Below are 54,808 nucleotides of genomic sequence, written 5' to 3' on the forward strand. Positions count from 1 at the left end.
GTCTGCCTCCTTGATCGTCGCCTTGCCCCTGCTGATCGCATCGGCCCACGCGCAAGACCGCATCTACCGCTGCGGCAATGAGTACACCAACAACCCCCAGGTGGCCAAGCAAAAGGGTTGCACGCTCATGGACGGCGGCAACATCACCATCATCGAAGGCACCAAGCCCGCGGCCAAGCCCGCCGCCGCTCCCACCGCCGGTGCCCCGGCCGCCGCGCCCCGCAACGGTGGCGAGCGGGTGGACAACGCCGCCCAACGCGCGCGCGACAGCGACGCCCGCGCCATCCTGGAAGCCGAGCTTCGCAAGGCCGAGGAACGCCTGGCCGAGGCCAAGAAGGCCTACGCCAACGGCGAGCCTGAGAAGCAGGGCATCGAATCGCGCAACTACCAGCGCTACCTGGACCGCGTGGCCGAACTCAAGGCCGCCGTGATCCGCGCAGAAAACGACGTGGCCGGCATCAAGCGCGAGCTCGATCGCCTGGGCCCACGCTGAACCCCATCCGCTCACACCGTGACGCCACCCACCTCACCCGACCCCAGCGCGCCGGCCAGTCCGGCGCGATTTCATTCGCTGGACCTCTTGGCCACCCTGGTGGCCGTGGTCGACACCCAGGGCCACGTGCTGTTCGCCAACGCCGCGCTGGAAGATGCCCTGGGCATGTCACGCCGCAGCATCACCGGCGTGCGCATGCAAGACTGCTTTACCGACCCGGCCTTGCTGGACACGGCCTTGATGGGCGCACGCGGCAACGAGTTCGCGGCCCTGCGCTACGACGCCCATCTGCGCCGCGTTGGCCACGAGCCTTTGCCGGTGCACGTGGTGGTGGCCCAGACGGACCAGCCCGACGAGGTGATCGTCGAACTTCTGCCGCTGGAGCAGCAGACCCGGCAAGAGCGGGAGGAGCGCCTGATCGACCAGGCCCAGGCCAACAAGGAACTCATCCGCAACCTGGCCCACGAAATCAAGAACCCGCTGGGCGGCATTCGCGGCGCGGCGCAACTGCTGCAAATGGAGCTCGACTCGAAAGAGCTCATTGAATACACGCAAGTCATCATCCACGAGGCCGACCGCCTGCAGGCGCTGGTGGACCGCCTGCTGGCGCCGCACCGCCGCCCGCACGTGGTGGGCGACGTGAACATTCACGAGGTGTGCGAGCGGGTGCGCTCGCTCATCCTGGCCGAGTTTCCCAGGGGCTTGCGCGTCATCCGCGACTACGACACCTCCATCCCCGAGTTTCGTGGCGACCGCGAGCAGCTCATCCAGGCCGTGCTCAACATCGCGCACAACGCGGCCCAGGCCCTGGCCGAGCGCATCGCGGCAGGCGACGCCTGCATCACCTTCCGCACCCGGGTGGGGCGGCAGGTGACTTTCGGCAAGCAGCGCTACCGGCTGGCATTGGAATTGCATGTGATCGACAACGGGCCCGGTGTTCCGGACTCGATCAAGGATCGCATCTTCTTCCCGCTGGTGTCGGGGCGTGACGGTGGATCCGGCCTGGGGCTGACCCTGGCCCAGACCTTTGTGCAGCAGCACCATGGCCTGATCGAGTGCGAGAGCGAACCGGGACGAACGGATTTCAAAATCTTGATTCCGTTGCCCTAGACCTCATCGACAACGACCAAGCGCCACAAGAAGGGACCCCCCACACATGAAGCCGATCTGGATAGTGGATGACGACCAATCGATCCGCTTCGTGCTGGAAAAAGCGCTGTTGCGCGAGAACCTGCCCACCCGCAGCTTCACCAACGCCCAGGACGTGCTGAAGGCCCTGACCGACGCCACGGAGGCCGAAGGGCCGCAGATCCTGGTGAGCGATATCCGCATGCCGGGTGCTTCCGGCCTTGACCTGCTGGAGAAGGTCAAGGAACGCTACCCTGGCCTGCCGGTCATCATCATGACCGCTTTCTCCGACCTGGACAGCGCCGTCTCGGCCTTCCAGGGCGGTGCCTTCGAGTACCTGCCCAAGCCTTTTGACCTGCCCAAGGCGGTGGAGCTCATCCGCCGCGCGGTGGAGGAAAGCCAGCGCGAAGAGGTGGCCGAAGAGCGCATGAGTGCCGCGCCCGAAATGCTGGGCCAGGCGCCGGCCATGCAAGACGTGTTTCGCGCCATCGGCCGCCTGAGCCAGAGCAACGTCACCGTGCTCATCACGGGCGAGTCGGGCTCGGGCAAAGAACTGGTGGCCCGCGCGCTGCACAAGCACTCGCCGCGCGCGGGTGGCCCTTTCGTGGCCATCAACACCGCGGCCATTCCCAAAGACCTGCTGGAGAGCGAGCTGTTCGGCCACGAGCGCGGCGCCTTCACCGGCGCGCAGACCATGCGCCGCGGCCGCTTCGAGCAGGCAGAAGGCGGCACGCTGTTCCTCGACGAAATCGGCGACATGCCCTTTGACCTGCAGACCCGTCTGCTGCGGGTGCTGTCTGACGGGCACTTCTACCGAGTGGGCGGACACAGCGCGGTGAAGGCCAATGTGCGCGTGATCGCGGCCACCCACCAGAACCTGGAGCAGCGCGTCAAGGAAGGCGTGTTCCGCGAAGACTTGTTCCACCGCCTCAACGTCATTCGCCTGCGCCTGCCTGCGCTGCGCGAGCGCCGCGAAGACGTGCCCATGCTCACGCGCTTTTTCTTGCAGCAAAGCGCCAAGCAGCTCGGCGTGGAGCCCAAGCGCATTTCCGAACCGGCCCTCAAGCTGCTGAGCAACTTCGATTTCCCGGGCAACGTGCGCCAGCTGGAAAACCTGTGCCACTGGCTCACCGTGATGGCGCCGGCCCAGGTGATTGAGGTGAAAGACCTGCCGCCCGAGGTGTTGGGCGGGCCGGCGGCCACGGCCGACGCCTTGGTGGGCATGGAAGCCGCCCCGGTTTCCCTGCTCTCGCCCATGGCCGCGGTGCCCACGGCGGGCGCAGACGACCACCCACCCTTGGTCAACGGTGGCATGCACGCGCCGCCGCCAACGCCAATGGTGGCGCCAGCCGATGCCGCGCACGACTGGGAGCACGCCTTGCAAGCCGAGGCCATGGCCTTGCTGGAAGCGGGCCGCACCGATGTGTGGGACGTGCTCACCCGCCGCTTCGAGACCCGGCTGATTCAGACGGCGCTGGCCTCCACGCGCGGCCGCCGCATCGAGGCCGCGCACAAGCTGGGCATCGGGCGCAACACGATTACCCGCAAGATTCAGGAACTGGGCATGGAGTGACCCCCAGGCGGGGGCGCCGCTTCAACCCAGGGTGAGCACCACCGGTGCGTGATCGCTGGGCTGTTGGTTTTTGCGCGGCGCGCGGTCAATGGTGCAAGCCGTGGCGCGGGCCTTCAGCGCGTCGGTGATCAGGATGTGGTCAATGCGCAGGCCGCGGTTCTTCTGGAAGCCCAGCATGCGGTAGTCCCACCAGCTGTAGCTCTTGGGTGGCTGCTCGAACAGGCGGTGCGAGTCGTGCAGGCCCAGGCCAATGAGCGCCTGCAGGTGGGTGCGCTCTTCGGTGGTGCAGTGAATGGTCTCGCGCAGGCCGTCCGGGTCCCACACGTCCAGGTCGTCGAAGGTGATGTTGAAGTCGCCCATCAGCACCAGCTCGGGGTGGCGCGACATTTCGTCGCGCACCCACTCGCGCAGTGCCGTGAGCCAGGCCATCTTGTAGGCGAACTTGTCGCTGCCCGGCGCCTGCCCGTTGGGGAAGTAGGCCCCGATCACGCGCACGCCGTCGATGGTGGCGCACAGCACGCGCGACTGCTCGTCGGCAAAGCCGGGGATGTTGCGAATCACGTCCTGCGCGGGCGCTTTGCTGATGAGCGCCACGCCGTTGTAGGTCTTCTGCCCGAACCACTGGGCCTGGTAGCCCGCGTCAGCGAAGGCCTGGGCAGGGAACTTGTCGTCGGTGAGCTTGAGCTCTTGCAGGGCCAGCACGTCCACGGGGTGGGCGGCCAGCCAGTCCAGCACCTGGGGCAGGCGCACGGACAGGGAGTTGATGTTCCAGGTGGCGAGTTGTTTGGGCATGGGGCTTACCAGCGAAGCACGCAGCGGTCACCGCTGGCTTGGCGTTGGATGGAGACGGCGCACAGGCCGGGAATGGTGGGGGCGAGTTGCTCGCGGATGTAGCGGCAGAGGTTTTCCAGCGTGGGCACGCCCAGGCCGGGCACCTCGTCCAGAAAGTGGTGGTCAAGCCTTTCGCGCACACCGGCGATGGCCGCGCGCAGGTGGCCCAGGTCCATCACCATGCCCATGGCGTTGGGCGTGCCGCGCACGGTGACCTCGGCCTCGTAGGTGTGGCCGTGCACGCGCCGGCTGCCCTCGGCCTCGATGTCGCGGCGCAGGGTGTGGGCGGATTCAAAGAAAAAGCGCTGGGACAGCTCGTACACGTCGCTCATGGGATGTTCAGGATTTTGTGGGTCTGCAGCGACAGGCGCCAGCGCGGGTGGGCCATGCACCAGTCGATCGCGGCGCGCGTGTGCTGCGCGCGCAGGGGGCTGTCCATAGGTTGCAGCAGGAGGTGCTCGAAATCGACCTCGCCGATGTCGCCGGGCATCAGGCCAGGCTGCGGAAACACCAGCTTGAGCTCGTGCCCCCGGCGCTGCACCCAGTCGGCGCCGGCCTTGGGGCTCACGCAGATCCAGTCCACGCCCGCTGGCACGGGCAGGCTGCCATTGGTCTCCAGCGCGATCTCGAAGCCCTGTGCGTGCAGCGCCTGCAGAAGGGGCTCGTCCACCTGCAGCAGCGGCTCGCCGCCGGTGAGCACCACATAGCGGTGTGCCTGCCCGGCCGGCCACAGGGCTGCAATCTGCTCGGCCAGCGCCTGCGCTTCATAGCGCCCGCCCAGGGCACCGTCGGTGCCCACGAAGTCGGTGTCGCAAAACCGGCAGGTGGCGCGCTCGCGGTCTTCCTCGCGGCCGCTCCAGAGGTTGCAGCCGGCGAAGCGGCAGAACACGGCCGGGCGGCCCGCGCGCAGGCCCTCGCCTTGCAGCGTATAGAAGATTTCCTTGGCGGCGTAGCTCACGGCTGGCGCTCCAGGGTGACGAACGCGTAGGGCAGGCCGCTGGCGGCCACGTGCGCCTCGCGCCGGGTTTCGCGCCACTCGGGCCCAAAGCTCGGCGCGAAGGCGTCGCCGTCGAATGCCTGGCCAATCTCGGTGACCACGGCGGTTCGGGCACGTGACAGGGCCTGGGCGTAGACCTGCGCGCCACCAATCACCCACACATCGGCATCACTGGGGCAGAGCGCCAAGGCGTCGTCAAGGGAAGCGGCACGTGCCGCGCCCTCGGCTTGCCAGCCCGCGTCGCGCGTGAGCACGATGTTCAGGCGCCCCGGCAAGGGGCGAAAGCGCGGGGGCAGCGAATCCCAGGTCTTGCGACCCATGATCACCGGGCAGCCCAAGGTGGTGCGCTTGAAGTGGGCCAGGTCTTCCGGCAGGTGCCAGGGCAGGGTGTTGTCGCGCCCGATCACGCCATTGCTGGCGCGGGCAAAGATGAGGTGCAGGCGAGGGGGATTCATGGTGTCGGGAGATGAAGACACGTGCCACGGTCGGGTGACGCCGTGGCCGAGCCGCTGGCCGATTCAGACCGCCACGGGCGCCTTGATGGCGGGGTGGTGTTGGTAGTCAAGCACCTCGAAGTCGTCGAATTCGTAGTCGAAGATCGAGGCCGGCTTGCGCTTGATGTGCAGCGTGGGGTAGGGCAGGGGTTGGCGTGAGAGTTGCAGCGCCACCTGCTCGTGGTGGTTGCTGTAGATGTGGCAGTCGCCACCCGTCCAGATGAAGTCGCCCACCTCCAGGTCGCACTGCTGGGCCAGCATGTGGGTGAGCAGGGCGTAGCTGGCGATGTTGAAGGGCACGCCCAGGAAGATATCGGCGCTGCGCTGGTAGAGCTGGCAGCTCAGGCAGCCGTCGGCCACGTAGAACTGGAAGAAGGCGTGGCAGGGCATGAGGGCCATCTTCGAGAGATCGGCCACGTTCCAGGCGCTCACGATGATGCGGCGCGAGTCGGGGTTGGTCTTGAGTTGCTTCACCACCTCGGCGATCTGGTCGATGTGGCCGCCGTCCGGCGTGGGCCAACTGCGCCATTGCACGCCGTACACCGGGCCCAGCTCGCCATCGGCGCCGGCCCACTCGTCCCAGATGGTGCAGCCACGCTCTTGCAGCCACTTCACGTTGCTGTCGCCACGCAGGAACCACAGCAGCTCCAGGATGATGCTTTTCAGGTGCACCTTCTTCGTGGTCACCAGCGGAAAGCCCTCGCGCAGATCAAAGCGCATCTGGTGGCCGAACACGCTGGTGGTGCCGGTGCCGGTGCGGTCGGTCTTGGGCACGCCCGTGGTGAACACGTGGCGCATGAAGTCTTCGTACTGGGAGCGGATGGGGCGGCTGGGCGTGGTGGTCATGGCGTGGGCAGGCGCGGTCGCCGCGTTGAAGCAGCGCCAGGGCAAGCGGGTTATTTCAGGGCGAAGAGGGGCGAGGTCGGGGCCACGCGCTCGTCATAAGGGTGTTGCTCCAGGCCGAACACGTCCTGGATGCGGCGGATGTAGCCACGGGTCTCGGGGAAGGGCGGCACGCCGCGGTAGCGGTCCACCGTGCCTTCGCCAGCGTTGTAAGCCGCCAGGGCCAGCGGCACCTGGCCCTTGAAGTAGGCCAGCAGCCAGCGCAGGTAGGCCAGGCCGCCACGGATGTTCTGTTCGGGGTCGAAGGGCTTGCGCACCGCGAAGCGCTCGGCCGTTTCCGGAATGAGCTGCATCAGGCCCTGGGCGTTTTTCTCGGACACGGCGTGCGCATCAAAGTTGGACTCGGCGCGGATCACCGCGAAGGCCAGGCCGGGGTGGATGCCGTACTGCGGCGCGAGCTTGTCCACCAGTTTCAGGATGCGCTGCTTCTCGGGCGTGTCGGCCAGCAGGCGGTAGCGCTGGGCGCGGGCTTCGGCTTCAGCGGCTTCTTGCTGGGCCTGGGCCTTGAGCAGGCTGGCCCGCTCGGCCTGAACCACGCACTCGGGCTTGTCGGCCGGCGCACCCAGGCGGTCAAACATGCGCTGGGCCGAGTCATCGCCCAGCAGGGCCGCGCGGGCGAAAAAGTGCGCGGCGTAGCCGTCGTGGCGGGGCAGGCCACGGCCGTTGGCGTACATCCAGCCCAGGTTGTAGGCGGCCACCGCGTCACCGGCCAGGGCGGCCTGGCAGTAGAGCTGAGCGGCGCGCTGGGCATCGCGTGGCACGCCCTCGCCATGCTCGAAGGCCTGCGCCTGCTCGCGCCACGCCACGCGCTGGGCGGGGTCGGCGGCCTGTGCCGGAGCGCCCATCAGGGCGCCCAGCCAAAGCAGGGCAGACAGCAGACGCTTCATGGTTCGATGACGCGGCCAGGGTTCATGAGGTGTTGGGGATCCAGCGCCCGCTTGATCGAGCGCATCAGCGACAGGGCCACGGGGTCTTTGTGGTGGACCAGGTGCCCCACCTTGAGGCTGCCCACACCGTGCTCCGCGCTGATCGAGCCATGGTAGCGCCGCACCGCGTCGAACACCAGTTCGTTCACCCGGCCCTCCTGCTCGCGCAAAAAGGCCGCGGCGTCGCCGCCCTCGGGGGCCTGCACGTTGTAGTGCAGGTTGCCGTCGCCCAGGTGGCCGAAGTTCACCAGCCGCACGCCGGGAATCTCGCGCTGCAGCAAAGCATCGGTCTCGGCGCAGAAGGCCGGAATGCGCGACACCGGCAGGCTGATGTCGTGCTTGATGTTCAGGCCCTCTTGCGACTGCGCCAGCGAAATGCTCTCGCGGATGTGCCACAGCGCCTGCGCCTGCGCCAGGCTCTCAGCCACCACCGCGTCGGTCACCAGGCCCGACTCCAGCGCGGCCTCCAGCAGGCGCTCGAACTGGTGTCGGGCGTGGTCTTCGTCTTCGCTGTCGCTGTTTTCCAGCAATACGCAGTACGGGGTGTCCTTCCACAGTGGCACGCGCAACTGCGGAAAGTGCTTGTCCACCAGCGACAGGGCGAACTGCCCCATCACCTCAAAGCCGGTGAGGCCGGGCCCCAGTTGCTGGTGGGCCAGCCCAAGCAGGCCCACGGCGGCCTCCAGCGAGGGCACGGCGGCCCAGGCGGTGAGGCGCGCGGCCGGTTGCGGGTAGAGCTTGAGCGTGGCCGCGGTGATGATGCCCAGCGTGCCCTCGCTGCCCACGAACAGGTTGCGCAGGTCATAGCCGGTGTTGTCCTTGCGCAGGCCGGTCAGGCCGTTCCAGACCTCGCCTTGCGGCGTCACCACCTCCAGGCCCAGGCACAGGTCGCGCGCGTTGCCGTATCGCACCACCTGCGTGCCGCCGGCGTTGGTGGCCAGGTTGCCGCCGATGGTGCAGCTGCCCTCGGCGGCCAGGCTCAGGGGGAATAGCAGGCCGGCTTCCTCGGCGGCCTGCTGCACCGCCTGCAGCACGCAGCCGGCTTCCACCGTGAGGGTGAGGTTGGCGGCGTCCAGCGAGCGCACGGCTTGCATCCGCCGCAGGCTGATCACCACCTGGCGGCCCGATTCGTCGGGCACCGAGCCCACCACCAGGCCGGTGTTACCGCCCTGGGGCACCACCGACACACCGGCCTCGGCGCAGGCGCGCACCACGGCGGCCACCTCGTTGGTGCTGCCCGGGCGCACCACGGCCAGGGCGCGGCCCCGGGCGCGCTGGCGCCAGTCTTGCTCAAAGGCGATCAGGTCTTGCTGGTCGGGCGTGAGCACATTTGCCTCGCCGACCGCGGCACGCAGGGCGTCAAGCAGGGCGTTCATGGCTGGCGGGCCACCGCGTCCTGGGCGGCGGCGTTGGCGGCCGCCACATCGGCGGCCACGGCTTGCGGGCCAGCCGCGCGCAGGCGGATGCGCACGTGCAAGGCGCAGGCCACGAACAGGGCGATGCAAAGCGCCACTTCGATCAGCGCCATGGCACGGTAAACGCCGGGTTCGCCCGCGGCGCGCACCACGCCTTCGGTGAAATACAGCCACACCAGCAAGCTCACCCAGCGGTAGGTGTACATGCGGTTCTTTAACAGGCCGGCCAGCGGCAGCACCAAGGGCAGCACCTTGATGGCCCACCACGAACCACCCGGGCGCAGCGGTGCGATCCACAGCTCCCAGGCCAGGCCCAGCACGATCAGCCCCAGCAGGCTGCCCACGGCTAGCCATCGGGTGGTTTGGATGGCACGGTTCAGATCGGCGGGCATTGGGCTCATGTTCGGGCGGGAAAGTGGGGCTGGCATGATACCGGCATGAGCATCGCAGAACGCCTGAAGACCGCCGATTCCCTCTTGCGCACCTGGTGGTCCACCCTCTGGCAGGTGGCCCTGCATTTCCCCTGGCGCAACACCGCCATCACCCTGCGCGAGCGCTTCCGCGAAGACCGCCTGGGCGTGACCGCCAGCAGCCTCACCTTCACCACCACCATCTCCCTGGTGCCCCTGTTCACCGTGGGCCTGGCGGTGTTCAGCGCCTTTCCCATGTTCGACCGCCTGCAAGTGACCTTGCAGCGCTGGTTGGTGCAAAGCCTGGTGCCCGACAACATCGCGCGCCAGGTGCTGATGTACCTGAACCAGTTCGTGAACAAGGCCCAGCAAATGGGTTGGGCCGGCGCGCTGTTTCTGCTGTTCACCTCGCTGGCGCTGATTCTCACCATCGACCGCAAGCTCAATGACATCTGGCGCGTGCGCCAGGTGCGCCCGCTGACCCAGCGGGTGCTGGTGTACTGGGCGGTGCTCACGCTGGGGCCGCTGCTGTTGGCGGGCAGCGTGGCGGCCACGTCGTATGCCCTTACCTTGTCGCGCAGCGTCTCGGGCAGCTTCACCGGCACGGTGCGCCTGTTGCTGGACTCGCTTCAATTCGTGATTGGCCTGGCCGGCCTGGCCGCGCTGTACCGCTACGTGCCCAACACCCATGTGCGCTGGGCCCATGCCATCACCGGCGGTGTGTTCGCCGCCGCCGGGCTGGAGCTGGCCAAGACCCTGCTGGCCTGGTACCTGGCCGAGGTGCCCACTTACTCCACGCTCTACGGCACCTTTGCCGCCGTGCCGATTCTGCTGGTGTGGTTTTACGTGGCCTGGGTGATCGTGCTGCTGGGCGCGGTGGTCGCCGCCTACCTGCCCAGCCTGCTCACCGGCGTGGCGCGGCGCGGTGACTCGCCGGGTTGGGGCTTTCAGCTCGCGCTGGAGTTGATGGAGGCCCTGCAGACGGTGCGGCACGAGCCTGGGCACGGCCTGGCCCTGGAGGCCCTGGCCCAGCGCCTGCGGGTGGACGTGCTGCAACTGGAAGAGCCGGTGGCCGCCTTGGTGGCGCTCGACTGGGTGGCCCGCCTGGACGAAGACGGCGAGCGCTACGTGCTGCTGATCGACCCGGCGCTCATTCGCGTCACCCCGCTGGTGGAGCGGCTGCTGCTGGCCCGCTCGCCCGGCACCGAGGCGTTCTGGGCGAACAGTGCCTTGTCTGAGATGACGGTCGCCCAGGCGCTGTCGTCGCGGCCACCGGCCGACTGAGCAAGCTCAGCCGCGCAGGAAGTCGCGCAGGGCGAACAGCGTGGCGTCGGGTGTTTCGGTCATCTGGTGGTGGCCCACCGGCAGCTTTACCACGCTCACGGACTTGCCGGCGGCTTTGGCCGCGTGGATCAGGCTTTGCGCCGCCTTGGGGTGCGTCATCTGGTCTTGCTCGCCCAGCAGAAACAGCACCGGGCAGGCAATGGCCGCCACGGCCGCTTCGCCATTGGCGTAGCGGTCGCAGGCCACGAAGCCGCGGTGGAACACGTTCACCTTGGGGTTGCTGCGCAGCACGCGCCGCCCCAGCGCCATGCCCGCGCCATACACCCAGGTGCCCGGCCCCAGCGCCGAGGGCGGCGCCGCCAGCGTGCTGCGCGAGAACACGTTCACCAGCTTGAGCGCCTTCTCGGGTTCGTTGAGCGAGCTCTCGATCAGCGCGGGCGACACCTTCATGGGCGAGGCCGTGCCCACCAGCACCAGGTGCGTCACCCGGTCTTGCAAGCGCGCGGCGGCTTCCAGCGCGATAAGCGAGCCCCAGCTGTGGCCCACCAGCGCGGCGCGCTGCACGCCCGCGGCGTCCAGCAGGGCGGCAATGAAATCGGCCGCCTGCTCCACGGTTTCAGGGGCTTCGCCCTCGCTGCGGCAATGGCCGGGCAGGTCGATGGCCAGCACGTTGAAGCCGTGGTGGGCGAGGTAGCGACTTTGCAGAATCCACACGCTGTGGTCGTTGAGCACGCCGTGGATGAACACGACGGTGGGCTTGGTGGCATCGAAGGGCCGGCCACCGGTGTAGGCATAGGTCTTGGCGCCGTTGACGGTGATGTCCATGTCAGGCTCCTGCTTTCTCGGCGGCCTTGAGCGCGCGCTTGAGGTCGTCGATCAGGTCGTCGGCGTCTTCCAGGCCGATCGACAGGCGAATGGTGCCGGGGCCAATGCCCGCGCCGGCCAGTGCCTCGTCGCTCATGCGGAAGTGCGTGGTGCTGGCCGGGTGGATCACCAGCGAGCGGCAGTCGCCCACGTTGGCCAGGTGGCTGAAGATCTTGAGCGCTTCAATGAAGGCCTTGCCCTGTTCGCGGCTGCCCTTGATGTCAAAGCTGAATACCGAGCCTGCGCCGCGCGCGCCAAAGCGCAGCAGTTTTTGCGCCAGCGTGTGGCTGGGGTGGCTTTCCAGCAGGGGGTGGCCCACGCGGCTCACCAGCGGGTGGCTGGCCAGGAACTGCACCACCTTTTCGGTGTTGGCCATGTGGCGGTCCATGCGCAGCGACAGGGTCTCGATGCCCTGCAGGATCAGCCAGGCGCTGTGCGGGCTCATGCAGGCCCCGAAGTCGCGCAGGCCTTCGCGGCGCGCGCGCAGCAAGAAGGCGCCCACCGTGCTTTCCTCGCTAAAGACCATGTGGTGAAAGCCCTCGTAGGCCTCGGTGAGCTCGGGGAAGCGACCGCTGGCCTCCCAGTCAAACGAACCGCCGTCCACCAGCACCCCCCCGATCACGGTGCCGTGGCCGCTGAGGAACTTGGTGGCCGAGTGGTAGACCAGGTCGGCGCCCAGCTCCAGCGGCTTGATGAGGTATGGCGTGGTCAGGGTGCTGTCCACCAGCAGCGGGGCGCCCGCCTCGTGGGCAATTTGGGCGATGGTGGGGATGTCAAGCACGTCCAGGCCCGGGTTGCCCACCGTCTCGCCAAAGAACAGCTTGGTGTTCGGGCGCACGGCGGCCCGCCAGCCGTCGATGTCGCCAGGCTTGACGAAGGTGGTCTCAATGCCAAAGCGGCGCATGGTGTAGTGCAGCAGGTTCTGGCTGCCACCGTACAGCGCGGTGCTGGCCACGATGTGCGAACCCGCCCCCATGAGGGTGGCCACCGCCAGGTGCAGGGCGGCCTGGCCACTGGCCGTTGCAATGGCGCCGATGCCGCCTTCCAGCGCGGCCATGCGCTGCTCGAACACCGCGTTGGTGGGGTTGCTGATGCGGCTATAAACGTGGCCCGCGCGCTCCAGGTTGAACAGGGCGGCGGCGTGGTCGCTGGACTCGAAGACGAAAGAGGTGGTGAGGTGAATGGGCACCGCACGGGCCCCGGTGGCAGGGTCAGGGCTGGCGCCGGCGTGCAGCGCAAGCGTGTCGAAGCCGGGGTCTGAGTAACCGGACATGAAGAGGTCTCCTGGGGAAGCGTGGGCAGCAAGGGCCCAGGCCGTTGGTGATGCGATTTATTGTGGGCTATATTGGCCGCACCAACGGCCACCGCGCCACAGAGAATTCCCGAGGAGAAGGCCCATGAAAGTCAGCGACATCCTGCGCGTCAAAGGCGGCGCGCTCTACACCATCACCCCCGAACACAGCCTGGCCGACGCGGCCAAGCTCATGGCCGACAACGACATCGGCTCACTGGTGGTGATGTCCCACGGTCTGGTGGTGGGCATGCTGACGTTTCGCGAGGTGATCCAGGCGGTGGTCAAGAACGGCGGCAACTTCGGCACCACCACCGTTTACCGCGCCATGGACCCTGGGCCCCTGACCTGCACCATGGCCACCGAAATGGACGAGGTGCGGCGCATGATGCTCGACCGCCACGCCCGCTACATGCCGGTCATCGACAACCGCATGCTCATGGGCGTGATCAGTTTCTACGACGTGGCCAAGGCCGTGGTGGACGCGCAGAACTTCGAGAACAAGATGCTCAAGGCCTACATCCGTGACTGGCCCGAAGAAACCGAGCCAGCCGAGGGTGGCGATAAGCCGGCCACCTGACGGGCTCCTTATTTCTCCTGCAGTTCTGCTATTTCCGGGGCTGGCGTGAAGCCCAAAAGCATGGTGAGCATCTCCGCAAAGTCAAAGGCATTGGCGGCGCCCCTCTCGCCAGCCGCCGCGGCCAGAGGCATGCAGGTCGAGACCACCTCCGTGGAATCGCCTGTCTTGCTGGCGCAATCGAAGACCAGCAACTCACTCCCGATGGGAGCATTCACCGTGACACTGGCTGCGTCGAACTCAAGCCTCAGGCTGTCTTGGCCCTCTTTCTCGGCCCGGATCTGCTTTTCTTGAGCAACGGTCATCAGCCCGTCGATCAGCGTGGAGAGATCGACGCTTAGCGGTGTGGGGTTGTTCGTGTTGTCCATGGGTGACTCCTTCTGTGGTGGGTTGATCAGTCGCTGGTGACCGACTCGTTGGGGGATGGGTGAACGTGGACGATCGTGCCCAAGGCCGCGGCGATCAGGCTGGCGGTGACAAAGGCGGTGGTGCCGATTGGGCCCATGTGACGCAGGCCGGGCACGCGGGATCGGATTTGAGGCATGCCCAGGGCCGCCGGTACGGTGAAAAAGGCAGCACCTGCGGCCATTGCCTGCGCGGTTTTTTGATTGGTGGGCTGGTGATTGGGCGCGTGGTTGGTCACGCAGTAGCGCGAACCACTCGTTGCCGTGACATGGCTAAAGGCCATGGATGCGCCCAGTGCAGATGCGCCGAGCTGGGCCGTTGCGCGCACAAACACGAAGTTCACGGGGTATTGTTGAAGCCACCGGCCCAACGGACCGCGCAGGATTCCGGTGGCGCGTACCCAGACGCTGCGGATCTTTTGTCCCATTGCGTTGTCTAGGTGGGCGAACTTCGCGTGAAGCGGCAAGAGCAGAAGGAAAGGCGAGAATCCGATGCCAGCGGCCACGAGGTTCTCATCTCGCGACAACGCAGGATCAAATCGTTGCGGGCCTGGGTGCAGCCGCTGGTGCGCCAGCGCGGCGCCCGCCGGCACGAAGGCCAGCGATCGGTATGGGGCTGGCAACAGGGCGCCCACCACGGTAGGGGCCACAAACGCCTTGCTTGTGTTGATAAGGGCTTGCTTGATGAAGGCTTGCAGTCCTTGCAGGTCTCCGTTCGATGGACTTGGGACTGCCCGTTCAGCGGGGGCGTCGTTCATGCCTTTTGTCTCCTTTTGTATGCCTCGTGCCCAACTGCGCAAGGCAATGCTGTGTGACCGTGACCACCGACGCGCTGCATGGGCGTGACCCCAATGGGAGAAACCGATGCCGCCTCCGGCAGCAGTTGAACGTGTGGCAATGGCCTGAGGGCAGCCTGTTCGCTTCACTCGAGCCCATTGCAGGCCTGGGGGATAATCCTGCGCATGAGCGGCAATACCTTCGGCACCCTGTTTTGCGTCACCAACTTCGGCGAATCCCATGGCCCGGCCATTGGCTGCGTGATCGACGGCTGCCCGCCTGGTCTCGACCTGTGCGAAGCCGACATTCAGGCCGATCTGGACCGCCGACGCCCCGGTACCAGCAAGTTCGTCACCCAGCGCAACGAGCCCGACGCGGTGGAAATCCTCAGCGGTGTTTACGAAGGCAAAACGACGGGCACCCCAATTGCCTTGCTCATTCGCAACACCGACCAGCGCAGCAAGGACTACGGCAACATCCTTCAGACATTCCGCCCCGGCCACGCCGACTACGCCTACTGGCAGAAGTACGGCATCCGCGACCCGCGCGGGGGTGGCCGCAGTTCCGCCCGCCTGACCGCCCCCACTGTGGCCGCCGGCGCCGTGGCCAAGAAGTGGCTCCAGCAGCAGTTCGGCACCACGTTCCGGGGCTGCATGACGCAAATCGGCTCGGTACAGATTCCGTTCGAGAGCTGGGAGCACGTGCCGAACAACCCGTTCTTTGCCCCGGTGGCCGATGTGTCAGCGCTTGAGGACTACATGAACGCCCTGCGCAAGAGTGGCGATTCCTGCGGCGCGCGCCTGCGCGTGACGGCCCAGAACATGCCGGTGGGCCTGGGCCAGCCGCTGTACGACAAGCTCGACGCCGACATCGCCTACGCCATGATGGGGCTGAACGCCGTCAAGGGCGTGGAGATCGGCGCCGGCTTCGCCAGCGTGAGCGACCTGGGCAGCACCCACGGAGACAGCCTCACGCCCGAGGGCTTCCAGGGCAACAAGGCCGGTGGCGTGCTGGGCGGCATTAGCACCGGGCAAGACCTGGAGGTGTCGATCGCCATCAAGCCGACCAGCTCCATCCTGGTGCCGCGCCAGACCATCGACACCGCTGGCCAACCCACCGAGGTCATCACCAAAGGCCGCCACGACCCGTGCGTGGGCATTCGCGCCACCCCCATCGCCGAGGCCTTGTTGGCCCTGGTGGTGATGGACCATGCCCTGCGCCACCGCGCGCAATGCGGCGATGTGCGCGTGGACACGCCCGATATCGCCGCGCAATCGCGTGCCTGATACCGGGGCCGCAAGGGGCGCCGCCAACGCTGCGGCGCAGCCTTGCGCCTGGCGCCGACGGACATTGCCGTGAGCCAGAACAAACACCTGTTCGCCTTTTCCGCGCTGTCGGCCAGCTACTTCGCGCACATCGGCTTCTTCAACCCTTACCTGCCGCTGTGGCTCAAGGACATGGGGCTGGGGCTGATGGCGATCAGCGTGCTCACGTCGGTGCAGTCGGCCACCCGCCTGTTCGCGCCTTACGGTTGGGGCTGGTTGAGCGACCACACCGGCGAGCGCGTGAAGCTGCTACGCTACGGCGCCAGCGCGGCCCTGCTGATTTCTGCTGGCCTGTGGTTTGAGCTGAGCTTCTGGCCCCTGCTGACCGTGCTCTTGCTGATGTTTGCCCACACCAGCGGCATGATGCCCATGAGCGAGGCCGCGCTCGCCCACCTGGTCAGCCATGGCGGACACTTCGATGCCCGCCGCTATGGCCGTGTGCGCGTGTGGGGCTCGCTTGGCTTTCTGGTGACCGTGGTGGTGGCCGGTGCCTGGTTCGAGGTTTGGGGCATGGGGCATTTCCCCGCCTGGACGGCGCTCACCCTGGCGGCGGTCACCCTCAGTGCCTGGGCCCTGCCTGACGCCCGAGAGGGCGTGCACCACAGCGAGTCCCATGGCCGGGTGTGGCCCGTGCTGCGCCAGCCGCAAGTGGCCTGGTTCTTTGCGTCGGCCTTCTTTCACGTGCTGGCGCACATCTTCATCTACATCTTTTTCTCGCTTTACCTCGACTCCTTGGGATACAGCAAGACCGTGATCGGGCTGCTCTGGGCCCTGTCAGTGGCCATCGAGGTGCTGTGGTTCTTCACCCAGGGGCGGTGGTTGCCGCGCCTGTCATTGCCTGGCTGGTTGGTGCTGGCCGGGGCGGTCATGGCGTTTCGCATGGTCCTCACGGCTGGACTGCCCACGGTGTGGCCGCTGTTGCTGCTGGCGCAGGCGCTGCATGCCATCACCTTCGCCGCCCATCACTCGGTGTGCATTGCCTGGATCACCCAGCACTTTCCAGGGCGCCTGCGCGGGCGTGGTCAGGCCTTGTACTCTGTGCTGGGCTACGGCTTGCCTGGCGTGCTGGGTGGCTTGGTGGGCGGATTGCTGAGTTCTCGCTTCGGGCTGGGCAGCGTGTTCTGGTTGTCGGCCGCCTGCGGCGCGCTGGCTGCGTTGTTTGCGCTCAGGGTTTGGGCGCTTCAGCAAGCCAGCGCCGCAAGGGGTTGAAGCCGGTCACCAGTGCGGTGGCCAGCAGCACCAGGGCGCCACCGGCGAAGATGCCGGGCGACAGGGCCTCGCCCAGCACGAGGTGGCCCCAGGTCACGCCGAAGACCGGGATCATGAAGGTGGGGCTCATGGCCGCCACCGGGCTCACGTCGCGCAGGATGCGCAGGTGCAACCAATAGGCCAAGCCCGAGGTGACGATGCCCATCACCAGCACCGCCAGCAACGCACCCGGCGTGAACTGCGCCTGTGGCCAGGTCCACGCGGCACCGGGCAGCAGCATGACCATGGCCGTGAGGTGAATGCCTGCGGCAATGGCCAGGGGTTGCACACGCTGGGTGGCGCGCTTCATCAGCGGGGCCGACACCCCATAGCTGGCGGCGGCCAGCACGCAGGCCAGGGCCGCGGCCACCGTCTCGGGCGTGGCCTGCACCGGGCCCAGGCGCACGATCAGGCCCACGCCGGCAAAGCCGCACACGCAGCCCAGCAGCTTGCGCAGGGTAAGCGTGTCTTCCTTGAACCAGGCCGAGGCCAGCGTGCCGAACAGCACCGCCGTGGTGTTGAGCAGGGCGCTGTAGCCCGAAGGCAGGTAGAGCGCCGCCCAGGCAAACAGCAAAAAGGGCGCCGCCACCGTGAGGGCGCCCAGCCACCACATCTGGCGCCAGTGGCCGTGCGGCCAGTCGTGGCGAAGCGCTCGCATGATGATCGCCAGCGTCAGCGCCGCCAGCACCACCCGCGTGCCCGCCAGCACCTGCGGCCCCAGGGCCGGGCTGGCGATGCGGATGAACAGGAACGAGGCGCCCCACAGGGCGGACAAGCCCAGCAGCTGGGCGAAATGGCGGGTTCTCACCTGGGCATTGTGCGGTGCCACAGGTCGGCCGCGCGTGGCGGCCTTGTCGCGCGCAAGACTCAGGCCGCGCGGGCCTTGGCCGCCAGCCCTTCGATGGCCAGGCGATAACCGTCGGTGCCAAAGCCCACCACCACGCCGGCGGCGGCGGGCGAGATATAGGAGTGGTGGCGGAAGGCCTCACGCGCGTGCACGTTGGAAATGTGCACCTCGATCACGGGCAAGGGCTTCACGCCGCTGATGGCGTCGAACAACGCGATCGAGGTGTGGGTGTAGGCCCCCGGGTTGAACACCACACCGGCCAGCTCGCCCGTCTTGAAGCGCTGGCCCGCCTCGTGAAGGCGGTCGATCAGCGCGCCCTCGTGGTTGCTTTGAAAGGCCTCCAGCGTGAAGCCCAGGCGCTGCGCCACCTCGCGGCACTGGGCCTCGACATCGGCCAGGGTGGTGGCGCCGTACACGCCGGGCTCGCGCGTGCCAAGCAGGTTCAGGTTGGGGCCGTTGAGCAAGAGGATGGCGGGCATGGGTGGGTCTCCGAGTCGGTTGAGCTTAAACGAGCGGCACGCTCAGTTGTGCGATCACGGGGCGGGTGTCGGGCCGCACGCCGCGCCACCACACAAAGGCCTCGGCCGCCTGCTCCACCAGCATGCCCACGCCATCGGCCAGCGCCGCCACGCCGGCCGCCTGCGCCTGGCGCAGAAAGGGCGTGAGGCCCTTGCCGTACACCATGTCATAGGCCAACGCGCCCGGGGCAAACAGCCCGGCCGGCAGGGGCAGCGCCTCGCCGCTCAGGCCGGCCGAGGTGGCGTTGACGATCACGTCGAAGGCCTCGCCGGCCAGCTCGTCGTAGCCGCCGGTCTGCAGCGCCAGTTGGGCCGCGAAATCGTGGCGCAGCTCGTGCGCTTTGGCAGCGGTGCGGTTGGCCACCGCCAGCACGGCCGGGCCTTGCGCGGCGATGGGCAGGATCGCGCCGCGCGTGGCGCCGCCCGCGCCCAGCAGCAGCACCCGCTTGCCCGCGATGGCGTGGCCCAGGTTGCGCTGGATGTCGTTCACTAGGCCCACGCCGTCGAAGTTCTCGGCCCAGAGCCGGTCACCGTCGATCTTCAGTGCATTGGCCGCCCCGGCCAGGCGCGCGGCTTCGCTCGGGTCGGTGGCCATTTCGCAGGCCTGCAGCTTGAAGGGCAGGGTCACGTTCAGGCCGCGCCCGCCGCCCTCAAAGAACGCCCGCACCGTGGCCTCGAACCCGTCCAGCGGCGCCTCGATGGCGGTGTAGGCGATGTCCTGCCCCGTGGCCTGAGCGAAGGCGGCGTGGATCAGGGGCGATTTGCTGTGGGCGATGGGGTGGCCCACGACGGCGTAGCGGTCGGTCATGCGAGCAATGCGTGAAGGGTCTTGCGGGAGCCGGCATTGTCTCGCAGCACCAGGCCGCTACCATGCCCGCCATGAACACCCCTCTCAAAATCGACTTCGTCTCCGATGTGTCCTGCCCCTGGTGCGTGGTGGGTCTGGGCGCGCTGGAACAGGCCCTGGAGCGGCTGCAAGGCAGCGTGAGCGCCAGCATCCGCTTCCAGCCCTTCGAGTTGAACCCGCAGATGGGCCCCGAGGGCCAGGACATCGGCGAGCACCTCACCGAAAAGTACGGCAGCACGCCCGAGCAGCAGGCGCAGATTCGCGCCAGCATTGCCGCCCGTGGGGCCGAGGTGGGCTTCACCTTCAACCCCGCCGGGCGCGGTCGCATCTGGAACACCTTCGACGCCCACCGCCTGCTGCACTGGGCCGCCGAAGAAGGCGCGCCCGGCCAGCAACTCGCCCTGAAAAAGGCCCTGTTCGGCGCCTGCCACGGTCGCAGCGAAGCCATGGGCCACCACGACGTGCTGCTGGGCTGTGTGCGAGAAGCCGGGCTGGACGAAGCCCGCGCCCGCGAGGTGTTGGCCAGCGACGCCTTTGCCGACGAGGTGCGCGAGCACGAGCGCTTCTACACGTCCAACGGCATCCACTCGGTGCCAGCCGTCATCGTCAACGACCGCCACCTGATCTCCGGCGGCCAACCGGCCGACGTGTTCGAGCAGGCCCTGCGGCGGATTGCGGCTGGCGAGGTGTGAGCCACCTCAGCGGCCGCGCTGCCACACCGTCAGCACCGCGGCCGCCACGATCAGCGCCACCCCGGCCAGGGCCTGTGCGCTGACCGCCTCACCCAGTGCCAGCCAGGACAAGCCCAGCGACATCACCACGCTGAGGTACTGCATCGACGCCGCCACCACCGCGTCGCCCGAGCCAAAGGCCTTGGACACGCTCCACTGGCCCAACGCGCCCAGCAGGCCGGCCAGCACCACCCACGCGTGGCTGGTCAGACCGGCCGAGGTGTCCAGCCGCACCAGCGCGGTGAAGGGTAGCGCACCCAGCGCCGCCACCAGAGAGAAGAAGAACACCATCTGCCACTCGTTCTCGCCGGCGGTCTTCAGCGCGCGCACGTCCTTGAAGGCCAGCGCCGCCATGGCCGCCCCCAGCACGCCCAGCGCGATGGCGCCCCGTGGGCCCGCGCCCGTTCCCATGGGGTTTAGCAACACCACCACGCCCACGAAGCCCAGTGCCAGACAGGCCAGCTCGGCCGCGCTGGGCTGTTGCGCACCGCGATCGGTGGCCAGCAGCACCAGGCCCAGGAACAGCGGCGACATGTAGTTCAGCGTGACCGACACCGCCATCGGTAGCACGCCCAGCGTGTGGTACCAGATGGCCATGGCCACCAGCCCGCACACACTGCGCCGAACGTGCAGGCCGATCGCGCGTGAGCGCAGCGCAAAGCCCAGCAGCGGCTGGCACGCCATCACCACCAGCGCCGACGAGGCACAGCGCACGAACAGGAGATCGGCCACCGGCATCCGCGCCGATTGCAGTTTGATGATGAAGGCCATCAACGTGAACGCGCTGGTGGCCAGCAGCATCCAGAGGGCGGTGAACATGAAGACCTCGCCGGGGTGACACAGAGGCACTCACTGTGGCCCGGGCGAGAGGCGAGGAACCGAGGGGGTATTGCTGCAGTGGACGGGTTCAGCCCGCCAACGCCCGCGCAATCCGGTGCTTCTTCACCGTGGGCCGGGGCACCGAGTGGGGCAGGTGGCTGAACCAGGCGCGCACGTCTTCGTCCAGGCCGATGCCGTGCATGTAGTTGTAGAGCGCCTTGCGCAGGCCCACGCCGAGGGCGTCGTGGTCAACGCCGGTGGGGTCGATGAAGCCGATGTCGTTCTTGGCGAAGCTCACTGGTGGCAGGGGCACGAGCTGGATGCCGTAGTCCGCCGGGTTCAGGCCCACGGGTGAGTGCACGGTGCAACTGAAGCGGTGGAAGAAGCCGCTCTGGATGCAGCCGTTCTCAAAGAGTTGGCGCACGTATTCCAGCGCGTCCACCGTGTCTTGCACGGTTTGGGTGGGGAAGCCGTACATCAGGTAGGCGTGCACCAGAATGCCGGCGTCGCTGAAGCCCTTGGTGACGCGGGCCACTTGGTCCACGGTGACGCCTTTTTTCATGAGCGCCAGCAGGCGGTCGCTGGCCACTTCCAGGCCGCCGCTCATGGCGATGCAGCCGCTGTCGGCCAGCAACTGGCTCAGCTCGGGGGTGAAGGTTTTCTCGAAGCGGATGTTGCCCCACCAGGTGATGGGCAGCTCGCGGCGCAGCAGTTCTTCGGCCAGGGCCTTCAGGGCCTTGGGCGGTGCGGCTTCGTCCACGAAATGGAAGCCTGTCTGGCCGGTTTCTTCCACGATGCGCTCGATGCGGTCGGCCAGGGTGCTGGCGGTGGCGGTCTCGTACCGGCCGATGTAGTCCAGCCCCACGTCGCAGAAGCTGCACTTCTTCCAGTAGCAGCCGTGGGCCACGGTGAGCTTGTTCCAGCGCCCGTCGCTCCAGAGGCGGTGCATGGGGTTGAGCATGTCCACCAGGCTCAGGTAGCTCTGCAGCGGCAGGCCGTCCCAGGTGGGGGTGCCCACGTCTTCAAAGGGCACGTCGGGTTCGGCGAGGTTGATGTACTTCACCGCGCCGGCCTCGTCGCGCACAAAGGTGCGCACCAGGCGCTGCGGGCCGCGCTGGCCTTGCAGGTGCTCGATCAGGGCCAGCAGCGGGCGCTCGCCAGCGTCCAGCGTCACGAAGTCCACGAAGTCGAACACGCGGGGTTCTTTCAGCTCGCGCAGTTCGGTGTTGGCGTAGCCGCCACCCAGGGCAACGCGCACCTGGGGCCAGCGGGCCTTGATGGTCTGGCCGATGCGCAAGGCGGCGTACACCGCGCCGGGGAAGGGCACCGAGAGCAGCACCAGGTCGGGCTGCTCGCGCTCCATCACCTCCAGCGTGAGTTCGCGCAGCACGTCGTCGATCAGCGTGGGCGGGGCGGCCAGGGCCTGCGCCAGTGGCTCGAAGCTGGGCTGGCTGCTGGCCAGCGACTCGGCGTAGCGCACAAAGGCGAAGCGCTCGTCCACCGCGTCACGGATCACATCGGCCAGGTCGTCCAGGTAGAGCGTGGCGATGTGGCGGGCCTTGTCTTGCACGCCCAGGGCGCCAAAGGCCCAGCCCAGCGGGTCACCGCTGCCGTCGTCTTCGTACTGCGCCAGCGCGTTGAAGCGTGGGCCTTCGGGCAGCAGTTCCCGCGCGGCGATGCGGTGGGCCAGTGTGCTGTCGCGCCCTTGCAGATAGGCGATGGTGGGCCCGATGGTGCGGCGGTAGCGCGCGAACTGGTCCAGAAAGGCGTGCAGGCTGCCGCTGCGCCGGGCCTCGGGCACGGCCAGGGCGCGCTCGCGCAAGGCGTCCAGCCCGGCCGGGGTGAACAGGCGCAGCACCAGGGCCAGCGCCAGGTCGGCCTGGCGCGCGTCGATGCCGCGCGAGCGCAGAAAGCCGGTGAGGTAGGCGGTGGAGGGGTAGGGCGTGTTGAGCTGCGTCATCGGCGGGATGAGGCTCAGCACGCGCAGGGCGCGGTCGGTCATGGGGCGGGCAGGCGGGAAGAGGGGGCGATCTTACGGCTTGGCCTGCGCCAGGAAGCACAAAGCCCCGGCGCCGATCGGGGCGCAGGGGCTTGATGGCCGGGGATTGCCGACGGCGTCAGGCCAGGTCGCTCAGCGGCACGCAGCTGCAGAACAGGTTGCGGTCGCCGTAGACGTTGTCCACGCGGCCCACGGGCGGCCAGTACTTGGCGTGGCGCTGGCTGTCCAGCACGGCCGCGCCGGTCTCGCGCGAGTAGGCATGGGCCCACTCGCCCTTGAGCAGGCTGGCGGCCGTGTGCGGCGCGTTCTTCAGCGGGTTGTCGTCCTGCGGCCAGGCGCCGTTCTCTACCCGTTGGATCTCTTCGCGGATGGCGATCATGGCGTCGATGAAGCGGTCAAGCTCCTCCAGCGTCTCGCTCTCGGTGGGCTCCACCATCAGGGTGTTGGCCACGGGGAACGACAAGGTGGGGGCGTGAAAGCCGTAGTCCATCAGGCGCTTGGCCACGTCTTCGGCCATCACGCCGCAGGTGTCCTTGAAGTGGCGCAAATCGAGGATGCACTCGTGCGCCACGTGGCCGTTGGCGCTGGCGTACAGCGTGGGGTAGTGGGGCGCCAGGCGCTTGCTGATGTAGTTGGCCGCCAGGATGGCCGCCTCGGTGGCGTGTTTCAGGCCGTCGGCGCCCATCATGCGGATGTACATCCAGCTGATGGGCAGCACGGCGGCGTTGCCCAGGGGCGCGGCCGAAACGGCCCCCACGCCGTTCACCGGCAGGCCGGCCGTGGCGTGGCCGGGCAGGTAGGGCACCAGGTCTTGCACCACGCACACCGGGCCCACGCCGGGGCCGCCGCCGCCGTGCGGGATGCAGAAGGTCTTGTGCAGGTTCAGGTGGCTCACGTCGCCGCCGAACTCGCCGGGCGCAGCCACGCCGACCAGGGCGTTCATGTTGGCGCCGTCCACGTACACGCGCCCGCCGTGCTGGTGCACCAGGGCGCAGAGTTCCTTGACGGTGGTCTCGAACACGCCGTGCGTGCTGGGGTAGGTGATCATCACCGCGGCCAGGTTGGCGCTGTGCTGCTCGCACTTGGCCTGCAGGTCGGCCATGTCCACGTTGCCGTTGTCGTCGCACTTGGTCACCACCACCTGCATGCCCACCATCTGGGCGCTGGCGGGGTTGGTGCCGTGCGCGCTGCTGGGAATCAGGCAGATGTTGCGGTGGCCTTCGCCGCGCGCGCGGTGGTAGGCCTGGATCACCAGCAGGCCGGCGTACTCGCCCTGCGAGCCGGCGTTGGGCTGCAGGCTGATGCCGGCATAACCCGTGGCCTGGCACAGCCAGGCGCGAAGCTGCTCGTCGAGCAGGCGATAGCCTTCGAGCTGATCGGCCGGGGCGAAGGGGTGCACGTTGGCAAACTCCGGCCAGGTGATGGGGATCATCTCGCTGGTGGCGTTGAGCTTCATGGTGCACGAGCCCAGCGGAATCATGCTGCGGTCCAGCGCCAGGTCTTTGTCGGACAGGCCGCGGATGTAGCGCAGCATGCCGGTTTCGGAGTGGTGGCTGTTGAACACCGGGTGGCCCAGGTAGGCGCTGGTGCGGCGCAGCTCGGTGGGGATCAGCGGCTCAATGCCCTTTTCCACCTGCTCGAAGCCCGGCAGGGCCTGGCCCTTGGTGGCGAACACACCCCACAAGGCCGTGATGTCGTCGCGGGTGGTGGTTTCGTCCAGGCTGATGCCCAGGCGGCCGTGGCCCAGGTCGCGCAGGTTCATGCCGGCGTCGCGGGCGCGCTGCAGCAGCGCGCTGGCCTGGTCGCCAGCCTGCACGGCGATGGTGTCAAACGCGGTGTCGGCACCCAGGGCCCAGCCCAGGTCTTGCAGGCCACGCGCTAGCACGGCGGTGTAAGCCGCCACGCGGCTGGCGATGCGCTTGAGGCCTGCCGGGCCGTGGTACACGGCGTACATGCTGGCGATCACCGCCGGCAGCACCTGCGCCGTGCAGATGTTGGAGGTGGCCTTCTCGCGGCGGATGTGCTGCTCGCGCGTCTGCAGCGCCAGGCGGTAGGCCGGCTTGCCATGCACGTCCACGCTCACGCCCACCAGGCGGCCGGGCATGGAGCGCTTGAAGTCGTCGCGGCAGGCCATGTAGGCGGCGTGCGGGCCGCCCGCGCCCATGGGCATGCCAAAGCGCTGCGTGGTGCCGACCACGATGTCGGCGCCCATCTCGCCCGGGGTCTTGAGCAGCGTGAGCGCCAGCAGGTCGGCGGCCAGGATCAGCGCGGCGCCCTTGGCGTGGATGATGTCGGCGCTCATCTGCCAGTCGGCCAGCCAGCCGCTGGAGCCGGGGTACTGGTTGATGGCGGCGAAGTAGTCGTCCTGGCCGATGGCGGCCATCCATTCGTCGCCCGAGCGGATCACCTTGACCGTGAGGCCCAGCGGCGCGGCGCGCGTCTGGATGACCTCGATGGTCTGCGGGTGGCAGTCGCCGCTGACGATCAGGGTATTGCCCTTGGCCTTGACCGAGCGCTTGGCCAGCGTCATGGCCTCTGCGGCGGCCGTGGCCTCGTCGAGCATGGAGGCGTTGGCGATCGGCATGCCGGTGAGGTCGCACACCATGGTCTGGAAGTTGACCAGCGCCTCCATGCGGCCTTGCGAGATTTCGGCCTGGTAGGGCGTGTAGGCCGTGTACCAGGCGGGGTTCTCCAGGATGTTGCGCAGGATCACGCCCGGCGTGTGGGTGCCGTGGTAGCCCTGGCCGATGAAGCTCTTGAGCAGGCGGTTCTTCGACGCGATGGCCTTGAGTTCGGCCAGCGCGGCGGCTTCGGTGATGGCGGGCGGCAGGTCCATGCCGGCGCTGCGGGCGATGCTGCGCGGCACGATGCCGTCGATCAGCGCGCGGCGCGACGACTCGCCGATCACGCTCAACATGTGGGCTTCATCGGCTTCGCTGATGCCGATGTGGCGGGCAATGAACTCGCTGGCGTTTTCGAGTTCACCCAGGGGTTTGACAGACGGCATCAGCATGGCAACAGGCTCCAGGGCAGGCGATCAGGCGTTCTTGGTGAGGGCGTCGTAGGCGGTGGCGTCCAGCAGGGCGTCCAGCTGGGCCGGCTCGCTGAGCTTGACCTTGAAGAACCAGCCAGCGCCCAGCGGGTCGCTGTTGGCCAGGGAAGGGTCGGCGCGCAGGGCTTCGTTCACTTCGGTCACGGTGCCGCTGACGGGCATGTACACATCGGCGGCGGCCTTGACGGACTCGACCACGCCGGCCACGTCTTTCTGGGCAAAGGCCTTGCCCACTTCGGGCAGGTCAACAAACACCACATCGCCGAGGGCGTCTTGTGCGTGGTGGGTGATGCCCACGATGGCGGTGTCGCCTTCAACGGTGAGCCATTCGTGGTCTTCGGTGTACTTGGTGGTCATGGGGTTTCCTTTGGGTTGAGGTGGGGCCGTTTGCCCGGGGCCTGATGCGATGCCCTGGTCAACGGCGCATTCTGTCGTGAAAGCGGTGTCAGCCGCGGTAATAGCGGTTGGGCACAAAGGGCAGGGCGCTCACCACCATGGGCACGGCCTTGCCGCGCACGATGGCGTTCACCCGCGTGCCCACGGCGGCCAAGGCCGGTGGCACATAGCCCAGTGCCACCGGCACGTTGGCGGTGGGGCCCAGCAGGCCGCTGGTGACCTCGCCGATGGTGTCGCCCGCTTCGCTTTGCAGTTCGGTGTGCTCGCGCACGGGCACGCGCTCCTGGGCCACCAGGCCCACGCGCACGCGCAGCAGGGGTTCGGTGCCGTCCAGTTCGGCCAGCACACGGGCCGCACCGGGGAAGCCGCCGGCGCGGGCGCCGCCGGTGCGCCGCACCTTCTGCATGGCCCAGTTCAACGCGGCTTCCACCGGGGTGGTGGTGGTGTCGATGTCATTGCCGTAGAGGCACAAGCCCGCTTCCAGGCGCAGCGAATTGCGCGCGCCCAGGCCCACGGGCTTCACCTCGGGCTGTGCCAGCAGGGCGCGGGCAAAGGCCTCGGTGTCGGCCGCGGCCAGGGAAATCTCGAAGCCGTCTTCGCCGGTGTAGCCGCTGCGCGTGATGAACAGCGAGGCGCCGTTCCAGGTGAAGGCTGCACCGGTCATGAACACCAGCTTGTCAACGCCAGGCACCAGGCGCTGCAGCGCGGTGACGGCTTGCGGGCCCTGCAGCGCCAGCAGGCCGCGGTCGAACTGGGGCTCGATGGTGCAGCGCGAGCCGATGCGGGCCTGAATGTGCGCCAGGTCGCCATGCTTGCAGGCGCCGTTGACGATGACGAAGAGGTCATCGCCACGGTTCACGAACATCAGGTCGTCGATGATGCCGCCCTCGTCGTTGAGCAGCAGGCCGTAGCGCTGCTTGCCCACCGCCAGGCCGATCACGTCCACCGGCATCAGCGATTCGAAGGCGGCCGCGGCGTCGGGGCCGACCAGGCGCAACTGGCCCATGTGCGACACGTCAAACAGGCCGGCGGCATTGCGGGTGTGGTGGTGCTCGGCCATCAGACCGGCGGGGTATTGCACCGGCATGCTGTAGCCGGCAAAGGGCACCATGCGGGCGCCCAGTTCCAGGTGCAGGGTGTGCAGCGGGGTTTGCAGAAGATCGGTATCGGACATGGCAGCGGCTCAATGGGGGCAGGCCCTTTCGGGCGAAACACGGTTCATCCGTGTGCTGCCCCGCTGTCCGCTTTACCTGAGAGATTCGCCCGGGCGATGCCGCGCTTGCTCCTTCGGTGGGCAGCCGTGGGCTGCCTCTCTCCAGTGGGGGACACCCGCCATTTGGCCGGTGTTTGCCAGTCCTTTTGCCTGAGCGTTCAGGGCGCCGACCATTCGGTTCGGGCCTCCTGCGCCTTCGGCGGCCCCCAAGCCGGGGGCTCTCTCCTGACCCGCGAAGTGTAACCGCACTGCACCCGCCCAACACCGGCCTTTCAGCCGCCCGACAGCACCGATTCGGGCAGGAGCTTGGCCAGCCGTTCGCGGATGGCTTGCGCGCGCTCGGCGCCGGCCAGGTTCTCCACATCGGCCAGCATGTCGCGTCCCACGGCCAGCATCGGCTCGACGTCCCGGGCCTCGCGCAAGGCGTGGCGGTAGCGCTCGGCCAGTGCCTTGTCGCGCGGGGCGAACATGCGCTCGCTCAGGTCAAAGAGAAACATGCGTGCGCTGGCCAGTGAGGGCGGGCCGGAGAAGGTGTCGGCGGCGGGCTTACGTGGCGGCGGCGCCGGGGCCGGCGGAGCGTCGTCAACGAGGTAGCCCTCGGCCAGCAGGCGGTCCACGATGGCCTTGCCTTGTCCATCGAACAGGGCCTGCAGGCTGGCCGTGGCCCGGCGGCCATCGGCCACCAGCAACACGGCGCGCTCGCGCTGGCCCAGGGTGCGTTGGCCGGGCTGGAGTTCGGCGCGGCCCTTGTCGGTCTTGTTCAGCATGGCGTGGGGCGAAGTGCGAAGAAGGCCGCACTGTCTCAATGCCATGTGACGAACGGGTGACCCAGAGGCACAAAAAAGCCGCCCGAAGGCGGCTGTGTGGCGTGGGCGTGACGGGTGTCACATGCCGGCGTAGTTGGGGCCACCGCCGCCCTCGGGCGTGACCCACACGATGTTCTGCGTGGGGTCTTTGATGTCGCAGGTCTTGCAGTGCACGCAGTTCTGCGCGTTGATCACCAGCTGGTCCGCGCCGTCTTTGTTGACGAACTCGTACACGCCGGCCGGGCAGTAGCGGCTCTCGGGCCCGGCGTACTTGGCCAGGTTGATCTGCACCGGCACCGCCGCGTTCTTCAGCGTCAGGTGCGCCGGCTGGTTCTCCTCGTGGTTGGTGTTCGACATGAACACGCTGGAGAGCCGGTCGAAGGTGAGCTTGCCATCGGGCTTGGGGTAGGCGATCTGCGGCATCTCGGCCGCCGGGCGCAGCTTGGTGTGGTCTTTGACCGTGTTGTGGATCGTCCAGGGCGGCACGCTCACGCCCACCTTGGGCAGGAACCAGTGCTCCACACCGGTCATGAGCTTGCCCACCAGCGGGCTCTTCTTGAACCAGTTCTTGAAGTTGCGGTAGGTCCAGAGCTCTTCATGCAGCCAGCTGGCCTTGAAGCCGGCCTCGAAGGCGCTGAGTTCGTCGCCCTGGCGCCCGGCCTGCACGGCCTCGAAGGCCGCCTCGGCGCACAGCATGCCGCTCTTGATGGCCGCGTGGCTGCCTTTGATGCGCGCGGCGTTCAGGAAGCCGGCGTCGCAGCCCACCAGCGCACCACCCGGGAACACGGTCTTGGGCAGGGCCTGCGGCGTGCCGTTGTTCAGTGCGCGCGCGCCGTAGCCCAGGCGTTTGCCGCCCTCGATGTGCGCCTTGATGGCCGGGTGGGTCTTCCAGCGCTGCATTTCCTCGAACGGGCTCAGCCAGGGGTTCTGGTAGTCCAGGCCGATCACGTAGCCCAGGGTGACCTTGTTGCCCTCCAGGTGGTACAGGAAGCCGCCACCAAAGGTGTCGTCGCCCAGCGGCCAGCCGGCGGTGTGCACCACCAGGCCGGGCTTGGCCTTCTCGGCCGGAATCTCCCACAGCTCTTTGATGCCGATGGCGAAGGTCTGCGCGTCCTTGCCTTCGTCTAGCTTGTACTTGGCGATGAGCTGCTTGCCCAGGTGGCCGCGCGCGCCTTCGGCGAACACGGTGTACTTGGCGTGCAGTTCCATGCCGATCTGGAAGTTCTCGGTGGGCTCGCCGTCCTTGCCCAGGCCCAGGTTGCCGGTGGCCACGCCCTTGACCGAGCCGTCTTCGTTGTAGAGCACCTCGGCGGCGGTGAAGCCGGGGAAGATCTCCACGCCCAGGGCCTCGGCCTGCTCGCCCAGCCACTTGGTGACCGCGCCCAGGCTGATGACGTAGCAGCCGTCGTTGTGGAAGTTGCGCGGCATGAGCCAGTCGGGCGTGCGCTGCGAGCCGGTCTCGCTGAGCACCAGCAGGTCGTCACCGGTGACGGGCTGGTTCAGCGGCGCGCCCAGTTCCTTCCAGTTGGGGAACAGCTCGGTGATGGCCTTGGGGTCCATCACCGCGCCCGAGAGGATGTGCGCCCCGGGCTCCGAGCCCTTCTCCAGCAAGCACACGTTGATCTCGCTGCCGCGCTCGGTGGCCAGTTGCTTCAGGCGGATGGCGGTGGACAGCCCGGCCGGGCCACCACCCACCACCACCACGTCGTATTCCATGGCTTCCCGGGGGCCGTATTGCGCCAGGATCTCATCGTGTGTCATGGGGGGTCTCGCTCATAATGGTTGGAATGGTTTTGCAGGGCGGGCAGGCAGGCCTGACGCCAGACGGACCGCATTCTATGCGGCACCTGCACAAAATCGAACGGTCGTTCTATTTTTCGACCAGAAAACGCAAATTTCAGGAGCACTCATGGCCTACAGTTTGGACCTCTCCGGCCGCGTGGCCCTTGTCACCGGCGCCTCCGGCGGCCTTGGCGAGCAGTTCGCCAAAACCCTGGCCAAGGCGGGCGCGGCGGTGGTGCTGGCCAGCCGTCGCACCGAGCGCCTCATGTCCTTGCGGGCCCACATCGAGGCCGAAGGCGGCGCGGCCCATGCGGTGGCCCTCGACGTGACCGACCTGGCCTCTATCAAGGCGGCCGTGGCCCATGCCGAAACGGAGGTGGGGCCGATCGACATCCTCATCAACAATTCGGGTGTGAGCACCACGCAGCGCCTTCAAGATGTGCGTGAAGAAGACTTCGACCACATCTTCAACACCAATACGCGCGGTGCCTTCTTCATGGCGCAAGAGGTGGCCAAGCGCATGATCGCCCGGGCCCAGGGGGCAGCACCGGGCAGTTGGGTGGGCGGGCGCATCGTCAACATCGCCTCGATGGCCGGGCTCAAGGTCTTGCCCCAGATCGGTGTGTATTGCATGAGCAAGGCCGCCGTGGTGCAGATGACCAAGGCCATGGCGGTGGAGTGGGGGCGCCATGGCATCAACGTGAACGCCATCTGCCCCGGCTACATCGACACCGAGATGAACCACGCGCACTGGCAGACCGAACAAGGCCAGAAGCTCATCAGCATGCTGCCGCGAAAGCGCGTGGGCACACCCGCTGATCTGGACGCCCTGTTAGTGATGCTGTGCGCGCCCGAGAGCCATTTCATCAACGGCGCGGTGATCGCCGCCGACGACGGTTTTGCTGTTTGAGCGTTTGGTCGGTGTGTCGTTGGGTCAGGTGCAAGGCCGCGCCTGGAGAAGCGGTGCAGCAGTGGGCGTGCTGGCGGGGCTGGGGGCAGGCGCGCTCTGGGGCATGACGTTCGTGGCGCCGCTGGTGGCGCCGGGCTTCGGGTCTGTCGAGTTCACGATTGGCCGGTACCTGGCCTGCGGCTTGTTGTCTTGCCTGCTGGTGGCTTGGCAGGTCTCGCGTGGCACTGCGCCCTGGCCCACCTGGCGCCAGGCCGGTGCTGCTTTGTGGCTCAGTGTGCTGGGCTACACGGGCTACTACCTGCTGCTTGTCTGGGCCATTCAGGACGCCGGCGCAGCCTTGCCTGTGTTGGTGATCGGCACCATTCCCCTGGCCATCATGCTGCTGGGCAAGCCGGGGCATTTGCGCTGGCGCGGCCTGGCGCCGGGTTTGTTGCTGACCGCTGGCGGTCTGCTCTTCATGGTGGTGGACACCCTGGCCGCGCACGACACCGAGGGCGGCGGGCGTGTGTGGCGAGGCATGCTGTTTGCCGCCTTGGCCATGGCGTCGTGGACGGCTTTTGGCTTGTGGAACGCGCGTTGGCTGCGCAAGCACCCCGACGTGCCGTCTACCGTCTGGGCCAACTGGCTGGGCGTGGCCGCTGGCGTTGGCGCGCTGGGCCTGGCGGTCATGGCTGGCGTGTCCTGGGGGGCGTTGAGCGGGCGCCCGGGCTTCGGTCTGTTTGTGCTGGTTTGCGCCATGACTGGCGTGGGCTCGGCGTGGGTGGCCGCTGTGCTGTGGAACATGGCCAGCCGTCGCTTGAGCGGCAGTCTGGCAGGCCAGCTCATCGTCAGCGAGACGGTGTTCGGATTGATTTATTCCTTTGCCTGGAATGGCCAGTGGCCCGGTGTGGTGCAGTGGCTGGCCTGTGCCCTTTTTGTGCTGGGCATCCTGGCGTCCATCAAGGCCCATCGATGAAACTTGAACTGCCCGATCACAAGAAAGAAGTGTTCCGCATGACCATGCCCATCCGCTGGGGCGACATGGACGCCATGGGGCACGTGAACAACACGGTCTATTTCCGGTACCTGGAGATCGTGCGCATCGAGTGGATGCGCTCGATCGGCTGCGATCCCGACCCCAAGGGCGAGGGGCCGGTGATCATCAATGCCTTCTGCAACTTCCACAAGCAGCTTGAGTTCCCAGGCGAGGTGCTGGCCACGCTGTACGTCAGCGATGCCGGGCGCAGCAGCTTTGAGAGCTGGTGCACCCTGGCGCGAACCGATGATCCTGGCACGGTGTATGCATCAGGTGGTGCCACCACCGTGTGGGTCAACTTTCCCCTGCAGAAGTCGGCCCCCATGCCGCCCGCCATGCGGCAAGTGATTGAGGGCTGAGGCGGGTGTTTTCCATCAGAGTCGCGTGACGATTTCGATGGAAAAGCGTGAGCGTTCCGGCCCCGACTAGGGTTGGGACCTCGCCTCGGTGATGGTTTGTTCAAAGGCCCGTCAAGACTTCTTCAAGACTGCGCAGGCGGGCCTTCGGACACGCCTCATTTTTGGCGCGGGGCGCGGCCCATCAGGTAGAACTCGGGGTTGGGCATCATCCCCGTGACGTTGGCCACGCGGTTGGACAGGCCGAAGAAGGCGGTGATGGCGGCGATGTCCCACGCGTCTTCGTCGGTGAAGCCATGGGCGTGCAGCGCGTTGAAGTCAGTGTCTTCGATCTCATGCGAAGCGGTGCAAACCTTCATGGCGAAGTCCAGCATGGCGCGCTGGCGCGGCGTGATGTCCGCCTTGCGGTGGTTGATGGCCACTTGGTCGGCCACCAGCGGCTTCTTCTCGTAAATGCGCAAGATGGCGCCGTGCGCCACCACGCAATACAGGCAGTGGTTGGCGGCACTGGTGGCGGTGACGATCATTTCGCGGTCGCCCTTGGTGAGCCCCGATGTGCGGCCCACCGTCTCCGGCGTCATGAGGGCGTCGTGGTAGGCGAAAAAGGCACGCCACTCGGCGGGGCGGCGGGCCAAGCCCAGAAACACATTCGGCACGAAGCCGGCTTTTTCCTGCACCTCCAGGATCTTGGCCTTCAGGTCGTCGGGCAGTTCGTTGAGGTCGGGCAAGGGATAGCGGCTCATGCAATGTCTCCTGTGAATTGGAATTGGCTATTGACGAATTTAGTGCGATCAAATTTACAGATCGCTGACGTGAACCTAGCATCACTCTACCGTTACCTCTGGCCAGCCAAGGCGGCCAACGTCACACGAAGGAGTTTTCATGAGCAAGATCCGTCAACCCATCGGCGCAGCCATTCAAGGCGTGGGTGCCCTGGCCCTTTTGCACTTGGCCGGTCTGGGGCAGGGGCACGCCGCCAGTTGGCTGGGCTGACGCCTTGATGGCTGGCGAAGGGCGGGGTGTGCGGTATCGTTGCCGCCGCCCCGCTTTTTCATTTTCTGGAGCCTGCTGTGTCCACTCCCGTTTCGCTGCCCGATGACGACGCGTTTCAACAAGGGCTGGCAGCCCGGCGCGCTGTCATGGGCGATGCCTTCGTCGATGCCGCCTTTGCCGGCATGACGCCTTTCACCGAGCCCATTCAGCACCACATCACCCGCAAGGCTTGGGGCGATGTCTGGTGCCGCGAGGGGCTTGACCGCAAGACCCGCAGCCTGATCACGGTGGCCATGCTCACCGCCCTGGGCAAGCAGAACGAACTGAAAGGCCATGTGCGCGGTGCGCTCAACAATGGCGCCTCGCCCGAGGAGATTCAGGAGGTGCTACTGCACGCCGCCGTTTATTGCGGCGTGCCCACCGCCGTGGAGGCCTTTCGCACCGCCGCGTCGGTGGTCGAGGGCGAAAAAGCGTGAGAACCCATCCACAACCCGAGGAGAAACTGTCCATGATCCATTCGTTTTCCCGCCGCACCGCCGTGGCTGCCGTGGCGCTTGGCCTGTCTGGCGCATTCGGCCTGGCCCAGGCCCAGTCGCAGCCCACCACCCGCATCCTGGTGGGCTTCCCGCCCGGCGGCGGCACCGATGCGATTGCCCGTGTGCTGGCCGAGCGCCTGAAGGACGAGTTGGGTCACCCGGTGGTGGTGGACAACAAGCCTGGCGCAGGCGGTCAACTGGCCGCGCAGGCCCTGAAGGCGGCCGCGCCCGATGGCAACACCGTGTTCCTCAGCCATGACCACAGCATCACCATCCTGCCGCTGGTGACCAAGGCGCCGGGCTACGAGCCGGCCAAAGACTTCGTGCCCGTGGCCGGTTTCGCCACCTTCGTGAACGCGTTCGCCGTGTCGGGTGGCACGCCGGCCACCACCTTCAAGGGCTATGTGGACCTGGTGAAGGGCGCTGGCGGCAAGGGCAACGTGGGCATTCCGGCGCCAGCCTCGGTGCCGCAGTTCCTGGTGCAGGTCATTGCGAAGAAGAACGGGCTTGATCTGGTGGCCGCTCCCTACCGTGGCAGCGCGCCCATGATGGGCGACATGCTGGGCAACCAGATTCAGGCGGGCGTGGCGTCGGTGCCCGATTTCATCGAGAACCACAAGGCCGGCAAGCTGCGCGTGGTGGCCGTGATGGGCTCGCAGCGCCAGGCCGCCATGCCCGAGGTGCCGACCTTTGCCGAACTGGGCCTGACCGGTTTTGAAGACGTGCCGTACTACGGCCTGTTCGCCCCGGCCGGCACACCCAAGGCCGCGCTCGACCGCCTGGCCCAGGCCGTGCAAAAGGCCATCGCCCAGCCCGATGTGCGCGACAAGCTCACGGCCATGGGCCTGACGGTGGGCTTCATGACGGGTGAGCAACTGGGCGCCCGCGAGCGCGCGTATGGCCAGGTGTGGTCGCGCATCATCCGCGAGAGCGGCTTCCAGCCCCAGTAAGGGCCATTGCCGCCGCAACGCGCCGCCACGCGCCTCAGGGCCCGGGCGGCGCGTCTTTTTGGGTCGGCGCTTCTTCGCGAAGCTGGTCGCGCAAGCGTTGCAGGCCGGCCCGAAAGGTCTCGGCATCGCCGTGTTCGAAAAACGCGGGGTAGTGGGCGTGGGCATCGCGCACCCGCCGGGCGTGCTTGATGGGGCACCAGTACTGTTCCGTGCGAGCTGCCACCTCGCGCGCGTAGGCCAGCACGCCATTGCCATAGGAGCAATAGAAGCAATTGAAGGCCTCGATGGCATTGAGGTAGGGCAGGTCGGCCCGGTCAAACACCAGGTACTCGCGCCGCCTCACCCGGGCGATGCCATAGATGGGGAAGCACAGGGCCTGGTACAGCGTGATGAAGCCATCCAGCAGCGCGAACACCGGCCAGCCCGCGTAGATGATGGGCGCCGTGAGGATCACCGACCAGCGGCTGCCGCGCAGGTAGCGCCAGAGACCCACGCGCTGTTGCCGTTGAAGCTCCACGAAGCGCTCGGCCAGCTCGCGCTTGCGTTGCGCCATCTCTTCGCGCAGGGCGGTGTATTCCTGATCGAGTTGGGCCTCGAGGCTGTGCAGGCGCTCCAGCAGTTCGTCAATTGGGGTCGCCATGCCAGTCTCCTGTGGGGTGGGTCAGCCGGTGACCAGTCGGTGCACCAGGTCCATCGCGCTGTCGGCCTTGTATTTGCGCATCAGGCGCGCGCGGTAAATCTCGACCGTGCGATGGCTGATGGCCAGGGCCTTGCCGATCTGTTTGCTCGTCATGCCCTTCATCACCAGGGCCGCCACCTCGCGTTCGCGGGCGGTGAGCTCGGCCTTCACCGGGCGGCGTGAGCTGAGGTCTTCAAAGGTCCAGATGCCGGCGGCGTGTGGTGCGCTGCGGTCCACCGCGCGGCCAGTCACGTGGCACCAGAAGGTCTCGCCGGCCTGAGCGCCGCCCACGCGCTTCATGATGCGGTCATCGGCGTACATGCCGCTGCGCCCCAGCAGTGGGGCCATGCGCGCGCCCAGGCGCTCGTATTCGTCGGCGCTGGGGTAGAGGATCTGGAAGCTCTGGCCCACGAGCTGTTCGCGTGTGGCGCCAAACATCTCGCACAGGGCCTGGTTGCAATCCACCATGGTGCGCTCACGCGACAAGGCCAAGCCCACGGGAGCGAGGTCGAAAGCGAGGCGGTAGTCGATTTGCATGGTGTGCAGGCGGCGGCAACCGGGTTGGTCTTTACGGAATCCTACGTATGGGGTTACGTAGTATCGTTGGGTTTTCCCTGATCTCCCTGGAGGCAAGTACGTGAACAAGATCTACCCGAGCGCGGCCGCCGCGCTCCAAGGCATCGTGGCCGACGGCCAGTTGCTGGCGGTTGGCGGCTTTGGCCTTTGCGGCATTCCTGAAGCCCTGATCGACGCCCTGCGCGATTCGGGCGTGAAGAACCTCTCCGTCATCTCCAACAACGCTGGTGTTGACGGCTTTGGCCTGGGCAAGCTGCTGGAGACCCGGCAGATCAAGAAGATGATCTCGTCTTACGTGGGCGAGAACAAAGAGTTCGAGCGCCAGTACCTGGCCGGCGAGCTGGAGCTGGAGTTCACCCCCCAAGGCACGCTGGCCGAGAAGCTGCGCGCGGGCGGCGCCGGCATCCCGGCCTTCTTCACCAAGACCGGTGTGGGCACCCTGGTGGCCGAGGGCAAAGAGCTGCGCGAGTTCGACGGCGAGACTTACGTGATGGAACGTGCCCTGGTGCCCGATGTGGCCCTGGTGAAGGCGCACCGCGCCGACAAGTCGGGCAACCTGCAGTTCCGCCTGACCGCCCGCAACTTCAACCCCGCCGCGGCCATGGCCGGCCGCGTGTGCGTGGTCGAGGTGGAAGAGATCGTCGAGACCGGCGCGCTGGACCCCGATCAGATCCACCTGCCCGGCATTTACGTGCACCGCATCGTGCACAACCCCAACCCCGAGAAGCGCATTGAGAAGCGCACCATCACCCCGAAAGCAGGAGTCTGACCATGCCTTGGACGCAAGACCAGATGGCCGCGCGCGCGGCACAAGAACTTGAAGACGGCTTCTACGTCAACCTGGGCATCGGCATTCCCACGCTGGTGGCCAACTTCGTGCCCGCCGACAAAGAGGTGTGGTTGCAGAGCGAGAACGGCATGCTCGGCATTGGCCCCTTCCCCACGGAAGAAGAGGTGGACGCTGACCTGATCAACGCCGGCAAGCAGACTGTCACCACCCTGCCGGGCTCGTCGATTTTTGGCAGCCACGAGAGCTTCGCCATGATCCGTGGTGGCAAGATCAACCTGTCCATCCTGGGCGCCATGCAGGTCACCGACAAGGGCGACCTGGCCAACTGGATGATTCCCGGCAAGATGGTCAAGGGCATGGGCGGCGCCATGGACCTGGTGGCCGGCGTCAAGCGCGTGATCGTGCTCATGGAGCACGTGGCCCGCAAGAAAGATGGCACCACCGACCTGAAGATCCTGCCCGAGTGCACCCTGCCGCTCACCGGCAAGGGCGTGGTGGACCGCATCATCACCGACCTGGGTGTGATGGACGTGACGCCCGATGGCTTGAAGCTGGTGGAACTGGCCCCTGGCGTGACGCGCGAGGAGATCCAGTCCAAGACCGGCGTGCCGCTGCTCTGACACGGGCAGTCGTCGCGGGCAGGTATACTCCGGCCAGCATCGTCATTGGGGAGTAGCCGCTCTGCGCCCCGCAGAGGTTCGCGTCAACACACTTGGCCCACAGGCCATGGCGCGAACAGCTTCCAGCCTGGCAAGACCTTTGACCGCGTGGCCTCCGCATGTGCCGGCGAGGCCGCGTGGTCATTTGGTTTTTTGCCGGCCATTGGAGTTTTTTCTTGGAAGCCTTCCTTCTGTCCACCGGCATCGTCGCCCTCGCCGAGATGGGCGACAAGACGCAATTGCTCTCCCTTGTGCTGGCCGCGCGCTTCAAGCGCCCCTGGCCCATTGTCTGGGGCATCCTGGTCGCCACCTTGCTCAACCACGCCTTGGCCGGCGCTGCGGGCGCCTGGGTCATGGCCATGATCGGCCCGGACGTCATGCGCTGGGTGTTGGGCGTGTCGTTCATCGCCATGGGTCTGTGGATGTTGATCCCCGACAAACTCGACGATGACGACGCCAAGCCCAGCCACCACTGGGGCGTGTTCATGACCACCACCTGGGCCTTTTTCCTGGCCGAAATGGGCGACAAGACGCAGATCGCCACCGTTGCCCTGGGCGCTCAGTACCAGCCGCTGGTGGCGGTGGTGGCTGGCACCACGCTGGGCATGATGCTGGCCAACGCGCCGGTGGTGTTTTTCGGTGACGCCATCACCAAGCGCGTGCCGATCCGGGTGGTGCACCTCATCGCGGCCGTGATCTTTGCCGTGCTGGGTGTGCTGGCCCTGCTGGGCGTGGGTGCCTGAGGGCGCAGTGCTCAAGACCAAAAGCAAAGGGCTCCGTGAGGAGCCCTTTTTTGTTTGGAGCGGGTGAAGGGAATCGAACCCTCGTATGAAGCTTGGGAAGCTGCCGTTCTACCATTGAACTACACCCGCGTGCAGCCCTAAATGATAACCGAGCGCAGCCGTGCGTTGGCCTCGCCGGGCGGCGAGGCGCAGGCTCAGAAGCCCACGGCCTGGCCGTCGCGGCGCGAATCGCTGGCGGCCACGTAGCCGTGGTGGCCGTGTTCGTCGAGCCGGGCGATGAACTGGCCGCTGCCAAAGTCGAGGTAGGTGTCGGCCGAGGGCTCGAAGCGGTGGCCCAGGGCCTTGAGGCCTTCGCGCAGGGCGGGCGCCATGGTGGTCTCGAAGTCCACGTCCAGGCCTTGCGAGAACTTCCAGCGCGGCGCGTCGCAGGCGGCCTGCGGTTGCTGCCCGTGGGCCAGCAGGCGCACCAGGGTCTGCACATGGCCTTGGGGCTGCATGTTGCCGCCCATCACGCCAAAGCCCATCACTGGTTGCCCGTGGCGCGTCACAAAGCCGGGGATGATGGTGTGGAAGGGCCGTTTGCCCGGGGCCACCTGGTTGGGGTGGCCGGGCTTGGTGGTGAAGCCGTGGCCACGGTTCTGCAGGCTCACGCCCACGCCGGGCACCACCACGCCACTGCCAAAGCCCAGGTAGTTGGACTGGATGAAGCTCACCATGCGGCCTTGCGCGTCGGCGGTGGTGAGGTACACCGTGCCGCCCTTGGGTGGCTGGCCTGCACCGAACACCTGGGCGCGCTGCGGGTCGATCAGGCGGGCGCGCTCGCGCAGGTAGCCGTCGCTCAACAGGTCGGCGGCGCTTACCTGGGTCATGTGGCGCTCGTCGGCCACCCAGCGGTAGGTGTCGGCGAAGGCCAGTTTCATGGCCTCGATCTGCAGGTGCTGGCTCTCAATGCTGTCCACCGGCAAGCGGGCAATGTCCAGGTGTTCCAGCATGCCCAGGGTCATGAGCGCGGCAATGCCCTGGCCGTTGGGCGGGATCTCGTGCACCGTGTGGCCGGCAAAGTCTTTCTGGATGGGCGTGACCCACTCGGCCTGGTGGGCGGCCAGGTCAGCGGCCGTGAGTTGCGCCCCGTGGTCGCGGGCAAAGGCCGCGATCGCATCGGCCACCTCGCCCCGGTAAAAGGCCTCACCGCGCGTCTCGGCAATGCGGCGCAGGGTGCGGCCCGCCTCGGCAAAGGTGAACCACTCGCCAGGCAAGGGCGCGCGCCCCCGCGGCATGAAGGCGCGGTCAAAGCCGGGCTGGTGGTGCAGTTGCGGCACGGCACGCGCCCATTTGTCGGCCACGATCAGGCCCACCGCGTGGCCGCCTTCGGCCAGTTCGATGGCGGGCTCCATCAGGTCGGCGAAGGGCAGGGCGCCAAAGCGTTCGGACATTGCCACCCAAGAGGCCACCGCGCCCGGCACGGTGACGCTGTCCCAGCCGCGCAGCGGAATCTGGCCGCCGTGTTGGCGCTCGAAGTATTCCGGCGTCCAGCCCGATGGCGCCACGCCTGAGGAATTCAGGCCGTGCAACTGGCTGCCGTCCCACAGGATGGCGAAGGCGTCGCTGCCCAGGCCGTTGGACACCGGCTCCACGATGGTGAGGGCCGCCGCCGCGGCGATGGCGGCGTCAATGGCGTTGCCGCCCTTGAGCATCATGCGCAGGCCCGCCTGCGAGGCCAGCGGGTGCGAGGTGGCCACCACGTGGCGCGCCATCACGGGCGAACGCACGGTGGGGTAGGGGTTGGACCAGTCGTATTTCATGGGGTGCCCCTCGGGTGGCGGGGCTGGCGCAGCCCCGGTGGGTTCATGGCCGGATTACTTCAGCACATCGCCCACGCAGAGGTACTTGATCTCCACGTAGTCGTCCATGCCGTGGTGCGAGCCTTCGCGGCCCAGGCCAGACTGCTTCACGCCGCCAAAGGGCACGTGCTCGGTGGCCAGGATGCCCACGTTGATGCCCACCATGCCGTACTCCAGCGCCTCGCTCACGCGGAAGATGCGGCCCACGTCGCGGCTGTAGAAGTAGCTGGCCAGGCCGAACTCGGTGTTGTTCGCGGCGTCGATGGCCTCTTGTTCGGTCTTGAACTTGAACACCGGCGCCAGCGGGCCAAAGGTTTCTTCGCGCGCGCAGAGCATGTCGGCCGTGGCGTTGGCCACCACGGTGGGCTCGAAGAACTGGCCTGGCAGCTTCTGCCCGCCGGTGACCACGCGGCCGCCCTTGGCCACGGCGTCGGCCACGTGGCGCTGCACCTTGTCCACCGCGGCGTCTTCGATCAGCGGGCCTTGCACCACGCCGTCCTCAAAGCCGTTGCCCACCTTGAAGGCCTTGACCTTGGCGGCGAACTTTTCCACGAACTGGTCGTACACGCCCTCTTGCACGTACAGGCGGTTGGCGCACACGCAGGTCTGGCCGGCGTTGCGGTACTTGCTGGCGATGGCGCCTTCCACGGCGGAGTCGATGTCGGCGTCGTCGAACACGATGAAGGGGGCGTTGCCGCCCAGCTCCAGGCTGAGCTTCTTCACCGTGGGCGCGCTTTGCGCCATCAGGATGCGGCCCACCTCGGTGGAGCCGGTGAAGCTCAGGTGTCGCACCACGTCGCTTTCGCACAGCACCTTGCCAATGGCGATGCTGTTGGCGCTGTCGGCGCTCAGCACGTTGAGCACACCGGCTGGGATGCCGGCGCGCAGCGCCAGCTCGGCCGCGGCCAGGGCGGTGAGGGGCGTGAGCTCGGCCGGCTTGATGATCACCGGGCAACCCGCTGCCAGGGCCGGGGCCACCTTGCGGGTGATCATGGCCAGGGGGAAGTTCCAGGGCGTGATGGCCGCGCACACGCCAATGGGCTGCTTGAGCACCAGCAGGCGGCGGTTGTTGTCGAAGGTGGGCAGGGTCTCGCCGTTGACGCGCTTGGCCTCTTCGGCAAACCACTCCACGAAGCTGGCGCCATAGGCGATTTCGCCCTTGCCCTCGGCGTAGGGCTTGCCTTGCTCGGCGGTGAGGATGCGGCCCAGGTCTTCCTGGTTGGCCATGATCAGGTCGTACCACTTGCGCAAGAGGTTGCTGCGCTCTTTGGCGGTTTTGTTCTTCCACGCCCCCCAGGCGGCGTTGGCCGCGGCGATGGCCTGCTCGGCCTCGGCCGGCCCCAGGTTGGCCACGTCGGCCAGTTTCTGGCCGGTGGCGGGGTCGTGCACGTCGAATCGGCTCCTGCCGGCCACCCACTGGCCGTTGATGAGGCCGTCGGTTTTGAGCAAGGAGGGGTCTTTGAGCAGGGCCAGGGGCGAGGTCTTCATGTCCATTGGGTGTCTCCAGGGGCGTGCGGATGCTGTTGGGCCAGCGTGGTTCAACCTCGCAGGATAGCCCTTTGCCCTTGCCCCTGCGGTGCCGCTGGCGACCCTGCCGGGCGAGCCATTGCCGCCGATTCGGTCGGCCACGCCCGAACCGGGCCACAGTGTTGGAAAATAGCGGGTTTTGGCGCCCGCGCGCCACCCCATAACCGAAGCGAAACCCAAGGCCACCATGACCCGCCCCGCCTCCGTCGCCGACATCCGCAAGACCTTCCTGGACTTCTTCGCCTCCAAGGGCCACACCGTGGTGGCGTCCAGCCCGCTGGTGCCGGGCAACGACCCCACGCTCATGTTCACCAACTCGGGCATGGTGCAGTTCAAGGACGTGTTCCTGGGCACCGACAAGCGCCATTACGTGCGTGCGGCCTCGGTGCAGGCCTGCCTGCGCGCCGGCGGCAAACACAACGACCTGGAAAATGTGGGCTACACCGCCCGCCACCACACCTTCTTCGAGATGCTGGGCAACTGGTCGTTTGGCGATTACTTCAAGCGCGAATCGCTGAAGTGGGCCTGGGAACTGCTGACCGAGGTCTACAAGCTGCCGCCCGAGCGCCTGCTGGCCACCGTGTACGCCGAGGACGATGAGGCCTACGACATCTGGACCAAGGAAATCGGCCTGCCGCCCGAGCGCGTGATTCGCATTGGCGACAACAAGGGCGGCCGCTACAAGAGCGACAACTTCTGGATGATGGCCGACACCGGCCCCTGCGGCCCCTGCTCCGAGATCTTCTACGACCACGGCCCCGAGATCCCCGGCGGCCCCCCGGGCAGCCCCGACGAAGACGGCGACCGCTTCATCGAGATCTGGAACAACGTGTTCATGCAGTTCGACATGAAGGAAGACGGCTCGGTCACGCCGCTGCCCGCGCCCTGCGTGGACACCGGCATGGGCCTGGAGCGCCTGGCCGCCATCCTGCAGCACGTGCACAGCAACTACGAGATCGACATCTTTGACGCGCTGATCAAGGCCGCCGCCCGCGAGACCGGCACCACCGACTTGACGAACCCTTCGCTCAAGGTGATTGCCGACCACATCCGCGCCACGTCCTTCCTGATCAGCGACGGCGTGATTCCGTCGAACGAAGGCCGCGGTTACGTGCAGCGCCGCATCGTGCGCCGCGCCATCCGCCACGGCTACAAGCTCGGTCAGAAGACCCCGTTCTTTCACAAGCTGGTGCCCGACCTGGTGAAGATGATGGGCGATGCCTACCCCAACATGGCCAGCCAGGCCCAGCGCATCACCGAGGTGCTCAAGGCCGAAGAAGAGCGCTTCTACGAGACCCTGGCCAACGGCATGGAAATCCTGGATGCCGCCCTGGCCGATGGCGCCAAGGTGCTGCCCGGTGACGTGGCCTTCAAGCTGCACGACACCTACGGCTTCCCGCTCGACCTGTCGGCCGACGTCTGCCGCGAGCGTGGCCTCTCGGTGGACGAGGCCGGCTTCCATGCCGCCATGGAAAAGCAGAAGGCCCAGGCCCGCGCGGCCGGCAAGTTCAAGATGGACAAGGCGCTGGAGTACACCGGCGCCGGCAACACCTTCGTGGGCTACGAGCACCTGGAAGCCCCCGCCAAGGTGGTGGCTCTCTACCTGGACGGCACGCCCGTGGCCAACCTCAAGGCCGGCCAGAGCGGCGTGGTGGTGCTCGACACCACCCCCTTCTACGCCGAGAGCGGTGGCCAGGTGGGTGACGAGGGCGAGATCGTGGCCGGCTCGGCCCGGTTTGACGTGGTCGACACCCAGAAGATCAAGGCCGACGTGTTCGGCCACCACGGCAGCGTGGCGCAAGGCACCCTGGCCGTGGGCGACAGCGTGACCGCCCGCGTCAACACCACCCTGCGCGCCGCCACCGTGCGCAACCACAGCGCCACCCACCTGATGCACAAGGCCCTGCGCGAGGTGCTGGGTGCCCACGTGCAGCAGAAGGGCTCGCTGGTGAATGCCGAGCGCACCCGCTTCGACTTTGCCCACAACGCCCCCGTCACCGACGCCGAGATCCGCCAGATCGAGGCCATCGTGAACGCCGAAATCCTGGCCAACGCCGCCGCGAACGCGCAGGTGATGGACATTGAGGCGGCCAAGAACAGCGGCGCGATGATGCTGTTCGGCGAGAAGTACGGCGAGACCGTGCGTGTGCTCAGCATCGGCTCCAGCAAGGAACTGTGCGGCGGCACCCACGTGAAGGCCACCGGCGACATCGGCCTGTTCAAGGTGGTGGCCGAGAGCGGCGTGGCCGCTGGCGTGCGCCGCATCGAGGCCGTCACCGGCGCCAATGCGCTGGCCTACCTGCAGTCGCTCGAAGACACCGTGTCGCAAGCCGCCGGTGTCCTCAAGGCCCCGGCCGCCGAGCTGACCGCCCGCATCGGCCAGACCCTGGAACAGGTGAAGGCCCTGGAAAAGGAAATCGCCGCCCTCAAGGGCAAGCTGGCCTCCAGCCAGGGCGACGAGCTCATGGCCCAGGCCGTGGACGTCAAGGGCATCAAGGTGCTGGCGGCCACGCTCGAAGGCGCCGACGCGAAAACCCTGCGCGACACCCTGGACAAGCTCAAGGACAAGCTCAAGACCGCCGCCATCGTGCTGGCGGCCGTGGACGGCGGCAAGGTGCAGCTGGCCGCGGGCGTCACCGCCGACAGCACCGGCAAGGTGAAGGCCGGTGAGCTGGTGAACTTCGTGGCCCAGCAGGTGGGCGGCAAGGGCGGCGGCAAGCCCGACATGGCCATGGCCGGCGGCACCGACGCCTCTGCCCTGCCCAAGGCCCTGGCCTCGGTGCAGGCTTGGGTGGCCGAGCGCCTGTGAGCGTGACCACGCGTCCCGGGTTGTCGCGGCGGCAGTGCCTCGCGGCGGCCCTGGCCGCCTGCGCGGGCGTAGCCCACGCCCAGGCCGCTGGCGCCGCCTCGCCCGGCTATCGGGTGAGCGATTGGCCCGCCCAGCGTGCCACGCCGCCCTTGCAGGCCGTGGGGCTGGAAGGCCAGCCGGTGCGCCTGGACGATTTCAAGGGCCGCGTGCTCCTGCTCAATTTCTGGGCCACCTGGTGCCCGCCCTGCCGGGCCGAGCTGCCCTCTCTGCAGGCCCTGCCCGAGTGGTTTGGCGAAGACAAGGTGGCCGTGCTGGCCCTGAACTTTCGCGAATCGGGCCGCACCGCGCGCCGCTTTCTCAGTTCGTCTGGCATCCAGGTGCCTGTGGCGCTTGACCCTAGTGGCGACATCGCCAAGGCCTGGGGCGTGCGCGCCTTCCCCACCACGGTGCTGATCGACCGGAGCGGCCAGGCCCGTCAGGTGGTGCAGGGCGAGGTGGACTGGCTCAGCGCCCCGGCCCTGGCCTGGGTCGAGCGGGTGCTCGGGCAGCGCTGACCGGGCGGAGATAATCGGGGGTTCTCCGGCCGCTCGCGGCCGGTTCCCCAGGCTTTGCGCTGCACCCGGTGTGTGTGGCTCGGCCTTGTTCCCACTCCGGAGTTCTTTGAATGACCCCCGATCGGCGCCGATTCCTGCGCTGTGCCGCCACGTCCGTGGCCGCCAGCACCCCTCTGTTCCATGCCGCTGGCGCCTTCGCCCAGGCGGCCCCCACCCCCAACTCCTTTGACCCCCGCCCCGGCGAGTGGCGCACCTTCGACGTGACCACCCGGGTGGACATCGTTGACCCGGTGGGCAAGACCCAGGTGTGGCTGCCCTTGCCCTCGATCGAGAGCGACTGGCAGCGCAACCTCTCGCAGGGCTTCACCTCCAATGGCCGGGGCATGCTCATGCAAGACGGCCGTTACGGTGCCCGCCTGCTGCATGTGGTGTTCAACGAGGGCGAGAAAGCGCCCTACGTGGAACTGACCAGCCGCGTGCAGACGCGCAACCGCGCCACCGACTGGACCGCGCGCACGGCGGCCGCCGAAGACGCTGCCACCTTGCGTTTCTGGACCCAGCCCACCGAACTGCTGCCCACCGACGGCATCGTGCGCGAGACCGCCCAGCAGGCTGTGCGTGGCGCCCGCACCGACCGCGCCCGGGCCCAGGCCATCTACGACTGGGTGGTGGCCAACACCTACCGCGAGCCCAAGACCCGTGGCTGCGGCCCTGGCGACATCAAGGCCATGCTGGAAACCGGCAACCTGGGCGGCAAATGCGCCGACCTCAACGCCCTGTTCGTGGGCCTGTGTCGCGCGGTCGGCCTGCCCGCGCGGGACGTGTACGGCGTGCGCCTGGCGCCCTCGGCCTTTGGCTACAAGCAGTTGGGCGCCGCGTCCACCAGCCTCAAAGGTGCCCAGCACTGCCGGGCCGAGGTGCACCTGGCGGGCCTGGGCTGGGTGCCCATGGACCCGGCCGACGTGACCAAGGTCATGCGCCACGAAGCGGCCGACTGGATCAAGACGCCCCAGCACCCCTTGGTGGCGCCCGTGAACAAGGCCCTGTTCGGCGCCTGGGAAGGCAACTGGATGGCCCTGAACATGGCGCACGACCTGGAACTGCCCGGCGCCCAAGGCCCCGAACTCGGATTCTTCATGTACCCGCAGGGCGAGACCGGCGGCGACCGCCTCGACCCCTACGAGCCCGACGCCTTCCGCTACCAGATCTCGGCGCGCGAGATCAAGGCCTGATCACGAGGTCTTTTCGGCGCGACCAGTCGCAGGGTCTGGTCGTCGCCGATACCTTAGGGGGCTTGCCTGATGCTGCCCGCCTAGACTTTCCCGCTTCATTTTTTACAGGGAAAGCGTGTGATCAAAAGTCTTTCTATCGTGGTGTCCGCTGTGGTCTTGGGCGGTTGCGCGTCGGTCGTCAACGACACGACCCACCCGATCAAGGTCGAAACCAAGACCCAAGCGGGCAACATGGTCGCTGGCGCCGACTGCCACCTCACCAACGACTACGGCACTTTCAACGTGAAGTCGGGCGACACCACCCAGGTGCGCCGCTCGGGCAAGGACCTGGACATCGTCTGCAAAGACCCGGCCAACCCCGAGGCCACTGCCCGCGCCGTGTCTCGTGCCAATGGCGGCATGTGGGGCAACATCATCCTGGGCGGTGGCGTTGGCGCCATCATCGACCACAACAAGGGCACCGCTTACACCTACCCCACCTGGGTGCAGCTGGTGTTTGGTCAGTCGCTGGTCTTCGATCGCAGCAACGAAAAAGAAGGCCAGCCAGTGGTGGGTGCCCAGGCCGCCCCGGCCGCTGAAGCCACCGCCGCCAAGTAAACGGCACCAAGTCAACGGCACCTAGGCCTGATCAGTCAGGCCACCGCAGGCGCTGCCCGCTCTCGAAGCGGCGAGCCTGCCCGGTGACCGGGTCGGTGAAGGCAATGGCGCGCGCCAGCAGGCGCAGCGGTTCCTGAAAATCCTCGGCCTCGTCGGGGCCGCGGCGCACCACCGGGTAGAACTGGTCGCCCGCGATGGGGGCGCCCAGAGCCTGCAGGTGCACCCGCAACTGGTGGCGCTTGCCGGTGAGGGGTTCCAGCGCGTAGCGCGCCCAGCGGCCCTTCACTTCCAGCAGGTCAATGCGGGTCTCGCTGTTGGGCTCACCCTCGGCCTCGACCATGCGGAAGAAGGCCTCCACGTCTTCTTCGATGCGGCTGCGCCGCGTGGTGGGCCACACCATGTCCGTGCGGTGCGGCGCGATGGCTTCGTAGCGCTTGTCCACCGCGCGGTCGCGGAACAGCGCGTGGTAGGCGTTGCGGTCTTGCGGGCGGAGGTTGAACACCACCAGCCCGGCCGTTTCGCGGTCAATGCGGTGAATGGGGTTGAGCGTGTCGATGCCAGTGCGCTGCTTCAGCCGCACCATCAGGCTGTGGCGCACGTAACGCCCGCCGGGCGTCACCGGCATGAAGGGCGGCTTGTCGGCTACCAGCAGGTGCTCGTCCTGAAAAACGATGCGTTCCTCAAACGGAATCTCGGCCTCGTCGTCGAGCTGGCGGTAGTAGTACAGCCGCGCGCCGGGCTCGCAGGGCGCGGTGGCGTCCAGCGGCTGACCGTCGTCGCCCAGCACGTCGCCCGCGGCCAGGCGCTGCGCCCAGCCCTCGGGTGACACCACGGGCAGGCGCTCGCACAAGAAGTCAAGCACCGAGCCCCAGGGCATGGGCTTGCGGTGCGGAATGGCCACGCAACTGGGCGACACGCCCAGGCGGGTGGGGATCAGCGGGTTCTTGGGGCGGTGCGCCACGGCGCGGCGGTCACACGCGGGTGAAGACCAGGTCCCACACGCCGTGGCCGAGCTTCAGGCCGCGGTTCTCGAACTTGGTCAGCGGGCGGTAGTCGGGCTTGGGTGCGTAGGCCTCGGCGGTGTTCTTCAGCAGCGGCTCGGCGCGCAGCACCTCCAGCATCTGCTCGGCGTAGGGCTCCCAGTCGGTGGCCAGGTGCAGGTAGCCGCCGGGCTTGAGCTTGCGGGCCAGCCGGTTCACGAAGGGCCCTTGAATCAGGCGGCGCTTGTGGTGGCGGCTTTTGTGCCAGGGGTCGGGGAAGAAGATGTGCACGCCGTCCAGGCTGGCCTCGGGCAGCATGTGGTCCAGCACCTCCACCGCGTCGTGGCGCAGGATGCGGATGTTCTCGATGCCTTCCTCGCCGCACAGCTTGAGCAGCGCGCCCACGCCGGGCTCGTGCACTTCACAGCAGAGAAAGTTGTCGGCCGGGCGCACCTTGGCGATCTGGGCGGTGGCCCCGCCCATGCCGAAGCCGATTTCCATGATCAGCGGTGCCTGCCGGCCAAAGGCGGCCTCGGCGTTGAAGGCTTGGTCGGGCTGGTAGTTCAGCAGAAAGCGCGGGCCGAACTGCTCAAAGGCCCGTTGCTGGCCCGGGCCCACGCGGCCAGTGCGCAGCACGTAGCTTTTGATCTGGCGCAGGTAGGTGGTCTCGGTGGGCTGGGGGCGGGGCTGGGCGTGGCGGGGGTCGGTCATGTCGGCTCTCGAAAGGGGCCGTGGATTTTAGGCGCCCTGGCTCAGGCGGCCCAGCCGGCTGTCCAACCACCCAGCGCCTCGCCCACGCTGCCGCTTTGCGCCGGCAGGCCCAGCGCCGCAGCGGCCGCGTTGAGCGCGGCCAGCGGATCGCTTAGGTCCAGTGGCTTGGCGCCATTTTGTTTGCTGAGTTTTTCGCCGTTGGGCCCCAGCACCAGCGGGGTGTGCAGGTAGGCGGGCGTGGGCAGGCCCAGGGCCTGTTGCAGCAGCACCTGGCGTGGCGTGTTGTCGACCAGGTCTTGGCCGCGCACCACGTGCGTGATGCCTTGGGCGCCGTCGTCCACCACCACGGCAAGCTGGTAGGCCCACAGGCCGTCGGCGCGCTTCAGCACGAAATCGCCCACCTCGGTGGCCACGTTTTGCACTTGCTGGCCCAGGCGTCGGTCGGCCCAGTGCACGGTGGCCGCTTCGCCATCGGGCACGCGAAAACGCCAGGCCCGCGCGGGGCGGCCCTGCAGGCCGCCACGTTCGGGGCGGCAGGTGCCGGGATAGACCGCCGCGTGATGGCGCTCGCGCGCCAGACCGCGCTCGGTGAGGGCGTTGTCGATGTCTTTGCGCGAACAGGCGCAGGGGTAGGCGCGGCCCTGGGCGATCAGGCGGTCCAATGCGGCCTGGTACAGCTCGCCCCGCTGCGACTGCCACACCACCGGCTCGTCGCTCACCAGGCCGCAGGCGGCGAGCTGCTGCAGGATGCGGGCATCGGCCTCTGGCACGCAGCGCGGCGTGTCCACGTCTTCGATGCGCACCAGCCATGCACCGCCGTGGGCGCGGGCGTCAAGCCAGCTCGCCAGGGCCGCCACCAGCGAGCCAGCGTGCAGCGCCCCGGTGGGCGAGGGGGCAAAACGCCCACGATAAACCGTTGGCAGCTTCATTTGCCCGGCGCGCGTGTCTGGTTCAGCACACACCGTGGAACCGGCTTTGCCGGGCCACTGGTGTGGTCCCCTGGGGGAAGCCGCGCAGCGGCGCAGGGGGGAACAGTTTCACGCCATGGCCAGGGCCAGTTCCAGCCCCGAGACGAAGGCGTTTTCCACCCGGTGGCCCAGGCACCAGTCGCCGCACACGCCGACGCCCAACTCGCTGTCCAGCAAGAAGGGCTGGCCCAGCGGCTGTTGGGTCTGCGCGTAGCGCCAGCGGTGCACCACCGCATGGGGCGGCGTGGCGCGAATGCCGGTGACCTCGGAGAAGGCCTTGAGCAGCTTGGCTTTCACCCGCTCGGGGTCGTCTTCCAGGTGCTCGGCCGACCAGGTGGGGTTGGCCTGCACTGTCCAGCGTTCGATGGGGTCGCGTGCGGGCTTGCTGGACTCGCGCGTGAGCCAGGCGATGCGGTGGTGGGTGCTGCGCGCTGCGTTCCATTGCGGCCCGAGTTGCCCCAGGCCCGGTTGCATGGCCTGGGGGAAGGCGACCATGAGGGTCCAGCACGGGGCCACCGTGACCGGGGCCATGGCCTGGCGCAGCGCCGGCGCCAGGGCGCTGGCCTTGAGCAGGTCATCGGCTTGCACGTGCGGAATGGCCAGCACCACGCGGTCAAAGCCGCTGTGCACATGCCGCCCGCCATCGGCGTCTTCGGTCTGCAATTGCCAGCGTTGGTGGGCCAGCGCGTCGCGCTCGATGCGCAGCACGCGCGTGTTGAGCTCGCATCGCGCGGGCAGTTGGCCGTGCAGCTCGGGTTGCGCCAGGGGCTTGGCCCAGAGGCCCACCAGGGCGTTCATGCCGGGCGTGGCCACCCAGTGACGCTCGGTGGGCGGCGGGGCGCTGGCCACCAGGTGGCCGAAGGCGTCGAGCACACGAACGGTGCTCACGCTCCAGGGGCGCACCAAGGCACTGGCGGTCTGGCGCAGCGCCAGTTCGAAGCGCGGGTCGCGCACGGTGAAGTACTGTGCGCCATGGTCAAACCCGCCAAACTCGGTGCGGCGCGTGGCCATGCGGCCACCCACGCCTCGGCTTTTCTCGAACAGGGTGACGCGGTGCCCGGCCTGCAGCAGCGTGCGCGCCGCGACCACGCCGGCCATGCCGGCACCAATGACCGCGAAGTGAAGCGGGGCGAGGGAAGGGCTGGTGGAAGTGGTGGCGTTCATGGGGTGGTGCTGTGGGGTGTCTGGCGAATGTAGCAGCGGTGGCGGCCCTCAGCTTTGATGGTGGTGGTGCAACAGGGCTTCTCGTGTTTTGGCGTGTTCCAGTCGATCAAGCCACCAGCGCAAGGCTCGTCCGGTGTCGGCCTGGCTGCGCGGCTGGCGCCAGGCATAGGCCATGCGCAACACGCTGTCGGGGCGTTGCAGCGGTTTCACCACCAGGCGCCCGGCGTTGATGTAGGGCTGGGCCAGGGGCTGGGGCAGAAAGCCCGCGCCCAGGCCGCGCAACTGCGCTTCCAGTTTGTGCTGCATGGTGGGCACGGTGAGCACGTCTTGCCCGGGCAGCAGGTTGTGGGTGATGCCGCGCCCGCGCACGGTGGAGTCGGCCACCGCCACGGCCCGGTGGGCGCGCATGTCTTCGTCCCCCAGGGGGCGGTCGATGCTGGCCAGCGGGTGGTGCGGGGCCACGGCGTACACAAACACCACCGAGCCCAGTGAGCCGACCTGCAGGTCGGTGGCGGACAGGTCGCTGCTCAGGCCCAGGGCCAGATCGGCCTGGCCGGTTTGCAAGGCCTCCAACGTGCCCGAGAGGGTTTCGGCGCGCAGGCGCAGCCGGGTGGGCGCACCGGTGGCGTAGAAGGCCTCGCACAGCTCGAACAGGGTGGCGCGTGAGATGACGGCATCGGCCGCGATGGTCAGTTGCGGCTCCCAACCCGTTGCCACGCGCTTGACGCGCTGCGCCACGGCGTCAAGCTCGTTCAGCAGGTACTCGCCCGAGCGCAGCAACTCGGCCCCAGCCGGCGTGAGCACGGCACGGCGGGCGCTGCGGTCGAACAAAAGCACGTCCAGCGCGTCTTCGATCTGGCGCACCCGGTAGGTGAGGGCACTGGGCACCATGCCCAGCTCGCGCGCTGCCGCCGCCATGCTGCCCAGGCGAGAGACCGCCTCCAGCAAGGCCAGGTTTTCGGCGGAGAGGGCGGAGCGGGGGTTGGGCGCGGCAGGCATTGGAGGGGTGTTTCATTCAGATTTTTTGAATGATGCCATCAAAGCCCTGCGACCCAAGGCAGGGCGGGGCGATTGAGAATTCTTCTCATGCCAAGGCCCAATGCGAGCCCCGGCACCACCCCCAGACGAGAGGAGCCCGCCATGATTCACATCCGCCGATCCGACGCCCGAGGCCAAGCCGACCACGGCTGGCTCAAGAGCCAGCACTCGTTTTCCTTTGCCGAGTACTTTGACCCGCAATGGATGGGCTGGGGCAACCTGCGCGTGATCAACGAAGACCGCATCGCCCCCGGCACGGGCTTTGGCACCCACGGTCACCGCGACATGGAAATCATCAGCTACGTGTTGCAAGGCAACCTGGCCCACAAAGACAGCATGGGCAACGTGAAGGGCATTCCGCCCGGTGACGTGCAGCGCATGAGCGCCGGCAGCGGCGTGATGCACAGCGAGTTCAACCACGCGCCCAACAGCGAGACGCACTTTTTGCAAATCTGGATCGAGCCCAACGTGCGCGGCATTCCCCCGAGCTACGAGCAAAAGGGCTTTGCCGAGGCCGAGAAGCGCGGCCGCCTGCGCCTGGTGGCGTCGCCCAATGGTGCCGATGGATCGGTGACCATCCACGCCGACGCCGCGCTCTACGCCGGCTTGTTCGATGGCGCCGAGCGCGCCGAGCTGACCCTAGACCCGGCGCGCAAGGCCTATGTGCACCTGGTGCGCGGCGAACTGAGCGTGAACGGCCAGCGCCTGAAGGGCGGCGACGCCGCCGTGATGGCCGGCGAGCCCAAGGTGGAGCTGGCCGACGGCGCCGATGCCGAGGTGCTGGTGTTTGACCTCGCCGCTTGATCTTTACTTTTTTTCAACAACAACAGGAAACGCAAACATGGCAAACGTCGTTGTGGTTTACCACTCGGGTTATGGTCACACCCAGTTCATCGCCCAGGCGGTGGCGAAGGGCGCCGATGCGCAGCTGCTGCCCATCGACGCCGAGGGCAACCTGCCCGAAGGCGGCTGGGACACCCTGGCTGGCGCTGATGCCATCGTCTTCGGCACGCCCACCTACATGGGCGGCCCGAGCTGGCAGTTCAAGAAGTTTGCAGACGCCAGCTCCAAGCCTTGGTTCTCTCGCGCCTGGCAAGACAAGTTCTTCGCTGGCTTCTCGGTGAGCGCCAGCCTCAACGGCGACAAGGGCGCCACCCTGGCCTACCTGAACACCCTGGCCGCCCAGCACGGCGGGCTGTGGATCAGCCTGGGCATGCTGCCGTCCAACGCCAAGGCCGCCACCCGCAACGACGTGAACAACCTGGGTGGCTCGGTGGGCCTGCTGGTGCAAGCCCCGTCTGATGCCGGCGCCGACGCCATTCCCCAGGGTGACGTGGACACCGCCCGCAAGTTCGGCGAGCGCGTGGCCGCCGTGGTGGGCAAGTTCAAGGGCTGATGGGTGAGTGCCTTGGGGCGCGTTGGTGCCCCAAGGTCACCAGCCAAGCGGGCCGGCCGGGGATTTTTCCCCCGCCGGCCCGCTTACCATTGGCGCCATGAAGATCATCACGCTGCTGCCCTGGGCCGACTGGCTGGCCGTTGCGGCCTTTTTTGGCCTGTGGTCGGGTTACGCCTGGTTCGCCAAGCGCCTGGGGCGCTACCGCCCTTCGTTGCTGCAGACCACCAACCGCTACCGCGGCTACTGGATGAAGCAAACCTGCGCGCGCGACCCGCGCATGCTTGACGGCATCATCGTGCAGAACCTCTCCAGCACGCCGTCGTTCTTTTGCTCCACCTCGATCCTGGTCATCGGCGGCTTGTTTGCCTTGTTGGGCACCACCGACAAGGCCTCTGAGCTGATGAGCGAAATTCCCTTTGCGCAGGCCACCACGCTGATCGTCTTCGAGTTCAAGATCCTGGTGCTCATCGCCATCTTCGTGTACTCGTTTTTCCGTTTCTCGTGGAGCATGAGGCAGTACACCTTTGTGGCGCTGGTGATCGGCTCCATGCCGCCGGCCACCTCGTTTGACCGGGGCGAGTTTGACCGCAAGGTGTTCGTGGACCGGGCCGCGGCCATGGTGAGTTCGGCGGCTGAGACCTTCAACGACGGGCTGCGCGCGTACTACTTTTCGTTTGCCTTGCTGGGCTGGTTTGTGTCGCCACTGACCATGGTGGTGGCCACCGTGATCGTGGTGGCGATTCTCTACAGCCGGGAGTTCCGCTCCGAGGTGCTGCGCATCCTGAAGGAATAGGGGGCCAGGTCCGCTGGACGGGCCGCCGCCCACGGGGGTGGCTTCTAAAATCGGCCCATGTTCATTCACCTGCGCCTGCACACCGAGTTCTCCGTCGTTGACGGCACCACCCGCATCGACGATGTGGTGGCCGCCGCGGCGGCCGATGGCCAGCCCGCCCTGGGCATCACCGACCTCAACAACCTGTTCGGCGCCATCAAGTTTTACAAGGCCGCGCGCGGCGCGGGCATCAAACCCGTGATCGGCGCCGAGGTGGTGCTGCAGGGCTTCAGCGAAGAAAGCACCAGCGCCACCCCGGGCTCGCACCAGCCGCCTCTGCCGCGCGTGTTGCTGCTGGTTCAAGACCGCCAGGGCTACCTCAACCTGTGCGAGCTGCTGGCCCGGGCCTGGACGCGCAATACCCTGCGCGACCAGGCGGTGGTGCAGCGCGACTGGCTGCAAGAACTCAACGCCGGGCTGATCTGCCTCTCGGGCGCACACACAGGCCCAGTGGGCCAGCCCCTGATGGCGGGCGATGCCCAGCGCGCGGCCGACATGGCGCTGCAACTGGGCTCGATCTTTCCGCACCGCTTCTACCTGGAGCTGCAGCGCGCCGGCCGCGCCGACGACGAGCGCCACGTGAGCGCGGCCGTGAAGCTGGCGGCCCGCCTGCACCTGCCGGTGGTGGCCACGCACCCCATCCAGTTCCTGGAACCCGACGACTACGAGTCGCACGAGGCGCGGGTGTGCATCGCCGAGGGCGAGATCCTGGCCAACAACCGGCGCGTGCGCCGTTTCACCCGCGAGCAGTACTTCAAGAGCGCGGCCGACATGGCCGAGCTGTTCCGCGACATTCCCTCGGCCGTGGCCAACACGGTGGAGATCGCGCGGCGCTGCAACCTCACCTTGGTGCTGGGCAAGCCGCAGTTGCCCAACTTCCCGATTCCGCCGGTCAACGGCGTGGTGATGTCGGTGGAGGAGTACTTCCGCCACGTCTCGCACGAAGGCCTGGAAGGGCGCCTGAAGCACCTGTTCCCCGACGAGGCCGAGCGTGAGCGCCAG

The 54,808-nt window shown here is 67.5% G+C and carries 56 protein-coding genes, 1 tRNA gene and 3 riboswitches (2 of these 60 running past the window's edge); of the genes, 24 read left to right on the top strand and 33 right to left on the bottom strand.

Annotation, left to right across the window (positions count from 1 at the left end; genetic code table 11):
* The 3 genes in view from ACE3RQ_RS07570 to ntrC are tightly spaced (at most 46 nt apart) and all read left to right on the top strand, a layout consistent with a single transcriptional unit that may run on beyond the window.
* Positions 1-493 carry the 3' portion of a hypothetical protein gene (locus ACE3RQ_RS07570; protein WP_374521351.1) on the top strand. 17 nt of this gene lie to the left of the window's left edge, so the window shows 493 of its 510 coding nt (coding positions 18-510); its start codon lies beyond the left edge, outside the window; its stop codon occupies positions 491-493.
* An 18-nt stretch (positions 494-511) separates the two neighbouring features.
* Positions 512-1,603: a nitrogen regulation protein NR(II) gene (gene glnL, locus ACE3RQ_RS07575; protein ID WP_374521352.1), complete on the top strand. Its 1,092-nt coding sequence runs from the start codon at positions 512-514 to the stop codon at positions 1,601-1,603.
* Between the two features lie 46 nt (positions 1,604-1,649).
* A complete protein-coding gene (ntrC, locus tag ACE3RQ_RS07580; protein ID WP_374521353.1) occupies positions 1,650-3,194 on the top strand; it encodes a nitrogen regulation protein NR(I) in 1,545 nt (514 codons plus the stop codon).
* 21 nt (positions 3,195-3,215) lie between these two features.
* Here ntrC and xth read toward each other — a convergent pair whose 3' ends face one another.
* The 8 genes from xth to ACE3RQ_RS07620 form a co-directional block, all read right to left on the bottom strand.
* Complete coding sequence (gene xth / locus ACE3RQ_RS07585; protein WP_374521354.1) at positions 3,216-3,986, bottom strand: exodeoxyribonuclease III; 771 nt, start codon at positions 3,984-3,986, stop codon at positions 3,216-3,218.
* 5 nt (positions 3,987-3,991) lie between these two features.
* Positions 3,992-4,357, bottom strand: coding sequence for a 6-pyruvoyl tetrahydropterin synthase family protein (locus ACE3RQ_RS07590; RefSeq protein ID WP_374521355.1), 366 nt, complete (start codon positions 4,355-4,357; stop codon positions 3,992-3,994).
* Positions 4,354-4,983: a 7-carboxy-7-deazaguanine synthase gene (gene queE / locus ACE3RQ_RS07595; RefSeq protein ID WP_374521356.1), complete on the bottom strand. Its 630-nt coding sequence runs from the start codon at positions 4,981-4,983 to the stop codon at positions 4,354-4,356. The genes ACE3RQ_RS07590 and queE overlap by 4 nt, the downstream gene beginning before the upstream one ends.
* Positions 4,980-5,477: a dihydrofolate reductase gene (locus ACE3RQ_RS07600; protein WP_374521357.1), complete on the bottom strand. Its 498-nt coding sequence runs from the start codon at positions 5,475-5,477 to the stop codon at positions 4,980-4,982. Before ACE3RQ_RS07600 ends, queE begins: the two co-directional genes overlap by 4 nt.
* 63 nt (positions 5,478-5,540) lie before the next feature.
* Positions 5,541-6,362: a thymidylate synthase gene (locus tag ACE3RQ_RS07605; protein WP_374521358.1), complete on the bottom strand. Its 822-nt coding sequence runs from the start codon at positions 6,360-6,362 to the stop codon at positions 5,541-5,543.
* A gap of 50 nt (positions 6,363-6,412) precedes the next feature.
* Positions 6,413-7,306, bottom strand: coding sequence for a transglycosylase SLT domain-containing protein (locus ACE3RQ_RS07610; RefSeq protein ID WP_374521359.1), 894 nt, complete (start codon positions 7,304-7,306; stop codon positions 6,413-6,415).
* Positions 7,303-8,721 carry an FAD-binding oxidoreductase gene (locus ACE3RQ_RS07615; protein ID WP_374521360.1) on the bottom strand — a complete coding sequence of 473 codons (1,419 nt, stop codon included), beginning with the start codon at positions 8,719-8,721 and terminating at the stop codon, positions 7,303-7,305. Before ACE3RQ_RS07615 ends, ACE3RQ_RS07610 begins: the two co-directional genes overlap by 4 nt.
* On the bottom strand, positions 8,718-9,161 hold the full coding sequence (locus ACE3RQ_RS07620) for a DUF2069 domain-containing protein (protein WP_374521361.1): 444 nt from the start codon (positions 9,159-9,161) through the stop codon (positions 8,718-8,720). Before ACE3RQ_RS07620 ends, ACE3RQ_RS07615 begins: the two co-directional genes overlap by 4 nt.
* Positions 9,162-9,197: 36 nt before the next feature.
* Here ACE3RQ_RS07620 and ACE3RQ_RS07625 point away from each other — a divergent pair, with 36 nt between their 5' ends.
* Positions 9,198-10,454: a YihY family inner membrane protein gene (locus ACE3RQ_RS07625; protein WP_374521362.1), complete on the top strand. Its 1,257-nt coding sequence runs from the start codon at positions 9,198-9,200 to the stop codon at positions 10,452-10,454.
* Positions 10,455-10,460: 6 nt separating this feature from the next.
* Here ACE3RQ_RS07625 and ACE3RQ_RS07630 read toward each other — a convergent pair whose 3' ends face one another.
* Both ACE3RQ_RS07630 and ACE3RQ_RS07635 read right to left on the bottom strand, forming a co-directional pair.
* Positions 10,461-11,279: an alpha/beta fold hydrolase gene (locus ACE3RQ_RS07630; RefSeq protein ID WP_374521363.1), complete on the bottom strand. Its 819-nt coding sequence runs from the start codon at positions 11,277-11,279 to the stop codon at positions 10,461-10,463.
* A 1-nt stretch (position 11,280) separates the two neighbouring features.
* Positions 11,281-12,591, bottom strand: coding sequence for an O-acetylhomoserine aminocarboxypropyltransferase (locus tag ACE3RQ_RS07635; protein WP_374521364.1), 1,311 nt, complete (start codon positions 12,589-12,591; stop codon positions 11,281-11,283).
* A gap of 124 nt (positions 12,592-12,715) precedes the next feature.
* On the opposite strand from ACE3RQ_RS07635, the gene ACE3RQ_RS07640 reads away from it, so the two are divergent.
* The gene (locus ACE3RQ_RS07640; protein ID WP_374521365.1) at positions 12,716-13,189 is read left to right on the top strand and encodes a CBS domain-containing protein; all 474 of its coding nucleotides are present in this window, start codon (positions 12,716-12,718) and stop codon (positions 13,187-13,189) included.
* 8 nt (positions 13,190-13,197) lie between these two features.
* Here the strand turns inward: ACE3RQ_RS07640 and ACE3RQ_RS07645 are convergent, their stop codons facing one another.
* On the bottom strand, positions 13,198-13,554 hold the full coding sequence (locus tag ACE3RQ_RS07645) for a hypothetical protein (protein ID WP_374521366.1): 357 nt from the start codon (positions 13,552-13,554) through the stop codon (positions 13,198-13,200).
* A 26-nt stretch (positions 13,555-13,580) separates the two neighbouring features.
* Positions 13,581-14,348 carry a hypothetical protein gene (locus ACE3RQ_RS07650; protein WP_374521367.1) on the bottom strand — a complete coding sequence of 256 codons (768 nt, stop codon included), beginning with the start codon at positions 14,346-14,348 and terminating at the stop codon, positions 13,581-13,583.
* A gap of 204 nt (positions 14,349-14,552) precedes the next feature.
* Between ACE3RQ_RS07650 and aroC the strand changes: the two genes are divergently transcribed.
* Together aroC and ACE3RQ_RS07660 are read left to right on the top strand one after the other, a co-directional pair.
* Positions 14,553-15,653 (top strand): chorismate synthase, encoded by a 1,101-nt coding sequence (aroC, locus tag ACE3RQ_RS07655; protein WP_374521368.1) that lies wholly within the window; start codon positions 14,553-14,555, stop codon positions 15,651-15,653.
* 69 nt (positions 15,654-15,722) lie between these two features.
* On the top strand, positions 15,723-16,901 hold the full coding sequence (locus tag ACE3RQ_RS07660) for an MFS transporter (RefSeq protein ID WP_374521369.1): 1,179 nt from the start codon (positions 15,723-15,725) through the stop codon (positions 16,899-16,901).
* Here the strand turns inward: ACE3RQ_RS07660 and ACE3RQ_RS07665 are convergent.
* Genes ACE3RQ_RS07665 through aroE form a run of 3 tightly spaced genes read right to left on the bottom strand, consistent with a single transcriptional unit; the run spans position 16,858 to position 19,113 of the window.
* On the bottom strand, positions 16,858-17,748 hold the full coding sequence (locus ACE3RQ_RS07665) for a DMT family transporter (RefSeq protein ID WP_374521370.1): 891 nt from the start codon (positions 17,746-17,748) through the stop codon (positions 16,858-16,860). The two genes, ACE3RQ_RS07660 and ACE3RQ_RS07665, sit on opposite strands and share 44 nt — an antisense overlap.
* Before the next feature lie 59 nt (positions 17,749-17,807).
* Entirely contained in the window at positions 17,808-18,266 is a 459-nt protein-coding gene (gene aroQ, locus ACE3RQ_RS07670) for a type II 3-dehydroquinate dehydratase (RefSeq protein ID WP_374521371.1), read from the bottom strand.
* A gap of 25 nt (positions 18,267-18,291) precedes the next feature.
* A complete protein-coding gene (gene aroE / locus ACE3RQ_RS07675; protein ID WP_374521372.1) occupies positions 18,292-19,113 on the bottom strand; it encodes a shikimate dehydrogenase in 822 nt (273 codons plus the stop codon).
* Between the two features lie 71 nt (positions 19,114-19,184).
* Here aroE and ACE3RQ_RS07680 point away from each other — a divergent pair, with 71 nt between their 5' ends.
* A complete protein-coding gene (locus tag ACE3RQ_RS07680) occupies positions 19,185-19,844 on the top strand; it encodes a DsbA family oxidoreductase (RefSeq protein ID WP_374521373.1) in 660 nt (219 codons plus the stop codon).
* Positions 19,845-19,850: 6 nt separating this feature from the next.
* Here the strand turns inward: ACE3RQ_RS07680 and ACE3RQ_RS07685 are convergent, their stop codons facing one another.
* The 7 genes from ACE3RQ_RS07685 to ACE3RQ_RS07715 form a co-directional block, all read right to left on the bottom strand.
* Complete coding sequence (locus tag ACE3RQ_RS07685; RefSeq protein WP_374521374.1) at positions 19,851-20,702, bottom strand: DMT family transporter; 852 nt, start codon at positions 20,700-20,702, stop codon at positions 19,851-19,853.
* 88 nt (positions 20,703-20,790) lie between these two features.
* A complete protein-coding gene (locus tag ACE3RQ_RS07690) occupies positions 20,791-22,704 on the bottom strand; it encodes a radical SAM protein (RefSeq protein ID WP_374521375.1) in 1,914 nt (637 codons plus the stop codon).
* 115 nt (positions 22,705-22,819) lie between these two features.
* Complete coding sequence (gene gcvP / locus ACE3RQ_RS07695) at positions 22,820-25,714, bottom strand: aminomethyl-transferring glycine dehydrogenase (RefSeq protein ID WP_374521376.1); 2,895 nt, start codon at positions 25,712-25,714, stop codon at positions 22,820-22,822.
* 24 nt (positions 25,715-25,738) lie between these two features.
* Complete coding sequence (gene gcvH, locus ACE3RQ_RS07700; protein WP_374521377.1) at positions 25,739-26,110, bottom strand: glycine cleavage system protein GcvH; 372 nt, start codon at positions 26,108-26,110, stop codon at positions 25,739-25,741.
* Positions 26,111-26,198: 88 nt separating this feature from the next.
* The gene (gene gcvT / locus ACE3RQ_RS07705; protein WP_374521378.1) at positions 26,199-27,323 is read right to left on the bottom strand and encodes a glycine cleavage system aminomethyltransferase GcvT; all 1,125 of its coding nucleotides are present in this window, start codon (positions 27,321-27,323) and stop codon (positions 26,199-26,201) included.
* Positions 27,324-27,376: 53 nt separating this feature from the next.
* A riboswitch (glycine riboswitch) is annotated at positions 27,377-27,478 on the bottom strand.
* Positions 27,479-27,490: 12 nt separating this feature from the next.
* Positions 27,491-27,600, bottom strand: a riboswitch (glycine riboswitch).
* Positions 27,601-27,634: 34 nt separating this feature from the next.
* Positions 27,635-28,129, bottom strand: coding sequence for a hypothetical protein (locus ACE3RQ_RS07710; protein ID WP_374521379.1), 495 nt, complete (start codon positions 28,127-28,129; stop codon positions 27,635-27,637).
* Positions 28,130-28,246: 117 nt separating this feature from the next.
* Positions 28,247-29,929 carry an electron transfer flavoprotein-ubiquinone oxidoreductase gene (locus ACE3RQ_RS07715; protein WP_374521380.1) on the bottom strand — a complete coding sequence of 561 codons (1,683 nt, stop codon included), beginning with the start codon at positions 29,927-29,929 and terminating at the stop codon, positions 28,247-28,249.
* A gap of 148 nt (positions 29,930-30,077) precedes the next feature.
* Here ACE3RQ_RS07715 and ACE3RQ_RS07720 point away from each other — a divergent pair, with 148 nt between their 5' ends.
* The 3 genes from ACE3RQ_RS07720 (at position 30,078) to ACE3RQ_RS07730 (ending at position 32,234) form a co-directional block, all read left to right on the top strand.
* On the top strand, positions 30,078-30,860 hold the full coding sequence (locus tag ACE3RQ_RS07720) for an SDR family oxidoreductase (RefSeq protein ID WP_374521381.1): 783 nt from the start codon (positions 30,078-30,080) through the stop codon (positions 30,858-30,860).
* Between the two features lie 67 nt (positions 30,861-30,927).
* Complete coding sequence (locus tag ACE3RQ_RS07725; RefSeq protein ID WP_374521451.1) at positions 30,928-31,815, top strand: DMT family transporter; 888 nt, start codon at positions 30,928-30,930, stop codon at positions 31,813-31,815.
* A complete protein-coding gene (locus ACE3RQ_RS07730) occupies positions 31,812-32,234 on the top strand; it encodes an acyl-CoA thioesterase (RefSeq protein ID WP_374521382.1) in 423 nt (140 codons plus the stop codon). The genes ACE3RQ_RS07725 and ACE3RQ_RS07730 overlap by 4 nt, the downstream gene beginning before the upstream one ends.
* Before the next feature lie 155 nt (positions 32,235-32,389).
* Here ACE3RQ_RS07730 and ACE3RQ_RS07735 read toward each other — a convergent pair whose 3' ends face one another.
* Complete coding sequence (locus tag ACE3RQ_RS07735) at positions 32,390-32,974, bottom strand: peroxidase-related enzyme (protein ID WP_374521383.1); 585 nt, start codon at positions 32,972-32,974, stop codon at positions 32,390-32,392.
* A 327-nt stretch (positions 32,975-33,301) separates the two neighbouring features.
* Between ACE3RQ_RS07735 and pcaC the strand changes: the two genes are divergently transcribed.
* On the top strand, positions 33,302-33,700 hold the full coding sequence (pcaC, locus tag ACE3RQ_RS07740) for a 4-carboxymuconolactone decarboxylase (protein ID WP_374521384.1): 399 nt from the start codon (positions 33,302-33,304) through the stop codon (positions 33,698-33,700).
* A gap of 32 nt (positions 33,701-33,732) precedes the next feature.
* Entirely contained in the window at positions 33,733-34,710 is a 978-nt protein-coding gene (locus ACE3RQ_RS07745; RefSeq protein ID WP_374521385.1) for a Bug family tripartite tricarboxylate transporter substrate binding protein, read from the top strand.
* 34 nt (positions 34,711-34,744) lie between these two features.
* Here ACE3RQ_RS07745 and ACE3RQ_RS07750 read toward each other — a convergent pair whose 3' ends face one another.
* Both ACE3RQ_RS07750 and ACE3RQ_RS07755 read right to left on the bottom strand, forming a co-directional pair.
* On the bottom strand, positions 34,745-35,350 hold the full coding sequence (locus ACE3RQ_RS07750; protein ID WP_374521386.1) for a hypothetical protein: 606 nt from the start codon (positions 35,348-35,350) through the stop codon (positions 34,745-34,747).
* Positions 35,351-35,371: 21 nt separating this feature from the next.
* Positions 35,372-35,926: a LuxR C-terminal-related transcriptional regulator gene (locus ACE3RQ_RS07755; protein ID WP_374521387.1), complete on the bottom strand. Its 555-nt coding sequence runs from the start codon at positions 35,924-35,926 to the stop codon at positions 35,372-35,374.
* A gap of 100 nt (positions 35,927-36,026) precedes the next feature.
* On the opposite strand from ACE3RQ_RS07755, the gene ACE3RQ_RS07760 reads away from it, so the two are divergent.
* From ACE3RQ_RS07760 to ACE3RQ_RS07770, 3 genes are all read left to right on the top strand, one after another.
* Positions 36,027-36,734 (top strand): CoA transferase subunit A, encoded by a 708-nt coding sequence (locus ACE3RQ_RS07760; RefSeq protein WP_374521388.1) that lies wholly within the window; start codon positions 36,027-36,029, stop codon positions 36,732-36,734.
* Between the two features lie 2 nt (positions 36,735-36,736).
* A complete protein-coding gene (locus tag ACE3RQ_RS07765; protein WP_374521389.1) occupies positions 36,737-37,375 on the top strand; it encodes a CoA transferase subunit B in 639 nt (212 codons plus the stop codon).
* A 33-nt stretch (positions 37,376-37,408) separates the two neighbouring features.
* Positions 37,409-37,585: riboswitch (yybP-ykoY riboswitch) on the top strand.
* A gap of 5 nt (positions 37,586-37,590) precedes the next feature.
* Complete coding sequence (locus ACE3RQ_RS07770) at positions 37,591-38,157, top strand: TMEM165/GDT1 family protein (protein ID WP_374521390.1); 567 nt, start codon at positions 37,591-37,593, stop codon at positions 38,155-38,157.
* Positions 38,158-38,212: 55 nt separating this feature from the next.
* On the opposite strand, the gene ACE3RQ_RS07775 is transcribed toward ACE3RQ_RS07770, so the two are convergent.
* From ACE3RQ_RS07775 to ACE3RQ_RS07785, 3 genes are all read right to left on the bottom strand, one after another.
* Positions 38,213-38,286 (bottom strand) — tRNA-Gly (locus tag ACE3RQ_RS07775).
* Between the two features lie 65 nt (positions 38,287-38,351).
* On the bottom strand, positions 38,352-39,959 hold the full coding sequence (locus tag ACE3RQ_RS07780; protein WP_374521391.1) for a gamma-glutamyltransferase family protein: 1,608 nt from the start codon (positions 39,957-39,959) through the stop codon (positions 38,352-38,354).
* Positions 39,960-40,013: 54 nt separating this feature from the next.
* Positions 40,014-41,492: an NAD-dependent succinate-semialdehyde dehydrogenase gene (locus ACE3RQ_RS07785; protein WP_374521392.1), complete on the bottom strand. Its 1,479-nt coding sequence runs from the start codon at positions 41,490-41,492 to the stop codon at positions 40,014-40,016.
* Positions 41,493-41,712: 220 nt separating this feature from the next.
* Here ACE3RQ_RS07785 and alaS point away from each other — a divergent pair, with 220 nt between their 5' ends.
* The 4 genes from alaS to ACE3RQ_RS07805 all read left to right on the top strand — a co-directional run bounded on the left by alaS (position 41,713) and on the right by ACE3RQ_RS07805 (position 46,717).
* Positions 41,713-44,334, top strand: a complete 2,622-nt coding sequence (gene alaS, locus ACE3RQ_RS07790) for an alanine--tRNA ligase (RefSeq protein WP_374521393.1) — start codon at positions 41,713-41,715, stop codon at positions 44,332-44,334.
* 2 nt (positions 44,335-44,336) lie between these two features.
* Positions 44,337-44,888, top strand: a complete 552-nt coding sequence (locus ACE3RQ_RS07795) for a TlpA family protein disulfide reductase (protein ID WP_374521394.1) — start codon at positions 44,337-44,339, stop codon at positions 44,886-44,888.
* Between the two features lie 110 nt (positions 44,889-44,998).
* On the top strand, positions 44,999-46,120 hold the full coding sequence (locus tag ACE3RQ_RS07800; RefSeq protein WP_374521395.1) for a transglutaminase family protein: 1,122 nt from the start codon (positions 44,999-45,001) through the stop codon (positions 46,118-46,120).
* A 117-nt stretch (positions 46,121-46,237) separates the two neighbouring features.
* Positions 46,238-46,717 carry a hypothetical protein gene (locus ACE3RQ_RS07805; protein WP_374521396.1) on the top strand — a complete coding sequence of 160 codons (480 nt, stop codon included), beginning with the start codon at positions 46,238-46,240 and terminating at the stop codon, positions 46,715-46,717.
* A gap of 31 nt (positions 46,718-46,748) precedes the next feature.
* Here the strand turns inward: ACE3RQ_RS07805 and ACE3RQ_RS07810 are convergent, their stop codons facing one another.
* The 5 genes from ACE3RQ_RS07810 to ACE3RQ_RS07830 form a co-directional block, all read right to left on the bottom strand.
* The gene (locus tag ACE3RQ_RS07810) at positions 46,749-47,678 is read right to left on the bottom strand and encodes a pseudouridine synthase (RefSeq protein WP_374521397.1); all 930 of its coding nucleotides are present in this window, start codon (positions 47,676-47,678) and stop codon (positions 46,749-46,751) included.
* Between the two features lie 10 nt (positions 47,679-47,688).
* Complete coding sequence (gene trmB / locus ACE3RQ_RS07815) at positions 47,689-48,408, bottom strand: tRNA (guanosine(46)-N7)-methyltransferase TrmB (RefSeq protein ID WP_374521398.1); 720 nt, start codon at positions 48,406-48,408, stop codon at positions 47,689-47,691.
* Between the two features lie 41 nt (positions 48,409-48,449).
* Complete coding sequence (gluQRS, locus tag ACE3RQ_RS07820) at positions 48,450-49,337, bottom strand: tRNA glutamyl-Q(34) synthetase GluQRS (RefSeq protein ID WP_374521399.1); 888 nt, start codon at positions 49,335-49,337, stop codon at positions 48,450-48,452.
* Between the two features lie 108 nt (positions 49,338-49,445).
* Entirely contained in the window at positions 49,446-50,540 is a 1,095-nt protein-coding gene (locus ACE3RQ_RS07825) for an NAD(P)/FAD-dependent oxidoreductase (protein WP_374521400.1), read from the bottom strand.
* A gap of 48 nt (positions 50,541-50,588) precedes the next feature.
* Positions 50,589-51,539, bottom strand: coding sequence for a LysR family transcriptional regulator (locus tag ACE3RQ_RS07830; protein ID WP_374521401.1), 951 nt, complete (start codon positions 51,537-51,539; stop codon positions 50,589-50,591).
* Between the two features lie 141 nt (positions 51,540-51,680).
* Between ACE3RQ_RS07830 and ACE3RQ_RS07835 the strand changes: the two genes are divergently transcribed.
* The 4 genes from ACE3RQ_RS07835 to dnaE all read left to right on the top strand — a co-directional run.
* A complete protein-coding gene (locus tag ACE3RQ_RS07835) occupies positions 51,681-52,382 on the top strand; it encodes a pirin family protein (RefSeq protein WP_374521402.1) in 702 nt (233 codons plus the stop codon).
* A gap of 37 nt (positions 52,383-52,419) precedes the next feature.
* Positions 52,420-52,974 (top strand): flavodoxin family protein, encoded by a 555-nt coding sequence (locus ACE3RQ_RS07840; RefSeq protein ID WP_374521403.1) that lies wholly within the window; start codon positions 52,420-52,422, stop codon positions 52,972-52,974.
* A 97-nt stretch (positions 52,975-53,071) separates the two neighbouring features.
* Positions 53,072-53,767 (top strand): DUF599 domain-containing protein, encoded by a 696-nt coding sequence (locus ACE3RQ_RS07845; RefSeq protein ID WP_374521404.1) that lies wholly within the window; start codon positions 53,072-53,074, stop codon positions 53,765-53,767.
* Positions 53,768-53,824: 57 nt separating this feature from the next.
* A protein-coding gene (gene dnaE, locus ACE3RQ_RS07850) for a DNA polymerase III subunit alpha (protein ID WP_374521405.1) crosses the window boundary here: on the top strand, positions 53,825-54,808 show its beginning. It continues 2,580 nt past the right edge of the window; only the first 984 of its 3,564 coding nucleotides appear in the window; it begins with the start codon at positions 53,825-53,827; the stop codon falls past the right edge of the window.

This window comes from Hydrogenophaga sp., from assembly GCF_041913525.1.
Taxonomy (GTDB): Bacteria; Pseudomonadota; Gammaproteobacteria; order Burkholderiales; family Burkholderiaceae_C; genus Hydrogenophaga.

Coding starts and splice junctions, on each gene's coding strand:
- ACE3RQ_RS07645 (WP_374521366.1), bottom strand. CDS start 13,554: ATGGACAACACGAACAACCCCACACCGCTAAGCGTCGATCTCTCCACG.
- alaS (WP_374521393.1), top strand. CDS start 41,713: ATGACCCGCCCCGCCTCCGTCGCCGACATCCGCAAGACCTTCCTGGAC.
- ACE3RQ_RS07800 (WP_374521395.1), top strand. CDS start 44,999: ATGACCCCCGATCGGCGCCGATTCCTGCGCTGTGCCGCCACGTCCGTG.
- ACE3RQ_RS07630 (WP_374521363.1), bottom strand. CDS start 11,279: ATGGACATCACCGTCAACGGCGCCAAGACCTATGCCTACACCGGTGGC.
- ACE3RQ_RS07715 (WP_374521380.1), bottom strand. CDS start 29,929: ATGACACACGATGAGATCCTGGCGCAATACGGCCCCCGGGAAGCCATG.
- ACE3RQ_RS07765 (WP_374521389.1), top strand. CDS start 36,737: ATGCCTTGGACGCAAGACCAGATGGCCGCGCGCGCGGCACAAGAACTT.
- ACE3RQ_RS07625 (WP_374521362.1), top strand. CDS start 9,198: ATGAGCATCGCAGAACGCCTGAAGACCGCCGATTCCCTCTTGCGCACC.
- ACE3RQ_RS07640 (WP_374521365.1), top strand. CDS start 12,716: ATGAAAGTCAGCGACATCCTGCGCGTCAAAGGCGGCGCGCTCTACACC.
- ACE3RQ_RS07680 (WP_374521373.1), top strand. CDS start 19,185: ATGAACACCCCTCTCAAAATCGACTTCGTCTCCGATGTGTCCTGCCCC.
- ACE3RQ_RS07825 (WP_374521400.1), bottom strand. CDS start 50,540: ATGAACGCCACCACTTCCACCAGCCCTTCCCTCGCCCCGCTTCACTTC.
- gcvP (WP_374521376.1), bottom strand. CDS start 25,714: ATGCTGATGCCGTCTGTCAAACCCCTGGGTGAACTCGAAAACGCCAGC.
- ACE3RQ_RS07620 (WP_374521361.1), bottom strand. CDS start 9,161: ATGAGCCCAATGCCCGCCGATCTGAACCGTGCCATCCAAACCACCCGA.
- ACE3RQ_RS07785 (WP_374521392.1), bottom strand. CDS start 41,492: ATGGACATGAAGACCTCGCCCCTGGCCCTGCTCAAAGACCCCTCCTTG.
- ACE3RQ_RS07830 (WP_374521401.1), bottom strand. CDS start 51,539: ATGCCTGCCGCGCCCAACCCCCGCTCCGCCCTCTCCGCCGAAAACCTG.
- ntrC (WP_374521353.1), top strand. CDS start 1,650: ATGAAGCCGATCTGGATAGTGGATGACGACCAATCGATCCGCTTCGTG.
- aroC (WP_374521368.1), top strand. CDS start 14,553: ATGAGCGGCAATACCTTCGGCACCCTGTTTTGCGTCACCAACTTCGGC.
- xth (WP_374521354.1), bottom strand. CDS start 3,986: ATGCCCAAACAACTCGCCACCTGGAACATCAACTCCCTGTCCGTGCGC.
- ACE3RQ_RS07600 (WP_374521357.1), bottom strand. CDS start 5,477: ATGAATCCCCCTCGCCTGCACCTCATCTTTGCCCGCGCCAGCAATGGC.
- ACE3RQ_RS07835 (WP_374521402.1), top strand. CDS start 51,681: ATGATTCACATCCGCCGATCCGACGCCCGAGGCCAAGCCGACCACGGC.
- gcvH (WP_374521377.1), bottom strand. CDS start 26,110: ATGACCACCAAGTACACCGAAGACCACGAATGGCTCACCGTTGAAGGC.
- ACE3RQ_RS07605 (WP_374521358.1), bottom strand. CDS start 6,362: ATGACCACCACGCCCAGCCGCCCCATCCGCTCCCAGTACGAAGACTTC.
- ACE3RQ_RS07730 (WP_374521382.1), top strand. CDS start 31,812: ATGAAACTTGAACTGCCCGATCACAAGAAAGAAGTGTTCCGCATGACC.
- ACE3RQ_RS07690 (WP_374521375.1), bottom strand. CDS start 22,704: ATGACCGACCGCGCCCTGCGCGTGCTGAGCCTCATCCCGCCGATGACG.
- ACE3RQ_RS07650 (WP_374521367.1), bottom strand. CDS start 14,348: ATGAACGACGCCCCCGCTGAACGGGCAGTCCCAAGTCCATCGAACGGA.
- ACE3RQ_RS07615 (WP_374521360.1), bottom strand. CDS start 8,721: ATGAACGCCCTGCTTGACGCCCTGCGTGCCGCGGTCGGCGAGGCAAAT.
- ACE3RQ_RS07610 (WP_374521359.1), bottom strand. CDS start 7,306: ATGAAGCGTCTGCTGTCTGCCCTGCTTTGGCTGGGCGCCCTGATGGGC.
- aroE (WP_374521372.1), bottom strand. CDS start 19,113: ATGACCGACCGCTACGCCGTCGTGGGCCACCCCATCGCCCACAGCAAA.
- gcvT (WP_374521378.1), bottom strand. CDS start 27,323: ATGTCCGATACCGATCTTCTGCAAACCCCGCTGCACACCCTGCACCTG.
- ACE3RQ_RS07720 (WP_374521381.1), top strand. CDS start 30,078: ATGGCCTACAGTTTGGACCTCTCCGGCCGCGTGGCCCTTGTCACCGGC.
- ACE3RQ_RS07745 (WP_374521385.1), top strand. CDS start 33,733: ATGATCCATTCGTTTTCCCGCCGCACCGCCGTGGCTGCCGTGGCGCTT.
- ACE3RQ_RS07780 (WP_374521391.1), bottom strand. CDS start 39,959: ATGAAATACGACTGGTCCAACCCCTACCCCACCGTGCGTTCGCCCGTG.
- ACE3RQ_RS07840 (WP_374521403.1), top strand. CDS start 52,420: ATGGCAAACGTCGTTGTGGTTTACCACTCGGGTTATGGTCACACCCAG.
- ACE3RQ_RS07710 (WP_374521379.1), bottom strand. CDS start 28,129: ATGCTGAACAAGACCGACAAGGGCCGCGCCGAACTCCAGCCCGGCCAA.
- trmB (WP_374521398.1), bottom strand. CDS start 48,408: ATGACCGACCCCCGCCACGCCCAGCCCCGCCCCCAGCCCACCGAGACC.
- ACE3RQ_RS07590 (WP_374521355.1), bottom strand. CDS start 4,357: ATGAGCGACGTGTACGAGCTGTCCCAGCGCTTTTTCTTTGAATCCGCC.
- ACE3RQ_RS07755 (WP_374521387.1), bottom strand. CDS start 35,926: ATGCAAATCGACTACCGCCTCGCTTTCGACCTCGCTCCCGTGGGCTTG.
- ACE3RQ_RS07750 (WP_374521386.1), bottom strand. CDS start 35,350: ATGGCGACCCCAATTGACGAACTGCTGGAGCGCCTGCACAGCCTCGAG.
- ACE3RQ_RS07735 (WP_374521383.1), bottom strand. CDS start 32,974: ATGAGCCGCTATCCCTTGCCCGACCTCAACGAACTGCCCGACGACCTG.
- ACE3RQ_RS07845 (WP_374521404.1), top strand. CDS start 53,072: ATGAAGATCATCACGCTGCTGCCCTGGGCCGACTGGCTGGCCGTTGCG.
- gluQRS (WP_374521399.1), bottom strand. CDS start 49,337: ATGAAGCTGCCAACGGTTTATCGTGGGCGTTTTGCCCCCTCGCCCACC.
- ACE3RQ_RS07685 (WP_374521374.1), bottom strand. CDS start 20,702: ATGTTCACCGCCCTCTGGATGCTGCTGGCCACCAGCGCGTTCACGTTG.
- aroQ (WP_374521371.1), bottom strand. CDS start 18,266: ATGCCCGCCATCCTCTTGCTCAACGGCCCCAACCTGAACCTGCTTGGC.
- ACE3RQ_RS07635 (WP_374521364.1), bottom strand. CDS start 12,591: ATGTCCGGTTACTCAGACCCCGGCTTCGACACGCTTGCGCTGCACGCC.